Genomic DNA, 57,671 nt, shown 5'->3' with positions numbered 1-57,671 from the left:
GTTGACAAACCGCCGGATTTTGTACTTGCTGGCGTCAACCACGGGCCGAATTTGGGCACGGACATCATCTGTTCGGGCACGGTTTCGGCAGCCATGGAAGGAATTATGGAAGGCATTCCCAGCATTGCTTTCAGCTTAGCCAGCTATACTTCGCAGGAATTTGGGCCGGCGGTGGATTTCGCTGTCAGCTTGCTGTCACAGTTGGAAAAACAGCCAATGCCGAAGCCGGTGCTGTTGAATGTCAACATACCAGCAGTCTCACAAGCAGAAATTACCGGAGTGGCGATCGCCCGTCAAGGCATTCGCCGCTATTTCGACATATTTCAAAAACGCACCGATCCGCGCGGCAAAACTTATTATTGGCTAGCTGGGGAATTGTTAGAAGATGTAGAAGAAACCCCCGATCCGGCCGTGCCGCATGATATTCCTACAGACGTACAGGCTATTCGCGATCACAAAATAACCGTTACTCCGCTGCAATACAATCTCACCTGTGCTCCTGACTTGCACTCGTTGCGGGATTGGCAATTTGAAGGTTTTCCCAAGCAGTGATCTCCGATCGACCCGATTCGAGCGGTAAACTAGGAATTAAGGATAAAGTGCCTCTAAATGTCTATGCCCTAGGCGTTAACGCAGACTCTCAACTGGTTGTTGGTTTTTAGTAAAGAAAAACAGTTATGAACGCTCCCACCTATAACACTCATTCTGTCACTTGCCCGATCTGCCACCGTTCCAGCGTCGTGGGCCCAGTCGGAATGGTCAGCGGACTATTCACCTGTCCCCACTGCCATTCCCACATGGTAATTAGCTGGAGCGGTCATTTTGTCCGCGATCCTTTTAGTCTCAAACAACTGACGGTGGGAAAGATGCTCAGGCGCGAGAGCAGGCCGCTAGCTCGCCTTCAGCGCGACTTTGGGCTGGGTAAGTATTTCCCGCTGCTGGCAATTTTGGGAAGCGTGGTATTTTTGGGATGCGCGATCGCCGCTACGGAACAATCGCTGCCCCGACAGAATTCATTTCAAGGATTTTTAGAGTGGGTGAACGGAACTGGCAATTCCCAAGATGTCTCCCGTTAACATTTCTCAACACAAATTGTGACAGATACTCCGTGCAAATATCTATTCCTTTAGGTATAAATAACGATACCACAGTTACGCACTTCGACTCCTCGAAACCGGGTTTTTACCGTTTTGGCGGGCTTTAACGAATTATTTTCGTTAAAAACCCGGTTTCTGATCCCCGTGCGTAAGTGCTAGTAGTTTGAACTTATACCAATTTTCAAAAGTATGGCTGCTCTTAAGAATTGGTAATTTTTCGTTAGTTTAATTCACTTATTGCATAAATCTTGGATTGATAAATCAACCGCAGATATAGGCGGATAAACGCAGATAAACGCAGATAATTTGAAAATGGGAGAGTGATTGAAAGCAATCTTGTCTAATTGAGAAATTCCGCAATTTTTATAACTGCTGCTGCCAAAATTTCTGGCGACTCAACTAAGGCAAATCGCACGTAGCCTTCTCCTGATTTCCCGAAACCGGCGCCGGGGGAAGCTGCGACTCCTGTACTCTGTACTAGCTGAGTGCAAAATTTCACGGAATCAGAGGCCCAAGGTGCTGGTAGTTTCGCCCAGACGTACATGGTGGCAGGGGGGACGGGTACTTCCCAGCCGATCGCGCTAAGCGCATTTACAAAGGCATCCCGCCGCTTTCTGAAGGTTTCGACGCTGGTGGTGACGGTATCTTGGGGGCCTGTTAATGCTGCGATCGCTCCGTTCAAAATCCCTAGATATTGGTTGAAGTCTACTGCTGCTTTTACTTGTCGCAGGGCTGCAATTAGTTCGGGATTGCCGATCGCGTATCCGACTCGAAAGCCTCCCATGCTGTAAGATTTAGATAGTGTGAAAAACTCGATCGCCACGCTCTTATCGCGATCGGCCTGAAAAATCGACGGCGCCATCAATTTGCGATTTTCCTCGCTCCCAGCGGCCTCAAGTTGAGAATTGCGATCGTCAAACACCAAATCCACATAAGGGAAATCGTGCACTAAAACCAGCTCGTATTGCCGACAAAAAGTCACAGCTTTCTCAAAAAATGCTAGCGGGGCGATCGCAGTTGTAGGATTGTGAGGATAGCTCAACACCATCATCTTCGATTGAGCCAGCACAGGCATCGGAATATCTTCAAATACTGGCAAAAACTGATTTTCTGCTAATAGCGGCATCGGATAAATTTGGCCGCCCGCCAAATAGACGCCGCCCGCGTGAGAGGGATAACCCGGATCGAGCAACAAAGCAAAATCTCCGGGATTCAGTACAGCCAAAGGCAAATGCGCCGTACCTTCTTGGGAACCAATTAAAGGCAGCACTTCTGTTTCTGGATTGACGGAAATCCCGAATTTCTGTTCATACCAGCAAGCTACCGCTTCCCGGAAATCTCGGGTTCCGTTAAACAGCAAATAGCCGTGGGTGCTGGAGTCAGACAGAGAATGTGCGATCGCATCTGTAATGTGAGCAGCAGCGGGCAAATCTGAAGAACCCAGAGACAAGTCAATCACATTCTGTCCGGCGGCTCTCGCTAGAGCTTTCGCCCGATCCATATCGGCAAACACATTAAATTGCAGGGGTTCTAAACGTTTGGCAAATTGCATATTATTTGTAATTTTTTGAGATGTTTCTCTATCAGTTTAAGTTGCTAATAAAAACTATTATTTTGGATGTGTTTCTCATAGATTTTTTTATTTAAGCACAGAGAGCGCAGAAAGGAAGATTTAGGAGAAAACTAGAAATATTTACATTCTTTGGGATCGATATAGTTGTGACTTGGGAGTTTTCAAACTCCCGAATCAATTGCAAACTTTATAAGTGACCGTCGAGCAAACCGATTAAAGTTTGTTTAGTAATCGCTCCCTCGTGGGAAAGCACTACTTCGGCATTTTTAAACAGTCTGAGTGCTGGGACTCCTTCTACTTTATACTGCTTGACAGTATGAGGATTGGGGTCAATTTCCATCTTAACCACTTTCAGGTCGCTGTAGTTGGCCGCCACCCAGTCTATCGAAGGCGCGATCAGTTTGCAAGGCCCGCACCAAGTCGCCCAAAAATAGGCAAGCACTGGTTGCTCTGCTTTCAGCACTTCTGTTTCAAATTTTTCGTCGTTGATGACAATTACACTGTTGCTCATGATTTTACGATGATTTTTCCTGATTATTTATAAAGCACGGGCGGGCGCGCAACTTGCACTAACTTAGAAGACAGGCACAAAAAACTGTTACTAATTTTAAAACATTCTGCCAATTATTGACGATAAACTGAGGACTCGGCACTGATGGCTAATTCTGTTTGGCGTTTAATTCCGCTGCTGCAAGCGTCTGGTAGGGTGCAGATGGCGATCGACCAATGGCTGCTGCAACAGCATCTAGCGGGGAAACATCCGCCAACTCTACGATTTTACACTTGGCAACCGGCGGCGATTTCCTTGGGCTACCACCAGCGCCGTTGGCCGGAGTTTTGGCAGCAGTTGTCTTGGGATGGACAGCCTGTGGAGTTGGTACGCAGGCCAAGCGGTGGGCGGGCTGTGCTGCACCAAGGGGATTTAACTTATGCAGTTGTCGCATCGGGATTTGACAGCAGTCGCCTGAAAGCTTATCACACTATTTGCGAGTTTTTGATTGAGGGTTGGCGGGAAATGGGTTTGGATTTGCACTACGGGGAAGCTAAACGCAGTTACATTCACAATCCAAATTGTTTTGGTACTGCGACGGGTGCGGATTTGGTGACGGCTGATGGCTGCAAGTTAATTGGTAGCGCACAATTACGTCGGGGTGATGCTATTTTGCAGCATGGTTCGATGCGTTTGCAGCCGGATATTAGTTTGTTTTCTCAAGTTTTTGGGGAGGAATTAATTCCTGTGCAATTACCTCTATCTGAAGGTGGAGATGATTTGATTGCAACTGTAATTGATGCTTTGAGTGCGGCGGCTTGTCGCTGTTTTGCGATCGATTTGGAGGTGCGGCAGCTTTCGGATGAGGAATGGGAGGAAATTTGGGAGTTGACTGGAAAAACCTCTATTTGTCGGTAGGTACTGCTAAGTAGATGCAGGTAGTGCGATCGATGCTGTAGTTGAGGCGGGTATCCTATTGACAACGTTGGGCATCGGTGATTTGATGAGATGAATGGGTTTGCTTTGGTCGCAAGGAGGGTGTGCGCCTCTTGAAGCGGTTCATTTGACTCAGGAGCAGGCGGAGGCTTTGCGGTGGGCCGCTAGCACTGAGGGGAAGTGCGATCGAAATTTGATGAAGTGGAATTCGGATAGTCTTACTGATCTAGAATGTAATCGGATAGTCTTACTGATCTAGAATGTAAAAAAGATGTCAAACGTTTGGGGGTGACAGAATGTCGAAAAAAAAACACAGCAAACGTAATAATAAAAAACCCATAAGATCTAGCAAGGATTCAGAAGCCTTAGTATTCACACAACTCAACAATCCTTTTTCGGGTCTCTCTCAAGAAGCTATAGATGAGATGCTAATTGAAGCTGGGCGATCGCATGAAAGAGAGTTCAAGGAATCTTTAGAAAAGCTAGTAGAAAAAATTAATTCTGTTGATGTCTTACATCTACTCTCTCTTCTTGCGGTTTATGGTCTCACTGTTGGCATGACCGAAAGAGGTAAAACCTCTAAAAATAAAAATCCTACAATTCACCAGGCTCATGTAGAGCTTGTTCAAGCAATAGCTTTACGTTCATCTACTTCAGAGCAATCTTCTGAGCCAATACAACCTCATCAATTTCAGGAAATGTGGGATTTACTAATATCATTTGAGGCGGCCTTTAATTTTAAGCGACTTGTACAAATTAAAAATGCAAATACAGACCAAAAAAGGGAAATCTTACAAATACAAGAATGGCTACGACTACACACGACAATTGTTCGTAATTGGGGATATTTTAAGCGTGTTATTTCTATCACAAAAAGGTTGTACTCAGGGCTTAATCCCTTATTTGAAACATCAGTTGGATTGGAAGCAACATCAATCATTGATCTCTTTGAAAATCGGGTTCGTTATGTTGAAGAAGTAAATACTGAACGGTTTCGGCAGATAAGAACTGTATTCAAGACACGAACTATAGAAGAGGCAATAAAAACGTACCATGAAATATACCAGTTGCCAGGGTCAGTAGAGGAAGCAACTGCTTTTATGAGAGAGCGTGGCGCAACACTTAAAGAGGTTCACTTTCTGATTTTAAGCCATTCGGATTTGTTTATTGCTGAGAAATTTTCATTCACGCTTGAAGCAATAGCAAGTTCAATGAATATTGAACCTGTAGCTCTTGAGTGTGCTTTATCTAAACTAAGTTATCAGTTCGGCGATCTAAAAGATTCTAATCCAGAACACTTTTTTCTGGGAAATCCAGTCTGGACAAAACCTTTGATTAAATTGCCGACAGGTAAATATTTCTGTGTAATACCACAAGTTTTTTTTAGCTTTATTTTTCAAGCACTTGATAGTCTCTTATCTGCTGAAGAACTTAAACGTGAAGTGCAAGATAAGCGTCGTCCAAAGTTTCTTGAGGATGAGATAAAGCAGTTATTTACACAAGCATTTCCGCAAGCTGTTTTTAAACAAAATTTCAAGTGGAAAGACTTAAATGTGGAATATGAATCAGATTTCCTTATGCAAATTGATTCTTATCTCTTAATTGTTGAGGCTAAATCCGGTGCTGTTTCTAGATCTGCATTACGTGGAGCCCCTGGTTCAGCTAAAGATGATATTCAGGAATTGCTTGTAAGTCCTGCTATTCAATCAAAACGTTTTGCAAACAAAATAATGGAATTAAAAGCTAAGCAGGTTTTCCCCGAAACTTTTCAGGCTCTAAATTTTGATCTAAATGCTATTCAAACAATTATTCGATTATCAGTAACACTTGAGGATTTTGCAACCATTCAGTCACAAGTATCACGCCTGAAAGATACGGGTTGGATAGATAAAGATTTTTCTGCTACACCAACGATAACACTTGCTGATTTGGAAGTTGTCTTTGATATTTTGACTTCGGTTCCACAGAAAATTCACTATTTGGTACGCCGTGCTGAATTGGAAGAGCATATCATGCAATATCGAGGTCACGAGTTAGATTTACTTGGTTTATATCTTAAAACGGGCTTCAATCTTGGCAAAGAAGAATTTGAACCAAAAGAATTGATCATTTCAGGAATGTCTGAAAAAGTTGATGAATACTATGTAGCCCTAGACGAAGATATTATCCGAAAAAAACCAAGTTTAGAATTAATAAAATGGTGGAAAGATATACAGCTTCGTATTGAGGAACGATGTCCTTATCGTTGGTCAGAGGTTGCGGTTATGTTGCTAAATGTTTCCCTTGACGAGCAACGCAAAGCTGAAAGAGAATTTAAAATACTTACAAGGAATGTCAAGAAAAATTGGCGACAATCAGAGCATATTGATGACTCAATTATTATGCATCTTCCACAGCGACGTGAAGCTGTGGGACTACTAGCATTTCGAGAATCAGAACAAGACCAACGCCGTCAATTCATGCAAACTCTTGCAGGTCTGTCATTTTCAGAAACTAATGCAGAGCGATGCTTGGTGATTGGCGTTAATATTGACGATCAAAACTGGTATCCATATAGTCTTTTAGATGTATTTCAACGTAATTAGGGAAATATTTAAGGAGAACTAAAACCGCAATCTAACAAGTCGCTGCACCGGAACGTATTAATATGGTAGGTTGAGTTGCAAAGGGTATCTGCGTCGGCAGATATTGGTCGTTAGACTACGAAGTTAGTCGGTAAACAATTCGGGTAAAACCTCAATAACCTTCTCTCCTAAAGCATTACCCAATTATCTAGTCTCCAGCTTATGCAATCCGCCCCCATACACGCGCCGCTCACCCATCAGCGTCTCATCAGAAATGCGATCGCCCTATTTAAGCTACGCTAAAAGATATATTTTCTAGCACTACATTAGGGATATTTCCTCCACCTAAAACCTGTGTAGCATCTAAAACTTCTATTCCTACCAATAACTCATTTTCACCAATATTTAAAGCAATTTCATCGGTCAACTGTAAAGTGCGGCACTGATGCTTACCTTCTACAAGCCTAATGTAGAGAGCATCAATTTCTGAATCATAGCTAATCTTCATAAACTTTTACCTCAAAAATAAAAAGTATAGACCGTGATAATAACTAACAAAGTTAAATCTAGATGCAATAGAGCTTAATTGGCTTCCCCGATCAAAGTAAATGCTGCCCAGTTTTTGGGTTCGGGATATTGTTTCATGGTAGCCAGCATGGCTTGACGCAGCGCCTGAGCCTTGTCGGGGTTCTTTTGAAGATTTTGATAAAATTCGCTCATCAAAGATGCTGTAGGCGCATCTGGTACTGGCCAGAGGGACACAATTACGCTGGATACACCCGCCGTAATGAGCGATCGCGATAACCCAATCACTCCATCGCCTGTAATAGTCCCCCTACCTGTATCGCAAGCACTCAAAACCACTAATTCTGCATTCAGTTTTAAGTCTAAGATTTCATCGGCAGTTAGCAAACCGTTAATCCTTGACTGTTGCTCTTTGCTAAAGGAAGATGGGGAATCTGGAGCAAGTGCGATCGCCCCCGGTACTCCCGATCCTTTAAAATCATTGAGTAACCCATGCGTCGCCAGATGAATTATCCTGGATTTTAGCATTTGTTGGACGATCGCCCCTTTCGTAGCTTCCTTACCGGTGATTGCTGTAGTTTTCATCAGTTTCGCAATAGCTAAAGCTTCTTTTTCCGCACCGGGAAGCGCTTCTAACTGCTGAGGTTTTTCGCCAATCTCAACAGCAATGCTCGGCATAGTGGGATTTCCTACTACTAAAACCTTGTCTCCTAAAACTTGTTTTCGTTGTAGATTGGTGAGTTGTAGTACCTGAATAGCCGGTGCTGTTAAAACCGTGTGTTTTTCAATTAAGTATTTACCAGCAGCGTCCATCAGTGCTGGAAAAGGAACTACAAACAGAGATTTTTGAGGAATGAAAATCACCCGCTCCTTGGGGTCATTTGGCAGCAAATCAGCAATTGGTTGAATCAGGATTTGATAGAGTTGTTTTAATCTTTTGGTTTCGATAGTTTCATCGCTGCGCCCTACTTCCGTACTGCCGCCACCTCTCGCACCGAGATATGCGCGGGTAGTGGTAATATAGGATGCTAAAGAAATCTGCTTTTCTTGCCAGATAGATTTCAGGTTAATTAATCGAAACGTGACTTTACCATTAGGCTCGATCGCCCAAATATACAGCTCGGATTCCTGACTTTTTTCTCTACCTTCTACTTGAAAATCGTTGTAAATAATCGAATATTGAACGAGAGTAGCATTTTGAGTTTTAGCAATTTGTTTAATTTGCTCAATATTCGGTGCAGTAATGGTAGTAACTGGTGTTTGCTTGAGGGATAGCCGCTTCTCTAGTAACTCCACAAATGCTCTACCTCTCCCTCTTTCGGAAATTTCCAGTGCCGCATCATGTTTGTTGGCAGCAATCAGGACTTTTTGCAAGTTGATATAAGGAAAAGTCTGAGTTTCAAAAATTGAAATTTTATAGGCATCATTACTGCCTAATCTTCCCCTGAGATCTTCTAAAATCTGGATACCTTTTAATAAATTTTCCGTGGCTCCCGGTAAATTGCCAGTGTTGATTTGCACCACTGCCATATTGTTCCTAACGATGGCTTGCTCTCGGTGGTTTTTGCCAGAAGACGTGCTGGTCAAGAACTGATTGTATAACTCAATTGATTTTTGATAGTTCTTCATCTGAAAATATACAAGTCCCAGATTTGCTCGCACCTTGTTGGCTATTTGAGACTCGCGAATTTTCCAAGCAATCACTAAACTTTTTTCGTATAACTCAATGGCTTTGGTGTAATCGCCCAAGAAATAGTAAGCACCTCCCAAATTTGCTAACGCTTGTTCTTCCCACAGTGGGTTTTTAATTGCTTGGGATAGCGCTAAATATTGTTGTTGGTATTCAATGGCTTTAGTATAGTTTCCTTGGGTATGGTAAACGATGCCCAGATTTGAAATTGCTTGCCCCTCTCCCAAGCTATCTTTGATTTCCTGCGCCAGAGCTAAACGTTTTTGCTGATATTCAATGGCTTTGTTGTATTCGCCTAATGAATGATAAACAATGCCTAAATCTCCTAGTGCTTTACCTTCGCCTCGACGGTCTTTTATTTCTAGGGAGAGCGCTAAACGTTTCTGATGATATTCAATTGCTTTGGCGTACAAATCTGCACTATAATAAGCATTGCCGAGATTCCCCATTGCTACTCCTCCCCAGCGCCGAGATCCTCCGTTGTAGTAGTAGGCTTTGTGCCAAGTCATTCCGAGATATTGCTCTAAATATTCAAAGGGTTCGCTGTATGCAAAGCCATTTTGCAGATAGGCAATTCCTATATTGCCTAGCAGGATTACTTCAAGATTGCCGTCTCTAATTTCCTTGGCAATTACTAAACTTTGTTTGTAGTAGTCAATCGCTTTGTCCAAGAAACCGCCGATCGCATGATTGGCTAAACCCAACTTGAAAAGTGCATGGGCTTCTTTTTGCCGATCGCCATTTCTCCTGGCAAATTCCACCTCGCCATCATGGTTTGACACCGCATCGGGTGATACTCCGTCGATCGCAAAATAAGCGATGCCTTGGGGACTGACAAACATTCCCTCCCATTCAATGTTCTGGATGGGCTGATAAATGGTTAGTGCTTGCTGTTGACTGGAAGTTTGAGCTAATAGCTGTGCTCCTGAATCTGAGGTGGGAAATAAGTTGGAAAAATGAGTTTGGGCGAAAATACGGGTATCTCGATCGCCTGAAGCGATCGCCTCCAACTGGCCCAAACTCAAAGTTGCGAGAGTAGAACCAAAGAATTGCAAGAAATGACTGCGTTTCATCTTAAACTCTTCTATGGTTGCGGCTGATTTTGGACTTGGACGATCGGCTCTTTGGCAATTTTGCCCAATTTTACTGACTCCAGCAAACTTTCCCAATCAGCCTTAATCACTGCATCATCAGGCTGAGCGCGGCGAGCAGCAGCTAGATTGCTGAGGGCATCTTGCCAAATCCCATTTTCAGCATAAATAAAGGTTTTCTGGCGCGGATCAGCCTTTTCTAATTCACTGCGGATATCTGCACTGAGTTCAACTCGCCGTACAGTACCAATTTCGAGCCGATCGGCAGATCTGTCTTGAGAGTCGCAAATAACTGTAAAATTCCAACGGTAATTTTTGCCCACTTCCAAGGGCGGTACACTTTGGTTAGGGGGGATACTAACGCCGATTACCCCTGATAAATTGCTAATGGTGAGAGTCTGTTTATAAATTTCCTTGCCGCTTGGATCTAGTAGGGTAAATTCGGCTAATTGCGCGTCTGTTTTAGGCAAGTAGAAAAACAATGTTGGATAGTCCGAAACAGTCCGTCCGATTTTATTTTCAGGGACTAAGGCTGTTAGATTTAGCTGACCGTTGCTCCCGCAGCTACCGCGCACACCTTCTGGCGATCGAGTGGGCTGTGAAGGGGGCGATGATCGATCGATATCTTCACGGGGCTGAGCGAAGCGCGGCCCTCCCGACTCAGTGCCCGGCTTGCCTCTGCCCCCCAACCCACTTGGCAGATCCTGTCCCATACCTGCAAATTGGCAAGCGTTAAATGCTCCTATTAACAATATGGAACAAAAGGCGATCGCTTTTAGCCGATAATTAGTCATTTTTCCCTCTAAGTTACTTAAATTTTTAAAGTTATTTTGTCTATTTTTGCTTTCCCGATATTTCTCCACCCAAGACGCGATAGACATTAACTTTTTGGTGCCTGCCTTTTAATGGTAAAGCTCCCCAAGATTCTACCTCAAATTTTCCTTCAAGATGCACTAAAGTTTCTTCGGCAATCAAGATTCGGCAGGTGTCCTCTTGCCGATCTTTTTCACAGCTTTCTAGCCGAGCAGCGATATTGACACTATCGCCGATTACTCCATATTCTAAACGAGTTTTACCGCCCAAACTGCCCACCATTATCGGCCCTGTAAAAATTCCGACTCGCATTTTTGCTGATGGTAAACCGCGAGCGAGCCAATTTTGATTCAGGGCTGGCAAGAGCGAACTTATAGCTACAGCGCAAGATACGGCAAGGCGAGCATCTTCGGCAATTTCTTCGGGAGTTGTGCGGGGAATGGGTACGCCAAAGACTGCCAGCATTCCATCTCCGGTAAATTTATTAATCACGCCTTGATGTTGTTGCACTTCCTGGGCCATTGCTGATAAATATTCATTCAACCAAGGCATTACTATTTCTGGCGGTAGTTGTTCGGAAATCGTGCTAAAACCCTGCAAGTCAGTCATCATCATTGTAGCAGTCACTCTTTGACCCGGCAATAGCCCTGACTGGAGGAGATGGACGCGCTCTTTCCACAAAGCATTGGCGATCGCGGGTGAAGTTTGCTGGCCTAACAGTTTCATCACAATTTCTTGCTGCTGCTTTGACTGTTGGTATTTGTATGTGATGATGACTGCTAAGACGATCGCAAATGCCAGAGTCGGCGCGATCAGAGAGATCCACCCCTGTTGAGTGAAGAGAAAAAATGTGAATCCCCATAATAGGCCCCCAAGTGCGATCGCGCTGACTATGAAACTGAGCGTATTTTCTAGCCGCCAAGCTAAACAGCCGCCAACTGCTCCCCAAACAGCAATCCAGAGCATTTCTTGCCATTCATCCCAAAACCAAAATAGCTTTTGGCCGTCTAAAACTGCGCTGAGAATTTGGCTAGTTGCCGTTGCGTGAATCAATACCCCCGGCATCAGGCTGCGCTCGCTGAAGCTAGCGCTGTAAGGAGTAGAGAAGATGTCTTTTACAGTTCGGGCTGTAATCCCGATGAATACTATTTTACCCTTCACTAATTTGGGGTCAAGTTTTCCCTCCAAAACTTGACTTAGTGTCACTGTCTTTGCGACATTTTTAGGAGAGCGGTAATTGAGCATGATTTGATAGCCTTGACTATTAATTGTCTGATAACCTCCTGACTTCGATCGCAGTAGGGGAAAGACTGTATTTCCGAGCTGAAGTTCCTTATTTTCTGTAACTTTTGTCTTGATATTTTTGCTAGTCAAATACTTAAAGGCTAGCTGCATGGAAAATGAGGTGGGAGTAGACTCTTCATCGGGAATAAACATCAATTGTCGGCGAATTTTGCCGTCTGGATCGAGGACTAAATCGCTAAATCCTATTTGTTTTTTGGGTATGTTGGGAGGTGGGAGAGCTCGATCGTACTCTGAGTTGCCGATGAAGGTAATGGGGATGACTTTGGGGTTTTTGAATTGAGCAGCTAATTCTGCATTTCCCGGTTCGTAGGGGATATCGCGAATGATATCCACACCAATAACGGCGGGCTCTAGACGCGCTATTTTAGCGATCGCTTTTGCTAAAACGCGATCGGAAATTGGCCATTTCTTAAAAGCATGAATGTCTTGTTCTGTGATGGTGACTACCAGCAACCTCGGGTCAGATCCTGGATCGGGGCGCAACTGCACCATTAAGTCGAAAGCCTTTAATTCCAATGGCTGCAACCAGCCTAAATGTCGCACTCCTAATAGAGTTCCCGTCACGACAATGCAGGTAATAGCCAGAGGTTGCAAGTCAGCGAAGGGGAAGGAATAAGTTAATTTTTTCCAACTCCCAAGTTTCTTCTCCAATTGATGATGGAATCTCTTAAACAATTTGGGCATAAGAATTTTTGTTTGAACCCTCATTGACAAAGTGTGCTACATCTTAAGTTGTCACTAATCCGGATTACCAGAAAGAATTGGTTTAAAGCCTATCCCTTGTCGGGATAAATTAAAATCAGACGATTCATTACTCAAATCCTCTTCCTTCGCCTGTCAAGTGCTGTTAACTGTCAACTGTCCCAGGTCAACTGTCAACTGAATGAAGATGCCCAATTGTTAATTTTCCTGTGCTGTTTTGGCGATCGCACTTAGCTGCAATCCCTGGGGATAACTGTTTTCTTCTTTGCAGCGCTTGATGTCGGCTTCCGAAATCTTGGGTTTGAGGTATTTTGCCAAAACTTTCACCACGTCGCCGCGATCGATCGTCCCTGCGACTGAACCAATGGGCGAGAGGACGATGATTCGCGGGAGTTGGCGGGCTTCCATGCTGTTAATCACGTCTGCAATCGATGCTTTTTCTGAGACTGTGGGGGTTTTTCCTAGGGGTTTCAAAATGTTGTGCAAAGTCTGAATTTGCCACTGACTGCGCTCTGTGCAACGGATATCGTCGATCGACACTAAGCCCAAATCCCGCCCGTTAGAGGAAGCAATGTAAAAGGGAAACGGATTGACTTCTAACAAATAGCGATCGGCAAATTCTCGCAGAGTCAAATCTGCATCTACAACTCGAAACTCGCGGCTCATTGCATCGGCGGCTTTAGTTTTGATCAGGGCTTCTTGCAAGGAAGTAAAGCGGCTGTAAGCTAGCGCATTGCGAATCCCAAACCCACCGATCAGTGCAATCCACAAACCGCCGTACTGGCGCGCTAACAAGCATAAACTCAGACCGAAAGCAACGGCCAGCCAACCCAAAACTTGTCCGATTTTTGCCGCCCAGCGCACGCCGGCAAATCGAGAGCCGGTGATTTTCCAAATTGCTGCTTTTAAAACTTGTCCTCCGTCCAAAGGCAGGCCGGGAATTAAGTTAAATAATCCCAAAACGAGATTGATTAGTGCTACCCTTTCGGTGATAATTGCTAGCAAACTTGTTTGGGGGAAAACTTGAGAACCCAAACCGAGGATTAAAAATAGCGCGAAGCTGACGAGAGGGCCGGCAATGGCTACTTGAAAAGCTTGACCGGGAGTTTTTGATTCTGAGTCGATCGAAGCTACTCCGCCAAATAAGAATAGAGTAATAGAATTAACTTTAATGCCCTGCGACATTGCCGCCAAGCTGTGTCCTAGTTCGTGCAACAGCACGGAAGCAAACAGCAGCAGAGCTATTGCCAACCCGGCACTCCAGGAGAGCGCAGGCCCCCACAAGCGGTAACTGCTGGCGTATTCGCGGGTTGCTATGGCTAAAATAATAAACCACGAATAATCTATCAGTAGCGGGATGCCAAATAAAGAGCCGATTCGCCAACCTGTCTGCATGAAAGTTTCCTGGGAAGGAGAGCAAGAAAGAGTTTCTATTATATCTTTTCTTCCCCTTGCCTTTCCCCGAACTCTGATTTCTAAAGAACTCCGGCGTTACCCAAGCCCAAGATTACTCCAGCCCCGAGCAAGTGGCCGAAGCTGGCTGTTGCCAGCAATTCTGGGATGCCAAAGCCTTTGAACATTCCTGGGACTGCAACGGGTAAAGCTGGGCCCTTGCCTCGGTTTTGTTTGCTTATGCCGTAGTAGCCGATCGCGATCGCCAGCAAATTGCATATAATCATGGTCAGTCCTACCAGTGGCGTCCACTCGGGCGTTGAGGGAGCGGTAGCTTGTACGGCTAACAGCAAAGATGAGTTAATCATGTTTATATGATCCTGATTTCACAGATTAATTGAGTTACAAAATTATAAAAGCATTTTGCATTAAACTAAGATTTGTTTTAATAGTTAACAATTCGTTGATATTTTGATACAAAGAAAGGAACGGAGGATCGGGAGTGCGGGTTAAAATTTGCGGAATTACTAAATTAGATCAAGGAATTGCGATCGCAGCTTTGGGAGCCCAAGCTTTGGGTTTTATCTGCGTGCCGGCTTCCCCCCGCTATGTCAGCCCCGAAACAATTCGCCTGATTGTCGAGCAGTTGCCGGAAAATGTCGATCGCATCGGCGTTTTTGCAGATACCACAATAGAAAATATCTGTCAAGTAACGGCAGAGTCAAATTTAAGCGGGGTGCAGTTGCACGGAGATGAAACAGCCGAATATTGCGATCGGCTGCGCGAGTTGTTGCCGGGAATTGAAATTATCAAAGCCCTGAGAGTTAAGAGTCCTGAAACTCTAGCCACCGCTGCTATTTACGCTGTTTGTGTCGATACTTTACTGCTGGATGCTTACCATCGAGAACAACTCGGCGGTACTGGGCTGACGATCGACTGGATGATGTTAGCAGAGTTTAAACCGCTGTGTCCTTGGCTGCTGGCGGGCGGTTTGACACCGGATAATGTGTTAAATGCGATCGATCGCACCAGAGGCAATAACTTCAGCGGTGTTGACCTTTCTAGCGGCGTAGAAATAGCGCCGGGAGATAAAGATTTGACCAAAGTTGCTCAGTTGTTCGATCGATTAAAAGCTTTAAAATAAACAGTCCCGAACGCATAACAAAACTGAGATGCTTCCTTTTCTCTCTTTCTGCTTGCTTCTTCCCTTGGACTTACTGATACACCGCATCACTCAGGCTTTTTCAACTATTCCCGATTTCACCGATTGGGTGGTTGCAGCTATGCTGGTGCTAGTTTACAGTGCGATCGCACTTCCCATCGGTTTTTGGTCGGGATTTCTGAAAGTAGACGTACAAACCTCTGGGCGTACCATTGCGGGAGTGCTCGCGGGCTGTTTGTTGAGTCCCGGTATCACCGAGGAATTATTTTTCCGGGTGTTAGTGCTGCCGCACCCGGGAGAAAATGTTTCTGGGTTAATGCTGTGGTTTTGGGGAGGCGCGAGTTTGGCGCTGTTTGTAGTTTACCACCCGCTGAACGCGCTGACTTTTTATCCGATCGGTCGATCGACCTTTATGAATCCGGTGTTTTTGCTGCTGGCGACAATTTTGGGGGTAGCGTGCTCCATCGCATACCTGCTCATCGGTTCTATCTGGCCTGCGGTAGCGCTTCACTGGCTGGCTGTGACAGCTTGGCTGCTGCTATTGGGCGGTTACAGAAGGCTGTATGGTTAAATTGTAAAAAGTCCAGCATCACTATTTTGTCGGGAGGAACTCAGTCGTGGGTATCATAGGAGCGATCGTAGGTTTTTTGGCAGGGATAGCAGTTGCTTACTGGTTGGTAGAAAAGCGGTTGCACAAGCAAAAGCAAGAACACTTGCAGCAAACTCGCAGAATAGCTCAGGATATAGAACTAGCTCAGATATCTCGGGTGCAACAAACTTCCGAATCCCAGCACGGAGAACAGGAAGAGCGGCTGAGAAAAGCTACTGTCGAACACGAAAATTTACTCAGACAAGTTACAACCCAATACGAAAATCAGCTCCAACAAATTACTAACCAATACGAAAATCGGCTCCAACAAGTTCGTGCAGAGCGCGACAGTCAGCTCCAACAAGTTGCAGGCGCACACGAGAATCAGCTCCGACAAATCAGTCAGGAATTAGAAGCTGCTCACAATGCTAGACAGCAAGAAAGCCTGCAATCTTTGCAAGCAGAACACGAACATCATTTACTCACAGTTGCAGACGAGTTGCATCACAATTATCAAGCTCAGATGGAGCAACATTTGCAAAACTTGCAAAACGAACACGAAATTCGCTTGAGACAAACCACCGCAGAATACGAGAACCGCGAGGTTGAGATGCAGTTAACGATAGAGGCTTTGCAACAGCAATACGAGAGTCAGTTGCAAGCCGCTCACGAGCAATTGCAAGCTCACGAAGCTCAGATGCAAGCTACTATCGGGTCTTTGCAACAGCAGTACCAAAGTAACCTACAACAAGTCCCGGAGCAACAGTTCAGTCTGTCAACTGAAACAGAAATTGGAGGAGAATTACCACAACAAGAAGTTTGGCAGGAACAGTCAAGCGAGTTAAATCAAACACAAGTTGAACAAGAGTTAAATTACACAGATTTTTCCGAACCAGAATCAATTGATTTACATCAACCAGAAGTCGCACAACCGCTTCAAGTTGCCAGAAATTTACCTACCTATTCCCTCGCGCAGTTGATGGGATGCGTTCAAAGTCAGGAAACAGAAACCCGCCAGTTTGCAGCGTCTGCTTTAGGTAAAATTGCGGCGGCTAATGCTCTGAGAATCGACGGTCAGCGAGCAATAGAAGCCCTGGGAAAATTAGCTCAAGATTTGCAGCCGCAGGTGCGCGAAGCTGCTGTGGAAGCACTAGCAATGGTTAAGTCAGACAAAGTAATTCCGCTGCTGCAAAAAGCTTTGCGAGATACAGATAGCGGTGTGGCTAAATCGGCAAGTGCTGCGCTCAATAAATTTAAGTTTTATCCGCGCACTCCGGCGGCTAAACCGAAAAGAGTTGATATCAAGAAACCAAAGCGTTAAGCAGTTATTCCAACAATTTAGGGACACAACATTGTGTTGTGTCCCTAAATTTTGTGTGCTTGTCGAGGTGATGCAACGCAAATTAACGCAGATATAGCAGTTGACAGTTGACAGTTGACAGTGGACAGTTGACAGTTGCATAACCCGAATCAAACCATTGATGCAGTACGGGTATCAGCTCTATTCATGAAGTTATTTTTGTCCTCACCGATGTGGCGGTTGCTATAATTTCTAGATAGTCTGGCAACGAATGCCATCTTGTCTAAGAGGCAAGAAGGAAGAAGATTTATTGATTAATTTTTTTCCTCTTCCCTATTCCTTCTTCTATCAACTATCAACTGCCAACTGCCAACTGCCAACTGCCAACTGCCAACTGCCAACTGCCAACTATCAACTGCCAACTGCCAACTGCCAACTGCCAACTGCCAACTATCAACTGCCAACTGCCAACTATCAACTATTTAAAATCGCTGTTTTGTACCGAGTATCAATTTGATGTCGCCGCCGTCGCTAACACCGACATCTAAGCGAATTAATCCCAAGGACGATCGCACCCTCACACCCAACCCAACACCCGCCCCAGTCCCCGGCTTATCCCTAACTACCGCCGGCTTTCCCAACACGCTGTCACCCGTTCCCAAATCCGACGCAAAATCAACAAATAGCACGCCGCCGACATCCCTGCCCACGGGAAAACGATATTCGCCGGAAGCCAAGAAATAACTCCGCCCGCTGCCAATTTCCCCACCGTCGTAACCCCGCACAGAATTGCGGCCGCCGAGTCGAAACGCTTCCGTCGGCGGCAAATCCCCGATGACAGTCCCTCCTTGCAAATTAAAAGCCAGCATTTCCGGCAAAGTTTCCGACTCGCTGATGCCCAGCAAAGTTATTGGGACATATTGTATATAATTTGCCAACAGCCTGTTACTCACAATGTTACCTCGTCCCAGAGGTATCGACTGCTCGGTGCTGAGGCTGAGAATCGAGCCGCTGGTAGGGTTAAAGGGATTGTTGCGCCGATCGCGCACCGCGCCAAATGAAACAGTGTATAACTCGTCAACGCCCGCACCGCTGAATGTGAGAGGATTGCCGAGTTCGTCGCGGCGGGCAATATTTAAATTGCGATCGCGCGTGCTGATATTGGTATAATTCAGTCCTAAAGTTCCGCGCCAATCGCCTAAAGGTCGCGTAACAGCGAGATTTCCGCCCATCCGAATTTCCCGAACTCGATCGCCGTTGGGCAAATTAATATCCTTGTCGAAAATTTCCGAGATTCTGCGATCGCCAAAAGCTCTCACACTGTATCCCAAACGGTCATCCGCACCAACGTAAGGGCTGACAAACTGCACATCGTACTGGATACCTCGGAGGCTGGGCTGAATTTCCACCGCCAACCGCTGCGGATTTGTACCGAAAGTGCGATCGACATAGGAAAGAGGAACAGCAACACCAACATCATCACTCAGAGTCACACTCGCGCCAACAGAGCGAGCCGATCGCTCTTCGACATTGTAAATTACATTAATATCGGCGCCCGCTGCTTCGGTCGAAACCGTCACCTTCTCAAACAATCCCAACTGCTGCAACTGCTGCAAATCCGATCGCACAACTTGCGGGCTGTAATTATCCCCCGCCTTGAGTTTGAGCTCACCTCGGATAAAATCTTCCGAAATTCTGCCCTGAATCGGATTCCCTTTTCGATCGACAGCTTCGCCTCGGGAATTGACAAAGCGAATTTTTACCTCAGCTACATAAACGCCCTCAGCATTGCCCGTTTGACTGATTTGTGCAGTACCGCCTAACGTCGCAGTTTTTAACCAAGAAAATTCATCTCCTCTTGTGGAACGGGCATCTTGCCCGCGATCGAGAGATGTGGCACCATTCTCAATCAACTTTTGCTCAACAGGCAAGATGCCTGTTCCACCCAAAAATTCATCTCCTCTTGTGGAACGGGCATCTTGCCCGTCTCGCCTGTCAATCTCTGCGCTTCCTTCTCTCACCTCCACCTCAACCGGTGCGACAGTCAGATCGATCGCCCGCGCCGCCAATTCACCGCCAGCCACCGCCGCCAAAGTCAAAAATGCAATAATCTGAATTCGCATAAACATAAAACTCAAGCATACTCAACGCATATTACCGAAAACCGGTCGTGATGCCTAATACCCATCTATTCTTCAACCCTTGGCAATGCGGGTTTTGTCTGTGTAGACGCGGTTTCAACCGCCGTCTCTTCTGAACCGTATTTAGTTTTTAACCCAGATTTAGTCAAATTAGCCAAAAAGAAACCCGGTATTTTGAAGATACCGGGTTTCTGCGATGCCGAAATTTGGGCAAAGATCGATCGCGGGCGATCGCAAAATTAGGGAAACCGAAAATTTATTTAAAGAGATTGCCGAGAAACACGCTTCTCAAAATGAGCCTGAGTCTGCTGCAACAGTTGTTCGCGACTGTCCTTAGCGGTAGTAATGCTAGGGAGCAAATTGCGAGCTTGTAAAGTCATGTGAAGCTGTAGGTGTGCTACGTACTCACTGACATCTTCGCGCAGGGAGCAAGCCGGGTAACGTTTTAAAGTAGAGTTCAAAGTGTTCTCCTGCTTCGAGTTTGCAGTTATTTCTAATAATATTAGAGATTATCACGGTCTACTTCTAATTGTGTACTCCGTAATGAAGTTTAACCTTTGGACTGCTATCTTGTTACAATTGTTTACATATATTGCTTAAATAAGTAAATCCACCTGATTAAAGGTAAAATACCGATCGCTAAAAAGCTTGCTGTGTATGTCTTCTTCCTTCTGTCGCGACGATAACTAAAGCCTTCTTCCTTCTTCCCTCTTCCTTCTTCCTTCTTCCCTCTTCCTTCTTCCTTCTTCCTTCTACCGATCAGGAGTCGATCGCCCATGCAGTCAATAGCAGTAGCACGTAAGCACACATTAAATACATTTGTCAATAGCAGCAGCCAAACCGCCGCCTACCTCGACATCGGGAGCGGCCGACCCTTATTGCTTCTGCACGGTTTCTTCGGAGAAAAAACTTGCTGGCTCCCATTAATTGAGTTATTGCAATCTCAGTTTCGGTGCATCAGTTTAGATATGTTGGGTTTTGGAGAATCCAGCAAACCACAAATCCAGTACGACGTAGCTGTAGAAGTTGCCTTCGTGCGGCAAGTTGTAGAACAACTAAACATCGAACCCTGCTGCATCATCGGACATTCTTTTGGCGGTTGGGTAGCCTCTGCATATGCCCTAAAATATCCTAATTCTGTCAGCAGTTTAGTGTTAGCAGCACCTGCGGGAATTCGCGACGACAGTTTTTGCGGTGAATACGATGCTTTGCGGCCGCTGCTGTGGGAAACCCCAGCCGTCGATTGGGCCTTGCAGTTGGCAAAACCTTTTGCTCGTTTAGCGGGAAAAAGCGATAAATTGCAGGAAATTTCCGGCTGGCGGCGCGAGTTAATGTCTCAACCAGTAGCAAGGTCATTTTTAATGAGCCGGATGCGGCCGGAAGACGCAGTTGATACAGTAGAAAAAGAAATTCACAAATTGCAAATTCCCACCTTAGTGATCGCAGCAGATAGTGACGAAACAATTCCTCTGTGGCACTGTCAAACCTACGCCAACGAGATACCCGGAGCCGAGTTAGCGATTATTCCCAATGCGACTCACGGGTTGCCGCAAACTCAACCTTACATCATGGCAAAGTTGATTGGTAAATTTTTGGATAGTTAAGAAAACCTTTGCTGCCAGCCGAATCCTAAAAATTGTGATAGTGCGATCGCGCCCGACGGTGAGGACGCTCTTAATGGCTTTTTCCCATGCGGTTGATTGCTTCTTGTTTCTGTGGCGACTATAACTAAAGCCTTCTTCTTTCTTCTTCCTTGTGCGATCGGCAACCAATTTAAAATTATTGTATTTTAGGATACTATTTTAATAGAAAATACAGAATATATTGGTAGAAAATTTGTACAATATTTTTTATGGCTCTAAAATCTTGTGTCAGCACGAGCTACAGAAATATAGTTGATTCGAAGGTATTACGAATGGCACTGAGCAACTATTTTAATCTGGAAGAAATTACGACAGCCAGAAAAGTTAGTGCTGCGGTAATTAATATCAGCGGCCGGCAGCGAATGCTTTCCCAGCGATCGGCTTTTTTTTGCATGAGGTTAGTTTGCTCTGTGAATGCGGCAGAAAGAGCAAAACTGCGCGAGAATTTGTTAGAAGCGATCGAGCTTATGGAAAAATCGCACCGCGACTTAATTAATACTGACAGCAGCATCAACTTATTGAGTCCCCCTTCACCCACCGTCAAGGCGATGTATTTTGAGGCGCCGCTGTATCTAGACAAGCAAGTCCGCGAATATATCGATCGCATTAAAGCATTGGTAAAAGTTCCCGATGCCCAACTCAGTCTGGAAAATCCCCACCTGCTGTACATTGTCGGAGCTGCGGGCGGGGAATTGCTAGCAGCTTTCGATGCCGTGGTGAGTCAGTACCAGCAAGAAAGCGAAATCGAACAATTTGAAATCGACCTCAAACAAGTTGAACTGTATCAAGAAAGCTGTGCTGCTACCTCGAAAGCCGAAGCTCAAGCAGCTCAGATCGATCGCGCGCTCCGCGAACTCAAGCAAACTCAAGCTCAACTTCTCCACAGCGAAAAAATGTCTTCCCTGGGAGCGCTAATGGCGAGTATCGTCCACGAAATTAATAACCCAGTTAGTTTTATTTACGGCAACTTGAGCCATGCCGAAATTTATACTCAAGATTTGCTGCACCTGCTGCGTCTCTATCAAGAATACTATCCAAATCCCTGTGCCGAAATCAAAGATAAAATCGAAGAGATGGATCTGGATTTTTTAGTTGAAGACTTGCCTAAAGTTATGTCTTCCATGCAAATGGGTTCAGTTCGTATTCGCGAAATTGTCAAATCTATGGGCAGCTTTTCGCGAACAGATAACAGTAAAATGACGCTGTGCGATGTGCACGACAGCATTGACAGCACCCTGTTAATTTTGCGAAACCGTCTCAATTCTAAAACAGACCGTCGCGAGATTCAAGTAGTTAAAAATTATGAAAAATTGCCTGCTGTAGAGTGTTATGCCGGACAGCTAAATCAAGTATTTATGAATCTAATTAGCAACGCGATCGATGCTTTAGAAGAGGCAGCCAAAAATCAGCCCAATGCTGCGCTAAAAATTTCGATCTGCACAGAACTAGCTGGGTGCGATCGCGTCAGAGTGCGGATTGCTGACACGGGAGCGGGAATGGAAGCAGAGGTAAAAAAACGAATGTTCGAGCAGTTTTTTACCACCAAGGAAATCGGTAAAGGTACCGGTTTAGGATTGTCTATTGTCTACAAAATCTTAGTAGAAAATCACCGAGGAACGCTCAGGTGCGAGTCTGAACCGTCCCAGGGAACCGAGTTTATCATTGAACTGCCGGTGCAGCAAACTTAAACAGTTGACAACCATCCCAAGTTATCTTTGACAGTTGACAGTTGACAGTTGACAGTTGACAGTTGACCTCGGAGGGCGACCTCTACCTGGAAGGTCAAGTGCTGTAAACCCAACGACTGCGCGAGCGGGCAAGCTGTAAACTGTCAACTAAATGAAACAGATGCTACTCCAATTGTAGCTTCAAAGTTGGCAACAGCTTTTCTAAATTTTTGAGAGATTTCTGTTGCCAGGGAACATGATTTGAACCCACTACTAAAAGCTGAATTGTTTTCTTTTTCCGCACGCTAATGACAAACTTAGATAGCATATTAATACCAGAACTGTTAACAAATTCTAATTTTTTTAGGTTCAAGGTAATAGCAGGCGGTTGGGGATTAGCCACCTCATCTAACAATTCGAGTATTGGTGCATACTCTGACGATCCATCTAAGCTGAGTTCCCCTTGGAAACTGACTGTCACCGATTTCGGATCGTATTGAATACTGTAGTCTTGACCTTTTAATTCCTGAATATCCATTGTTTTGTGGTTTCCTAAGTGAATTATGGCGATCGCACACCAGAGTCAATATTGAAATAGTTAAAACTCAACACGAATTTGAAGCAGTCGTAATAGCGATCGTATCACTGTCTTGTCTCGGCTATAATTTCCACCCTATCTTAGCTGAATAGTCATTCAACATCCTCAGCAATCCCCATCCGGAAGTTTCGGTTTCAGATTCATAATTATTTTCAAGCTGTTGAAATAAACTTCATTTAGCTCGGAAGCAAGCATTTCTTTAATCAACTCCTCCAACTTATTCGCCCCTTCTGGATTGACACTTTTACTGGCAAAAAATCACCGCCGTTAGCTCTGATTCAATAAAGTGTCTGCCAAATTTTACTTGGCAATCAGCATCCACTTTCTTGAATCTTATCACAGTTTAAGAGTGCTTGAGGCTGAATGCTGCGAGATGTCGCCCTGTTGCTTCAATACTACCAAAGTAATATCATCAAATACTTTTTGCGATCCAATAAATTGTCGCAGGTCATTAATTGCCGCTTGCTTGATTTCTTCGGCGCTGTTGTGCCAATTAATCGAAATTACTTCACAAAGCCTTTCGAGTCCGTAGAATTGTTTGCTAGTATTTCTGGCTTCCGTGATCCCGTCAGTGTACAGTACCACCCCGTCTCCCGGCTCTAACTTTACTAAAACATGACTAATAAAATCGGCAATTTCTTCGTCTAAGCCGATGGGAAATCCTAAATCCATTGTGTCAATCCGTTCAATTTGACCGTTTTTTCTGACGACAAGAGTTTCCTCGTGCTGGCCGCTGATGCTAATTTGACCGTCTGCGTAATTAAGGAGAGCCAGGGTTAAGTTTTTATCCGAATTCATGCGCTGAATATTTTTGTACAATGTGCGATTGAGCGTATCTAAAAATCGCACCGGATCGGATTCTGGCATTTCCTGAAGAGTGCGGACGGCCGTTTGAGTCATCACCATCAAAATGCCGCTTTCTAGTCCGTGTCCGGTGACATCGCCGATCGCAATAGTCACAATCCCCTCAGTGCAAAGTACATCGTAGTAATCGCCGCCAACTTCATCCGCTGGTTCCATGAATCCGGCAATATCTAAGCTTTCAATTGCTGCGAGTTCAGCAGGTTTGGGCAGAATCAACTGCTGCATTTGTCTGAGCATACCGAGTTCAGAGCTCATGCGCCGATTTTCCGCTTTCAGCCGCTGGTTGAGAGCAGCAATTTCTTGATTGGCTGTACCGAGTTCCGAGGTGCGTTCTTTAACTTTATCTTCGAGAGTTTCAAAGGATTCTTGGAGTTGTATGGCCATGCTGTTGAAGGAATTAGCTAATGTCTGAACTTCAAAAATTCTGCTAGAATTAACTTTCTGCTTGAGAGCGCCACCTGCGAGATTTTCTGAAGCTTTAGCAATTTCCAAAATCCGGCGAGCAATCCTGTTAGCGGTGAGAAAACCTACTCCAACCGAGGCAATTAAAGCCGCAATACAGAGCAAGATGGTGTTGCGAGTGTTAGCATAAACTTGCGCCATAAAGTCGGCTTCGGGAACTACAACTACAATCAGCCAGTTGAGACCGTACTTGTCAGTTAGCGGAGAAACTTGGAGAAATTGCCGCTCACCGTTGAGCTTAAAATTAAGTTGAGCAGTTTCTTGAATGTCTGCTAAACGGTGGAAGCGATCGAGCAAATAAACCACACTTTGGCGCATCAACGGGTTGCTGTTGTCCTGTGTTTTGACCCGCTTTCTGTTTTCGCCTTCTCCCAGCGACAGAGGCTGATTTTTTACCGAACTGGCGATTAAGTCGCCGTTGGGCTCAATGATAAATACTTGACCGGAATTACCCACGCTTAAGGTTTGCAGGAAACCGCGAATTTGATCGAGCCCCATCTGGCAAGTCAGCACGCCAATCAGTTTGCCTTCAGCATCATAATAGGGTTGACTGGCATTAATTTGCAGCGAACCGTAGCCAAAATTAATGTAAACGTCGCTCCAAGCAGCTTGTTTTTTCTCCACAACAACGCTGTAAAAGGGGCGCTTGCGAACGTCATAATTGGGCTGAGACCTCTCAATTTTGGTCGGGTTTCCATCACTGTCAAGGTCGTAGTAGAGCAAATCGCCACCCCCAGGAAGTAGTTGCTGGGCAAGCTGAGGTTGCTCAGCTCCCGCCAATCGGTTCACCCAACCAATTCGCAGGTACTGACCTTTTTCGTTAGCAATTCCCGCGTAACCGATCGAACTAAACCGTACAACTTGCTTCCAGAGATAGGGTCGAGATCGCTCCAAATCCTCGAAGTCCAACACCCCCAGCGGTAAAGAATCCTGATTGATTTGATTGACTAGCGGCGGAGTTTCCAGGTAGTTTTGGACGCGCTCGTAAACTCTCGCACTGACGGATCGCTGTAACTGACTGGCAAGATCGTTGACTGTCTTCTCTCCGTTTCTGTAAGAGAGATAGCCAACCCAGCCAACAGCAGCGACAATTTGCAGCACAAACGGAACCACCAGGACGCCGCGGAGACCGAATTTGGCCCTGGTGCGGGCGATCGTGCGTTTTTGAGAAACCATTGTTAAAATCACTCCCCAGGGCTGTTGGCGTTGCCTCAGCATTCTGTGCAAAAGACACAAGGAGCGATCGACTGGAAAATATGCGATCGCCACCACGAGTCCGCTCGCTCTTAGAAAGCGTTTCCAAGTCTCAAGCTGCTGAAATTATATCAAATCCGCCACAAAATTCCCGCTCTCGGCTGACAGGTTCAAACACTCGCTACAGGACATAAAACCCGCGATTGCGGGTTAAGAAAGCAAAGTATTTTGCTATAGTCTTCGCTCCGATCTAGCATCTTTTGACTTGTTCTCAGACAATACGCGATTGTTCACATTTTTTGTCATTGTTCGCGCTGTGCAAGGGCGAAGCAATCTCATCCCAATTATGAAAAATATTGCTACTACCGAAATTAGAGGTTCTCATCTGTATGGAAACGGCATTGCCGTGTCCGGCTCTCTCGTTATGCTAGAGACAGATAATTTCAAGAGAATTAATAACTGTAGCCAGACTTTTTCAAAGAGGTATAATTTGGGTAACAGCTTACTCCAATTCTAGCTTCAAAGTTGGCAACAGCTTTTCTAAATTTTTGAGAGATTTCTGTTGCCAGGGAACATCATTTGAGCCCAATACCAAAAGTTGAATCGTTTTCTTTTTCCGCACGCTAATGACAAACTTAGACAGCATACTGATACCAGAACTGTTAACAAATTCCAATTTTTTTAGGTTCAAGGTAATAGCAGGCGGTTCGTTCTGGGCGACTTCATCTAACAATTCGACTATTGGTGCATACTCTGCTGGGCCGCCCAGGCTGAGTTCGCCGATGAAGCTGACTGTCACCGATTCTCGATCGTACTGAATGCTGTAATCTTCACCTTTAATTTCTTGCATACTCATTGTGATTTGGTTTCCTGGCTCAAATATGGCGATCGCACAAGAGAGTAAATATTGAAATGGTTGAAACTAAACACTAATTTGAACCACAGTCGTAACAGCGATCGTATCATTGTCTGGTCTTGGCTCAAATTTCCAACCAATCTTAGCTGAATAGTCATTAATCATCGTCAGCAATCCCAATCCCGAGGTTTCGCTTTCAGATTCAGCATTATTTTCAACCTGCTGCAAATAAAGTTCATTTGGATCGGAAGCCAGCAGTTCTTCAATAAACTCCTTCAACTTATTCGCCCCTTCTGGATTGACACTATTACTGGCAAAAATCACCGCCGTCACCTCGGTTTCACCAATAAAGTGGATGCCAAATTTGACTTTATAATTCGCACCATCCTGATTAAATTTTATCGCATTTTCTAACAGTTCGTTAGCAACGTAGCTGACAGCTCCCTTGCTTTGTTTAATCCGTTTCTCGGTGCTAGCATCGGTAGCGTCCACCGGTAGAAAGCTGGACAAATAATCGGCTACAAAATGAGCTGACAGCAGGTTGTTGCGCCAGCGCTGCTTGATGGGGCGAGAACTCGGGGTAAAAGTAAGTTCTAGGGAGTCGTGTTCCGGTGGAAATTGGTCGATGAATTCTCCAAATATTTGTGTCACAGTTTGTAAGCTTCCAGATCTCATAATCTTTCCTATTTTTAATTAATACTTAAATGTCACTTTTGGGTAAATTTCCACACGCCATTCCAGTTAGCAGGCATACTATTTTGCAACAGTGATTTAATGCGTTTTAGGTAAATTTTGCTGGGTTTGTCAGCGGGATTTAGCGCCACTATTTGTTCAAAACAAACTTGGGCATTAGCAAAATTTCCCTGACAATATTGTTCTAGCCCCTCCTCAAAAATAGGCAAAGTTTGAATTTTGAGCGATCGCCCTGGTTCTAATTCAACATCTAACACCTCAAAAACAGTAATGGCTTCTTGTCTACCTTTGACAATTGCACGATCCAAAAATCGAATATGATACTTTTCGGGTTGACTCAAACGTTGTACCACATCTCCTGAAATTAATAAAGATACGCCATAATACTTAGTTAAACTTTCCAGACGCGCCGTGAGATTGACATGATCGGACAGCGCATCGGCTTGCATCCGATTCGCGTCTCCAATAATTCCAACCATTGTATCACCGACATGGATACCGATGCCAATATTCAGCGGTATCTCCCCATTCATTTTACGGCTTTGATTGTATTTTTGCAACTGTTCAAGCTTCACAATTCCTGCCTGAATAGCGTCATCAACGCCCTCGGGAAAAACTGCCATCAGTCCATCTCCCATATACTTGACAATAAAACCGTTGTGCTTGCGAATTTCGGGACTGATTTGCTGTAAATAGGTATTGATGAAGTTAAAGTTTTCTTGAGGAGTCATTTGCTCCGCCATCGTTGTGAAGGAACGCAAATCCGAAAACATGATTGCCATCTCTTTGCTCACGTGATCTCCAAGCTGGAAATCAACAATGCTCTGCTTGCCGAGAAATTGCAGATATTCATCGGGAACAAAACGTCCGTAAGCCTGCAAAAGTTTCTCTAATTCCTGTTCCCGCGCTTTCACCGTTTGCACCATGTGCGAGAATACCTGTGCCAGTTCTCCTAGTGCATCACTCCGCGCTGCTACCTCTGACAATATCTGAGGATCGAAGCTGTTGTTTTTCACAGCAATAGCTGCATCTATCACCTTTTTCACCTGGTGGATGTAAGTCTGCATTTCTCGATTTTTATGACGGATCTGGTTTTCCAGATCCGTGGAATGTTCGGTGATAATTTCTACTAAGGTTTCATAGCTATTTTTTTCGTCTTCGGCTTCCTCAAGTTTTTGTCTCAAATCCTGTAGCTGGGTATTGAGTTCTTCTGGAGATTTAGATTGTGCTAAATTTATTTTTTCTTTCATAATTTATACTCCCGAATCTGGGATTTCAAAATAGTTTCACTCGCTCGCTGTAAATTACTATAACTTACACGGGCGGAGCGAGACATCCGGTTTCTGCTTAACTGCTTCGGCAAATTCACAAGCGATGTTAGAAACCGACTTAATCACGGTATATCATAAATTATGCACAATATTTCCCTGTTGCTTCAATACTAGCAAAGTAATGTCATCAAATACTTTTTGTTCTCCAATAAATTCTCGCAAATTATCGATCGCAGCTTGCTTGATTTGTTCGGCGCTCAAATGCCAGTTTTGAGAAACCACTGCACAGAGTCGTTCGAGGCCGTAGAATTGTTTGTGAATATTTCTAGCTTCGGGGATGCCGTCAGTGTAAAGCACCACCCCGTCCCCCGGCTCTAAGTCTACTAAAACATGACCGATCCAATCAGAAATATCCTCCTCTAAGCCGATGGGAAATCCTAAATCTATCATATCAATGCGTTCAATTTTACCACCTTTTCTAACCACAAGAGTTTCCTCATGTTGACCGCTAATACTAACTTTACAGTCTGCATAATTGAGGAGAGCTAGCGTCAGATTTTTGTCCGAGTTCATCCGCTGAATATTTTTATAAATAGTGCGGTTGAGGGTATCTAAAAAGCGCACAGGATCGAGTTCATTAACTTCCTTCAGAGTGCGAACAGCCGTTTGAGTCATCACCATCAAAATTCCACTTTCTAGTCCGTGTCCGGTGACATCACCAATGCAGAGCGTCACCACCCCGTCAGTATAAAGTACGTCGTAGTAATCGCCACCGACTTCATCGGCTGGCTCCATAAATCCAGCAATATCTAACTCTGTAATTGCTGCTAATTCCGCAGGTTTGGGCAGAATTAACTGCTGCATTTGTTTGAGGATATCGAGTTCGGCACTCATGCGAATATTTTCGGTTTTGAGGCGCTGGTTGAGGGCAGAAATTGCCTGATTAGCTCGATCAAGTTCGGCAGTACGTTCTTCTACTTTATCTTCAAGAGTTTGATATAGCAGAGCATTTTCGATGGAGATAGCAGCTTGGGAAGATAGGATTTTTAAGACTTCCAATCTGTCAGGAGTAAATGCACCTGTGGCGAGACTGTTTTCTAAGTACAGAATGCCGATCGCTTGACCTTGGTTGACAATTGGAGTACACAATACGGATTTAGGTTGGTGCTGAATAATGTAAGGATCGGCAGCAAAGATATTTTCTGTTGCAATATCGTTAATTACCAAGGTTTCTCTGGTACGCCAGACGTAGTTAATCGCAGTGATGGGGAGATGTTGACTTTGAGCAAGTGCAATATTTGGCAAATAGCATTGCTCGTCTATACATTTAGCAACAATCAATAATTCACCATCCCTTTCTAAGATCAGAGAGCCTTTTGATGCGCCTGCATTTTCGATCAATATTCGGATCAAAGTTGATAGTAATTCCTCGACGTTGATTTCTCCCGATATGGCTTGAGAAGCTTTAATTACTGTTCCTAAGTCGAGAAAATTGGAAATACTTTTGCTTGTGGAAGTAATGCCTAGCGCAATTGTTTGAGCAATTGTCTCTCCTGCATACAAAGTTGTTTCTTGTTCGAGAATGGGGGCGAGTAATTGGGAATATTTTTGTTCTAAATCATGAATTTTTGCCTGAGAACCCCAGCGAGCATAAGCGTAGTAAGCGTCCGTTAGATAGACGCGGGCAATTTTATCTTTACCTAATTCCAGATAGAATTTAGCTGCAAGTTCGCTGAAGAGTGCTTCTTCTTGGAGGTATTGGTTTAATGAGGCCGTAGCAATGGCGCGATCGTACAAATCGATGGCTTCGAGCCTGTCTCCCAATACTCGTGCTATTTCTGCTGCTACTAAGTCATACTTGTGCTGATAATTCATCGGTGCGTGGAATGCCCAGGTTTGCATTTTTTCCTGATTGGCTCTCACTTGGTTCAAGTATTGCGATCGCGCGATCGGCTCAGCATCGGGATACAGCGCCAGCAGGGCTAGGGAATGATAAAAGTTGTGCTGCGGCACCATCATCAGCGAACCGACACCAGCGACATATTGCTCTGCTAGCTGGGCATTTTCCACGGCACTTTCGATCTCGCCAAACAAATAATTGACAACCAATTTAGCAAAATACACTCCAAAAATGGAAGATACATTATTTGCTTCTAGCAAAACTGGCAGCAGTTCATCTTCATTAAAACTCTCGCCAACTAACCGACATTTGTCATCAGCTAATCCTTGTAAATTCAAGGTTAATTGTCGCCATATTTTTGTGTAATAAGTCTGATATTGTTGCTTAGAATTGACCATTATTTGAAGATACTGCTCGTATTTTTGGTCTACCGATGTTAAGTCTTCACCGCTAAAAAAGCTGTAGATGCAAAGATACATAGCAGAATAGCAAGCATACTCGATATCGCCAGTTTCCAAACCGCTTTGGACTGCTGACAGCAAAGACGGTATTGTCGATCGACTGGGTTCTTTCCAATGCCTCACGCAAGCATTGTAAACCATCAAAACTTTAGATTCAAATTCTTGGGCAGGGAATTTAGTTAATACTTGCAAAGATAGTTGACCGTATTGATAGCCTAGTTCAATTTCTCCGATTACTTCACAGATTAAGCTGCAACAAGCATAGGCATAACTAGCCGGTGCAGAGTTTCCGTATTTGCTGCAAATATGTGCCATTGTAAAGACAACGGCTGGGTAGAGTTCTGGACTGGCTAGATAAGCGGCAGATGCGATCGCACATAAAATCCTCAAAGCAGCAATTTTATAGGCATCATGAATTTCTGGCAGATTAGCTAATGCAGATATCTCCACTGTAGCGGGGAGTTCAGTTTCCAAAGCAACACCCAGCATTCCCAGAACTTGCAATCCAGTATCTACTGCCGATTTCATCTGATTTTGGGCAATATAAGACTGAATTTGCGCTTCGTAAACTCGGAATTGATCGAGGAGATTTTGCGATCGGGATAGAACTATTTGGGCTAGTTGATGTGATAAATCGAAATTAGTATTCAAATATTCGGCTTCAACCGCTTCTACATACAGATCGATAGTCAAGTCGTATAAATTTGTCCAGCTATCATCTGGTAGCAGATTTCTGCCGATAGTTAAGTAATCAACAGCAGCAGCATAAGCTGTGGAAGTTTTTGCTTTGCGCCCAGCAATTAAATTCAAGGAAGCTAGTTGATGTCTTTCCGTGCGATCGACAATTAATTGCAATCCCACATTCAAGTGATTGACAATATCAAATATCTGCTCTTCCCGTGGCGCTTCCCCGCCCTTGTGTAGCAACAATCTGCCAATTTTTAGGTGAGTTGACTGCTTTGCATCGTCGGGAATCAAAGAATAGGCAGCTTGTTGAACGCGATCGTGCAAAAACTTGTAACTTGGCAGTTGAGAATCGGCAACGGCTAATTGTCCAGACTCCCCATCATCTGCAAAAAATTTGTAAACTTCACTTTGCGGTAAAATTAGACCTTCTTGCAATGATTTCCACAAGTCAGTCGCGGTGTCTATTTGAGATTTTTCGCAGACAACTGCTAAGGTTTCCAAATCAAATTGACTGCCAATACAAGCAGCTAATTTTAAAACATCTTGAGTATTAATTGGCAATTTCTGCAATTGAGTCGCCATAAATTCGACGACATCATCGCTGACTGCCAATTCTCTAATTTTAGTAATATCGCACTGCCAGCCCCCCCTTTCTCCCCCTGGCAACGAGGAGGTAAAATCGAAATAGATTAACTTATCTTCGTGGAGCTTCTTGAGGAATTGATTGCTAAAAAAAGGATTTCCCTTAGTTTTTTGAAATATTAATTCTGTTAAGGAAAGAGATCGGTCGATCGCACAACTTAAAGCATCAGCAACCAGACGATTTAAGTCAAATTTTGAAAGTGGCGCGAGAGTAATTTGGTTAATTATAGGGGCTGAGCGATCGATACCGTGGTTTTGTAAAGAAGATGAACCCGCACCTAGATTGCGAATCTCTGATAAAGTCAGCATTAATGGATGAACGTTGGAAACTTCGTTATCTCGATAGGCGCCAATTAGCAGCAAATGTTGACCTTCTGATTCGCCGAGCAACAATTGCATTAATTTCAGAGATGCTGAATCTGCCCATTGCAAATCATCTAAGAAGATGACTAAGGGGTGATTTTTGGTAGCAAAGACACGAATGAACTTTTGAAATAACAGATTGAAGCGATTTTGTGCAGGAGTGGGTTCTAATTCAGAGACAGCAGGTTGCTTACCAATCAGCAGTTCTAATTCTGGGATAACATCAATAATTACCTGAGCATTATCGCCTAATGCGGACAAAATTTTGGCTTGCCACTGCTGAATTTGAGCAACACTTTCTGTGAGTAATTGCCGCAGGAAACTTTGCAGAGCTTGCACCCATGCCGAAAAGGGAATATCGCGCCTGAATTGGTCAAATTTCCCTTTGATAAAGTATCCCCGCTGCTGAACGATCGGCTTGTGAACTTCGTTAACGACAGCGGTTTTGCCAATCCCCGAAAAACCCGCTACCAGCATGATTTCGGTCGTAGCTGTACGGGGGATTTTATGAGGTTCTCGGCTGCTAGGAGAGGAAACCTCCAAATCTGCGGTCGGGGAAGTTTCATGGGGACAGGCGACGCGCCCGAAGGCTGCTAATAGGGTTAAAACTTCGCTTTCTCTGCCGTAAAGTTTTTCGGGAATCACAAAGCGTTCGGAAATGTCTCTGCTGCCTAATTCAAACAGTTGAATAGTGCCACGCTCTGAGTATTGTTTTAAGCATTCTTCTAAATCGTGTTTGATGCCAAAAGCAGTTTGATAGCGTGCTTCCGCTGTTTTAGCCATCAGTTTTAGCACAATGTCATTCAATACTTGGGGGATGGCGGGATTTTGGGCGATCGGGGGAATTGGCTGGCGAGCGATGTGACAGTGAACCAATTCCATCGGCTCCTGAGATTGGAATGGCAATTGTCCTGTCAACAGTTCATAAAAAGTTATTCCTAGGGAGTAAAAATCGGTGCGGTAGTCAATCCCGCGATTCATTCTTCCAGTTTGTTCGGGAGACATATAAGCTAATGTCCCTTCCAAGATATTGGGGTTTTTAATTTCTGGATTTTCTCTAGGCAAAAGCGAGGAAATACTAAAGTCTATGAGTTTGATTTCTTTGGTTTTAGGGTTGATTATAATATTTTGGGGTTTGATATCCTTGTGGATAATTCCGCTGTGATATAGCACGTCTAACGTCGAGCATATTTGAATAGCAATCTGCAAGAATTCGCCTAGGCTATTGGTGAATCTTCCCTGGACTCCAAAAGCATCATGGGTGATGTATTCAGCCAGAGAAATGCCCCCAAAATCTTCCATCACCAAGGCAAAACCGTTACGGTATGTTTCCAGACTTAAGTGTTTTACAATACCGGAATTTTCAATATTTTTAGCAATGGTGTACTGATTGCGAAACTCCACCAGTTCGCCGAAAGTCGGACACTCAGACTTGAGCAATTTGATGACGACTGGTTGATTGTCTGATTCAGAATAACCTCGATAAACCAAGGTTCTGACGCCGGAGTAGAGTTGTTCGCTCGTGCGGTAGCCGGGAATTGCGATCTGGTTCATATAGTAATTCTCAAATGAGTGATTTACCGATTTAGATTTGAGATTTTAGGTTTTAGATGGGGAAATTTGGCAATTTGTAATTAACTGGCGAAACACGAAAGTTTAGAACCGCTAGAGTTGCTAAATCCTAGTCAACTTTTCGTTAAAGCAATATCAAACAAGTTTATATTCATCAGTTATTAGTTTACTACTATTCCCAAGGTTTCGGGAAGATTTGACAAAAAGAATGATATGTCGATGGATAACCGCTCTCGACATCAATTTTGTTAAAAACCTGTGAAGCGCTTGCTTCCGGGGAGCGATCGCCTGTTCGAGTCACATCTGGTATGTCCAGCTTCCTGTTGGTTGAATTCCTACAAGTTTCTTGGTACATAGCTATTTTTTTTGGATAAATATAATAATACCGAGCTGTGTTGGGCTTGAGCGATGAAAGATAAATAGCGATCGGGACTATTTGCCCTCACTTTCAGATTGCCAACATTGTATCCTGCACACTCCAGGCGATCGATTGTTTGCGTCGAGAAATCTTGTGGGTTGAGTTCAAAAGTTCCGCCTTGTGCGATCGCGATCGTCTGCGTATTTTGCTTAACCGTGTTGCGACTATCGCCAGCAGCATCACAGGTAATTGCCCCTTTAGCAGAATTGTGAATGTAAATCTGACCTGCACTGGCAACTCCGGGAAACAGAGTTATTACTGCGATCGCAAAGCAGATTGACAGTAGTCGAAAGATATAGTGCGCCATTGATTATGAGGATTTTTTAACTATTATTAATGGAGTAGTAAACTCAATTCAGTAATTATTCTGTAAATTTTTAGATAACTATGTAACAGGAGACCGCCTGTTTTTGCCAAATCGCCAAAAAAATTAATATTTCTGGTTTACAGATAGGTTTTCCGAGTTGTATTAATAGCGACCGATCGTGTTATCATATCAAAAACTCAACAAACATCAACCAATCTGCGATCATCAGCGCTCATCTGCCTGCATCAGCGGTTAAAATAAAAATATAAATACCCAACAAAAATGCAAATTACTAAATGCCTTCACAGCGCCCTGCTCGTTTCCAACCTCGAAAAATCAGAACAATTTTACAGCAACGTATTAGGACTGCAAAAAATGGATCGAGACTTAAAATTTCCCGGAATCTGGTATCAAATCGGCAACTTCCAGATACACCTAATTTTAGCTGCAACAATTATACCAGATGCCGTAGACTATGACAAATTGGGTCGCAACCGACATCTAGCATTTGCTGTTGCTAACTTAGAGGCAGCCAAAGAGCAATTAATCGCTCACAATTGCCCGGTGCAAATGAGCGCGTCAGGTCGATCGGCATTATTTACCCAAGATCCCGACGGAAATATCATTGAACTCAGCGAGTAACAGATGAAAATCATCGCCTATTCATACAGCGAACCGCTGTTAGAACCTGCACCAGCGGCTGAAATTTGGGGCCAGGAGGTCGATCGCACATATCAAGACTTAGGAGGGCGACAGCAACTCCAGCAACTCCTAAAAGACTGCCAAACAGAACCAGTCAAATACCTGTTAATTCAGCGCCTTGAAGAACTCGGCGACACAGTACAGCAAGTGTGGGCCCACCTAGAACAACTGGAAAACCTCGGCATCCAACTAATTGTAACAGACGAAAAACAAACAGAAAACAGAGCAAACTTACTGCAAATCCTCGCAGAACTCCAACGCAGCCAACACAGCCGCAGCATTCGCAAAGGACACGCCCGCAACCGCATCAAATCCCTTCCCCCTCCCGGAAAAGCCCCCTACGGCTACCGGCGCGGCAAAGATAAATATGCGATCGACAAAACCGCCTCCCCCGCCGTCAAAGACTTTTTTGAACACTTCCTCATCTACGGTTCCCTGCGCGGTTCTGTGCGCCATTTAGCAAAGAAATACAACAAAAAAATCTCCGTCAGCACAGGCCGCCGCTGGCTGACAAATGCCGCCTACCGAGGTGATTTGGAATATCAAAACGGCCAAGTAATTTCTAACACCCACGTCCCGATTATTTCCAGAGAAGAAGCAGCCCAAGTAGACAGATTGCTGCGTCGCAACCGTGGCCTTGCTCCCCGCAGCGCCAGCGCCCCCCGTTCCCTCGCAGGATTAGCCATTTGCGCCGAGTGCAAATCGCCCATGACAGTTGCCAAAGTCACAGCCTACCGCAAAGAGAAAGAATACCTTTATTTGCGACCGATTAACTGTCTGTCACAGCCTAAATGCAGCGGGATTTCCTACGAAGAAGTGTTGCAATTAACCATAGCAGGAATTTGTCGCGATTTGCCCGATGCTGTCGCCGCGCTGCAAATGCCGGACATGAATGGAATTAAAGCAGGAATTGCCGGGGCTATCTGCTCGAAAAAACAAATCTTAGAGCAACTTCCCGCCCTGATTGAAAGCGGCATTTTAGACACAGAAACGGCAGAATTGAGAGCTTACAAAATCCGCACCGAAATTGCCGAACTCCAAAGCAAATTAGCGCAACTGCCACCAGTGAATTTGCGAGAAACAGCGCAAACTGTTTCTCTTCCCCAATTTTGGCTGGACTTGTCGGAATCGGAACGCAGGTTCTACTTTCGAGAGTTTATCGATCGCATTGAGATAGTCCGCGAAAATTCCCAGGTAAAACTGCAAATCATTTTCATTTTTTAATTACCCAAACCATTGATTTTATAGCATTTTTATTATTCCTTATTCCTTATTCCTTCTAACATCCGTTACATAATCCGTTGCCGAACCTCCTTATAACATCCGTTAAATCCGTTACATAATCCGTTGCCGAACTTCCTTCCAACATCCGTTAAATCCGTTACATAATCCGTTGCCGAACTTCCTTCCAACATCCGTTACATCCGTTACACAATCCGTTGCCGAACTTTCTTCCGCTCTAACTTACCAATTAGCTTGAACTAACTTTTTTAGCCTTTAGCCAATAGGTGATCATGTCTCCTTTACCTTTAACCGCGATCGCGCCTCTTTCCTCAAATACATACCGATCTTTTAACAGCTCGTAAATAGCAGCAGTAACTTGAATATACCCCGGCAATCCTTGACATTCCATCCGAGAAGCAACATTAACAGTATCTCCCCACAAATCGTAGGTGAATTTTTTGGTACCAATTACACCGGCAACCACCGGCCCGGTATGAATGCCAATCCGAATTTGAAAGGATTGATTCATGTCAGTTTGAAAATCTGCGATCGCATCCTGCATATCCAACGCCATATTCGCGATCGCCTCAGCATGATCTGCCCTCGGCACCGGCAACCCCCCCGCTACCATATAAGCATCTCCAATTGTTTTTATTTTCTCCAAACCGTGCTTTTCAGTTAGCTGATCAAACTTTGAAAAAATCTGGTTGAGAAAATTAACCAATTCTAGAGGTAAAATTCTGGCAGCAAGAGACGTAAAACCAACAATATCGGCAAACAAAACTGTTGCTGAATCAAACCTCTCGGCAGGAGAACCCTCGCCCTTTTTCAAATTTTCAACAATCGCTGCTGGTAAAATATTCAGCAATAAATGATCCGACTTTTTTTGAGCAAGCCGTAAAGCTAGCTCAACCCCCTGCCGCTCTTTAATTTCGTTTTGCAAACCTTCGACAAGTCCTTCTAATTGCTTCGTTTGCTCTTGAAGTAGCTTTTGCTGACTTTGAATTTTTAACTGACTTGCCACTCGTGCCAATACTTCTTTACCTTGAAAAGGTTTAGTAATATAGTCAACTGCTCCCACATCAAAGGCTTTCACCTTATCTAAAACATCATCTAACGCACTTAAAAAAATCACTGGAATAGAACGGGTTTTTGGTGAAGCTTTCAACTGTGCACACACCTCATATCCATTCATCTCTGGCATCATCACATCCAGCAGAATTAGAGTCGGCGGAAACTCCTGCACTGTAGCGATCGCCCTTTGCCCATTCAGGGCTTTACGAACCTGATACCCTTGTTCAGTTAAGATTATAGATAAAAGCCGCACGTTAGCTGGCGTATCATCAACTACGAGAATGCTGGCTTGAGTTCCAGGAGATTGATTGCTGTCCATGCGATCGCTCACGGTATTGTTTTAAGATAAAAGATATTAGACATCTCTAAAAAGCAGGTTTTGAACAGGCTATAAGAGCCTGTTCCACAATAATTATGCCAGAGGTCTATTAAGACTGACTCGCCGTAACTGCCGATTTCGCTAGCTCTATAATATCGTCAAATAGGAAATCCTGCGCTAAATTAGTTAAAATTTGTGCGAGGGTCGCAAATTCTCTAGGCATTTCCTCTATCAACTTAAAAATTTTATCGTCGCAACATTCATAAGCAGCATTATATATCTTCTCCACCCACTCAAGAGGCATTTGGCCGAGTTGTGATTCTACAGATTGATTGCTGAAAACTCCGCTAATTTCGCTTTCATTTTCGAGTTTTGTATCAACAGGTTCCTCGTAAACGTAGCGGATTCCTAAAAGTTCTTCCATTTTAGCAAATAATATCTTTGCCTCGAAGGGTTTACGCATGAAATCATCGCAGCCTGCTGCTAAAATGGTTTTGCGTTCCGCTTCAAAAGCGCTAGCAGTAAGCGCAACGATTACAGTTTGTTTTCCGAGAGGATGAGATTTAATTTGTCTGGTGGCTTCATAGCCATTCATCACCGGCATTTGCATATCCATCCAAATCAAGTGCGGCTGCCAATCCTCCCATATAGCAACAGCCTCTTGACCATTTCTAGCTTCTCGCACGAGGATGCCTAGTGGTGACAATAATCTATCTATGACTAGACAATTATCGGCGCGATCGTCAACCACTAACATCCGGCATTCTGGTTGATTCGGTTCTAACCCAATTACTTTTTTCTGTGGTTTAAGCATTTTAACATCGGTAGGAGCGGCAAGGCTGATTTGAATATCAAATGCAAACTTACTTCCCAACTCAGGTGTACTGCTGACAGTAATATCTCCTCCCATCATTTCTACAAATTTGCGGCTAATTGGTAAACCTAATCCAGTCCCCTGTTGAGATTTTTGACCTGTTTTTGTTTGCTCAAAGGGTTCAAATAACTTATTCATCTCTTCTGGGGCAATGCCAAGGCCAGTATCTTCTATTTCAAACTGAAGGTCTAAAAATACCGAGTTTTGTAACAATACCGGGCGAATAGAATTCGCGCCTACACAATCAAAGTCCGCCTGCGCGGACTGATTAGAACCCGCGCAGGCGGGTTTTGTTTGTATAGCTGCGGTTTCAACCGCCCAGCTTTCCGAACCCGCGCAGGCGGGTTTTGTTTGTATAGCTGCGGTTTCAACCGCCCAGCTTTCTTGTGTGTCAGAAAACTCTGCGGTTTCACCTCCCAAACTTTCTTCTACCTTCTTTTTAACTCGCAAAGTAACGCTACCAGTCTCTGTAAACTTGATCGCATTTCCTACAAGATTAATCAAAATTTGGCGCAATTTACCTTCATCTCCAGTAATAAAGTGTGGTACGCCGTCACCCACTTCCAAATTTAGCTGCAATTTCTTAGATTTAGCTTTTAATCGAAACATTTCTTTTAAGGTTTCCAGCAAGCGGATTAAATTGAAACTGCTTTGATTAAGCTGACTTCTGCCTGCTTCAATTTTAGACATTTCCAAAATGTCATTAATTAGGGACAGCAAATGTTCCCCAGCACGATTAATAATTTCTAGGTGTTGCTGGTGTTGATTGTTGAGAGATGAATCGCGCACCATCACCTGACTAAATCCCAGAATTGCATTCAAGGGAGTACGCAATTCGTGGCTCATAGAAGAAAGGAATTCACTTTTAGCGAGGTTAGCAGCATCAGCAACCACGACAGCTTTTTGCAGCGCTGCTTCTGCCAACTTGCGATCGGCAATTTCAGTTTTAGCTTGTTCAAACAGCGTACATTGCTGGATGGCAATTGCTAGCTGCACAGAAATTTGCTTGAGAGATTCTATCTCAGAAGAGTTCCATTGCTTTTGACTGCGGCAGTGATGAGCAATGAGTAGCCCCCATAATTTTTCACCTTGCAAAATGGGCACCACGACGTTAGCTTTAATTTGAAACTGGCTGAGTAAATTAATGTGGCACTCTGAAATACCAGCCGTATAAATATTATCGATCGCGCGAATGTGTCCCTGCTCATAAACAGAGACGTAGCCTTCCCGAAAACAAGGGTCATTAATATCAGTTCCCAAAATCGGCATCACACCCCTTGCTACCGATTCGACAGCTACAAATCCGCTCCAATCTGGGTTGAAACGGTAAATAACTGTCCTGTCAGTTGACAAAAACTGGCGCACTTCTTCCACAGCCATTGTCATAACTTCTTCTAGGTTAAGAGAAGAGCGAATTCGCTCTCGAATGGCATCTACAAGCCGCTCCCTTTTTAGTTGCTGCTGCAAAGCTGCTTCTGCCTGTTTGCGAGCAGTAATATCTACTGCATAACCAACACACTCCACAGGTATGCCAGCAGCATCTTTGACCAACTTAACTTCATCGTAAATCCAGCGATAACTACCGTCTTTGTGCCGTTCGCGGTATTCGTAGGAAATCCATTCTTTTTCCAATATCTGAGCGAATGCAGTATCTACAATTTCTCGATCTTCGGGGTGAATGAGGCTATGCCAATCCAAGGAACCCTCAAAAAATTCTTGCGCTTCGTAGCCAATCAGTGAAACAATGTTCTCGCTGACAAATGTTACGTCATGATTTCCCCCTAATTTGCAGCTAAAAATCACCGCCGGAGTTGTCGCCAGCAAATATTGCAAGCGTTCGGTGACAGAGCGCAAGTTTAACTCGGCTTGCTGGCGATCGCGAGCTTCCATTGCTAAAGCTGCGATCTGCGCCACATAGCTAGCGAAGCTTTGTTCGTCGAGCGTCCAATTCCTGGTCGTTCCCTGATGTTCTAAACAAATTACACCCGCCATTTGCCCTTTATGGGTAATAGGAACATCTAGCATCGACGAGATGTTTAAAGGCATCAAATAAGATTCGCTAAATTCTAGGGTGCGCGGATCGGTTTTGGCATCAACCGCTGCGAGTACCTGTTCTGTATTCAAAGCTTGGAAATAGCTAGGATAGTCAGCAACTTTCAGTTCTGCACCCCCGCTGTGTTGATTGGGTGTCAGTTCGTAAAGATCGGCACAGCACATTGCGGATTTATCTTTCTGATAAAACCAAATACTTGCGCGATCGACATTCAGAGTACGAGTTGCCATTTGCGTAATCTCTCTCAACGCCTCGCTGATATTTCCCTCGTAGATACTAGAATTTTTTGCTAATTCGAGCAAACCATTTTGTTGTTCTGTTAACCTAGTTTCTCGTTCGCGCAAAGCGGATTCAGCGGCTATTCTTTCTCTAATTTCTGCTTCTAAACAACCATTAATTTCTGTTAACTGTGCGGTGCGCTCTTGGACTTTAATTTCTAAATCATCATAAGCGTGGCGCAAGGCTAATTCAGCATCTTGGCGCACGGCTATCTCACGCTGCAACTTGATATTAATTACTTCTAATTCTTGAGGACTTTTTAATGATAAAAACTGGGGTAGTAGCGTTACCATCGATCCAGCCGTGTAGCAGGAAACGAGGGCAGTAATTCCTTTTTCAATCCCCGACAGCCAATAAGCGGAATGCCACAGCGTCCAAATGTCTAGCAAGTGACCTGTACCGCAAAGAACAATAAATGCACCGAATAAAGCAAAGATTCCTAAAAAAGGAACGTCGCGTCGCTTAAAAACAAAATAAATCAGCATCGCCGGAATTGAAAAGTAGGCGATCGCGATTAAAAAGTCGCCGGTTACGTGCAGCCACACCAAGGGCGTTTGCCACAGATAGCAGTGACCGTGCGGCATATACTGAGTTGGAGAAAAGATATTTTTGAGTAAATCCCACATAATATTTGCTATTGGCATATAATGAAATAAGAAGAATTAGGCTTTGGGACTTAAAACTTGCGATCGGTAGATGCAGCGATATGAAACTACTTTTAATTAAATTAACATCAATTAACTGAACTTTAGCAAAGTCAACTGTCACATTCTTAATTGTGGCTTCACGACCAACTGTGACACCTACATGACATTTTAGCGGGCGATCGAGAAAAACTGAGCGCGGCTCCCTTTCAAGTAGCAGCCCAGCGCCTATTTAAAATTGGGTTATAGCGCTCAGTTACCGGTGATATCAAGTCCGCTTGATTCGTTAACCTGTAGGGGCGGGTTCGCCAATAGCCAAAAAGGGTGCAAACAGGTTAAATAAACCCGCCCCCACCCACAGAAAAGCCCCTTATTGACATTAGACCTCTTGCAAAAATAGTTGGGACGCTGCTCAAAGCCATCCCACAAAAATTCTTTTTTCTTGTGGGATGGGCTTTGAGCATCGTCCAAAAATTTAATTAAAAGGACTTTTGCAAGAGGTCTATTGGTGCAATATCTCAGTTAAATCTCACGCCCAGAGTACCAATATCCATCTTATAGACGATCGCGCGGGGTGGGGGCGGGTTTTTTAGTCTTTGGGCATCATGAGAAAGCTATTGGCGAACCCGCGCCTACAGGTTAAGCGAGAATGGTGCAATATCTCAAATTTAACGGATGTCACCTGTTACCCCCTGAAAAATGTCGCGGAGGCTGGCGTTGCCATCCAATAGCCGTTAGCGCAGCCCTCGAAGAGGATCGCACTCACCTTTAGAGTCAATCAAAAGTGATAATATCAACGATACACTTACGGAATAATTGCAAGTTATGACAATAGATGAGGTAGTACAGCTAACTCGTGCCCGATCGCAAAAAGACTTACATCCCGTACAAGAAATCCTACTCCGCCAAGTTTGGGAAGGAAAGACTTATACAAGCATCGCATCGGCCTCTCATTACGGAGAGCATTACCTGAGAAACATCGCCTCCTGCTTGTGGCAATCTCTCTCAGAAATATTGCAGAAACCTATTAGCAAATCAAATTTTCGCTCCTCTCTAGAATCGCGTTCCCTAACGGTAGAGGAACGAGAATTAATTGAACAATTCATCCGCAGCCAATGCCTAACAACACCTTTAGAATATCCCGGATCTCCCGTACCCCTCGGTTCGCCATTTTATATCCCTCACCCGCTAATTCAAGAACTCGCGTATCGAGAAATTGCTAAACCTGGAAGTGTTCTGCGGATTAAAGCTCCCAGAAAGATGGGTAAAAGTTCCCTCCTGCTACGGATTTTAGATCGCGCTAATTCTCTTGGCTGCCGAACTGTAAGTTTGGATTTTCAGCAAGCCGAGGAAGCTGTTTTAGACAACATCGATAAATTTTTACGGTGGTTTTGTGCCAACATCAGCCGTCATCTAGAATTGCCACCTCTATTAGATGATTATTGGGATGAAGATATGGGTAGCAAAGTAAGCTGTACTATTTATTTGCAACAATATATATTAACTAAAATTAATAGCCCTCTGGTTTTAGCTTTAAATGAAGTCAATAGAATTTTTGAGTATCCCAAAATTGCCCGAGAATTTTTGCCGCTGCTGCGAAGCTGGCATGAAGAAGCCAAGCGGATTGAAACTTTGGGAAAACTGCGGTTAATCGTCCTTCACTCCACAGAAATTTATATTCCTTTAAGGCTCACTGAATCGCCTTTTAATGTCGGTTTGCCGCTGCAATTGCCCTATTTTACAGAAGAGCAGATACTTGCTTTAGCGCAGCGTTACGGACTGGATTGGACAGATAGCCCCGATGCCGAGCGACTGATGGCAATGGTGGGGGGACATCCTTATCTGGTGCGCCTCGCTCTTTACCACCTCTGTCAAAACAGTGTAACGCTAGATATGCTTCTACAAGAAGCTCCCACAATAGGAGGAATTTATAAAGATTACTTGCGGAGTTTTTGGGTGACATTGCAAGAAGCTCCCGAACTCGCAATTGCACTTAAACAAGTGGTAAAATCTGAGCGGGGCGTGGAATTAGATCCGATAGTAGCTTCTAAATTAGTTAGTATGGGGCTGATTCATATCGATAACAACCGCTGTACGCTTAGCTGCGAGTTGTACCGCCTCTATTTTGGTTCACAAAACTTTGTTTAGTTATTGCCCCACGTGAAAAATCTGTTCTGCCGTTAAGTTTAAATCGGGGAAGGCAAGCGATCGCACCACATCATCACCTCTAAACTGATTAACGACATACTCACCATCAACCAATTGGTTAACGGAAATCGTGGGTTGTTTTGGGTTGCCAATATATCTTCTGCCACCTAACCCTAAATAATCGACAATCCAGTATTCAGGAATTGCCAATTTTTCATATTCTGCTAACTTCATCAAGTAATCATCTTGCCAATTCGTACTCACGATTTCGATGACTAAACGGATAGTTTCACCTCGGGTAATAGTCGAGCGCTTTTTCCACATCGGTTCCGTTTCGATTTGTTGCCAATCTAACACCATCACATCTGGGCTGTAGCCAGACTTATCAGAATCTATAGCCTTAATAATTCCTTGGCGAGGAATGAAATAGGGCAAAGCCAAACGTTCAATCTGAACACCTACTTTGAGGGCGAGGAAGCCCCCTACTTGTTCGTGAGTTCCAGTTGCTTGCATTTCGATAACGGCTCCATCATGTAGTTCAAAGCGACCTTGACCCTCTGGATACCAGTCCAGAAACTCGTCTAGGGTCATTTGTTTAGACTGGGCTGGTTGTTCTTGAATGAGCATATTGATTCTCCTTGTTTGCTGTTAATTTCAATGTCAATATAAATTTACAACATTAGGCTATATTGTATAATAACTTCTAGTTGTTACTTTGTCAATTTTATTATAAAAACAATTACTTGGGAAACCTAAATTTTAGCGAGGGATTATAATTCAGTAGAGATGGTGACAAAAATAACGCTCAGACTGCCTCTTTTTATACTCAACTTTCACTTTTAAACCAACCCATAAACGGCATGACCAAGGTTACATACCAAATCGGCGGCAGTCTCGCTAGTGATGCACCTACTTATGTGGTAAGACAAGCAGATTCCGAACTCTATGAAGCCTTAAAATCAGGCGAATTTTGTTACGTCCTCAACTCGCGGCAAATGGGCAAATCTTCCCTATTAGTCCGCACCCTGCACCGACTGCAAGCAGAAGGTTTTCAATGCAGTACCATCGACATGACTCACATCGGCAGTGAAAATATCACTCCTTTACAGTGGTATAAAGGAATGGTCGCCGATTTGTGGCGCGGCTTCAATCTTTTAGGAAAAGTTAATTTAAAAACATGGTGGCGCGAGCAAGAAGATATCTCGTTTTTACAAAGATTTAGTCATTTTATTGAAGATATTCTGCTGGTCAAATTCCCCGACACTAAAATTATTATATTTGTTGATGAAATTGACAGCATTCTTAGCTTAGATTTCCCGGTAGATGATTTTTTTGCCTTAATCAGATTTTGCTACAATCAACGAGCAATTAATCCAGAATATAATCGCATTTGTTTTGCAATTTTTGGAGTAGCTACGCCGAGCGATTTAATTGCTGACAAAAATCGAACGCCTTTTAATATTGGTCGTGCTATAGATTTGCGGGGTTTTGAACTGCACGAAGCCCAGCCATTAGCGGCGGGATTAGCAAGTGTAGTGAGTAATCCTCAAGCCGTTGTCAAACAGGTATTGGCTTGGACTTCAGGACAGCCATTCTTAACGCAAAAGCTGTGTAATTTAGCCTATAGAGCCAGCCTGGAAACGGCGGGAGGCTTGGTTAATATTCCACCAGGAACAGAGGCATTTTGGGTGGATAATTTAGTGCGATCGCGCATCATCGATAAATGGGAATCGCAGGACGAACCGGAGCATTTAAAAACGATACGCGATCGCATTCTTCGTAACGAACAACGCGCCGGAAGATTGCTCGGCATTTACCAGCAAATATTACAATCAGACCCCCCCCTAACCCCCCCTTATCAAGGGGGGGGACAATCAGAACCTCCCTTATTAAGGGGGGGACAATCAGAACCCCCCTTATTAAGGGGGGCAGGGGGGATCTGTGCCGACGACAGCCGCGAACAAATCGAACTGGTGCTATCTGGATTAGTCGAAAAAAAAGCAGGATTACTCAAAGTTAAAAACCGCATTTATGCAGAAGTTTTTAACCTCGAATGGGTAGAAAAACAATTAGGAAAACTACGTCCCTATTCCCAAACTTTTGAAACTTGGATTGCAGCCAAACAAACAGATTCTTCCCGACTGTTGCGAGGACAAGCTTTGAAAGACGCTCAAGCTTGGGCGCAAGGCAAAAGTTTGAGCGATTTGGACTATCACTTTTTAGCTGCTTCTGGTGAATTAGACAGGCTGGAAATGCAGCAAGCAATGGAAGCAGAAAGAGTTAAAGAAGTCGAAGCGCGACTGGCAGAGGAACGCAAGCGGTTAGATTTAGAGCGAGAGACAGCGAAGCGACAGCGAAGGTTTATTGGGGCGTTGAGTGGGGCATTAATGGTGGCGATCGCATCCGCCATACTCGCCCTCTGGCAATATCATCAAGCCGTTACGAGCGAAATTCAAGCCCTCACCTCCTCCTCCGCAGGACAATTCGCCTCCCAACAGCGATTAGACGCTCTCGTAACTGCCATCAAAGCCAGACGTAGGCTCGACAGTTTCCCTAGTTCCAGCCTTCAATTGCCATCTCAAGTTCAACAAGTGCTGCAACAAGCCATCTATAGAACGGCAGAATTCAATCGCCTGTCGGAGCATCGCGCTTGGGTTCTGGCGGTTGACGCCAGCCCAGACAGTCAACTCATCGCCACCGGCAGCAACGACCAAACCGTTAAACTTTGGAAGCCCGATGGCACCCTGCGCCAAACCCTCCAGCACACTGCCACTGTTCACGCGCTCAGTTTTAGTCCCGACAGCCAGCGCCTGGTGACATCCAGCCTAGACGGCAGAATTTATCTGTGGAGTCGGGAGGGCAAGCTGCTCAAAACCTTTCAGGGACACAGCGCAGCTATTTGGGACATTGCCGTGAGTCCTGACGGTGAGCGCATCGCCTCCGCCAGCGAAGACAGCACCATTCGTCTGTGGAGCGTTGATGGCAAACCGATCAAGACTCTGACAGGACATCAAAGTGGGGTTTGGGGTGTTGCCTTTAGTCCAGATGGAAACTTGCTCGCCTCTGGCAGCGCGGACGGTACGGTCAAGGTTTGGACTAAGGACGGCGAACGGGTGAGAACCCTGGAAGGGCATAGCGCTGCCGTTTGGGACGTTGAGTTCGCCTTCCTTGCAGACAATAGCGGCACAAAACGTCCCGCCATCGTCTCTGCCAGCGCTGACAACACGGTTAAACTCTGGCAATCCGACGGAACGCTGCTACGAACTCTTAGCGGTCACAGTTCGGAAGTGTTTGAAGTCGCTGTCAGCACAGCAGGCGATGTCATTGCTTCCGCCAGCGCCGACCAAACCATAAACCTCTGGAAGCCGGACGGGACGCTGTTGAAAGTCCTCAAAGGGCATCAATCTGGAATTCGCGGCGTTACCTTTATTCCCAACAGTGAAATCGTGGTCTCCGCTAGTGATGACAATTCCGTTCGAGTCTGGAATCCGATAAACCCCTTCTCGAAATTTCTGCACGGACATCGCGGCACGATTTGGGATGTAGATTTCAGCCCAGACGGTCAGATGCTAGCTTCAGCCGGTTCGGATCGCAGTTTTAAACTGTGGGCGCGAGACGGTACGTTGCTGAAGTCTTTTGCCGGAAACAAGGCTGCCGTTCAGTCCGTTGCTTTCCTCTCTGCTGCCAGCTTTGCCAACTCTGCGATCGCGCCCATCCTTGCTACCGCCAGTGAAGATAAAACGATTAAATTCTGGCAGTTCGACGGGACGCTGCTGAAAACTATAACAGGGCATGGGGCAGGAGTTTGGGATATCTCCCCTAGTCCAGATGGTCAGCTACTCGCTTCTGCCAGCGACGATAAAACCGTGAAACTGTGGAAGCCAGACGGCACTTTGCTGAGAACGTTCCAAGGACATCGGGCTAGGGTTTATGATGTGGACTTTACCCCAGACGGAAAGAGGCTCGTTTCCGCCAGTGAAGATGGCACAATTCGGTTGTGGAGTTTGGACGGTCGGTTTTCCAAGACTTTGAAAGGTCATGGCAGTGGGGTTTGGGAAGTTGCCATCAGTCCAGACGGTAGCACTTTGGCAACGGCGAGCATGGATGACACAATTAAACTCTGGACGATCGATGGCAGGTTGCTCAAAACCATCAAGGGAAATACTAGAGGCATGATGGCGGTTGATTTTAGTCCAGACGGTCAAATGCTGGTGACTGGAGGCGCAACTGGCGCACTCAAACTCTGGAAAATTGACGGTACAGAAATAACGATGCTAACGGGACATGAAGGGAACGTTTGGGGAGTGGCGTTTAGTCCCGACGGTAAACAGATTGCCTCCGCTGGAGACGATCGCACGCTGATTTTGTGGAATGTGGAGCGAATTCTCAAACTAGATGAACTGGGTTATGCGTGCGATCGCGTGCGGGATTATCTGCGAACTAATGCCGGTGTCAAGGAGGAAGACAGACATTTGTGCGATCGAGTGGGCGATCGCTAAATCATCATCAACTATTAACTCAAAATGATGAACGATTATCAATACCAAATCGGCGGTAGTCTCGCCAATAATGCGCCTACCTATGTAGTAAGACAAGCAGATTCCGAACTCTATGAAGCCTTAAAAGCAGGCGAATTTTGTTACATCCTCAACTCGCGGCAAATGGGCAAATCTTCTCTCTTGGTACGCACCCTGCACCGACTGCAAGCAGAAGGTTTTCAATGCAGTACCATCGACATGACCCGCATCGGTAGCGAAAATATCACCCCTTTACAGTGGTATAAAGGCATCGTTGGAGAACTGTGGCGCAGTTTCAATCTTTTAGGACAAGTTAATTTAAAAACCTGGTGGCGGGATGAAGAAGATGTCTCCTTTCTGCAAAGATTGAGCCATTTTATTGAAGATATTCTGCTGGTCAAATTTCCCACAGATCGAATCATTATATTTATTGATGAAATTGACAGCATTCTCGGTCTTGATTTCCCGGTTGATGATTTTTTCGCCCTAATTCGGTTTTGCTACAATCAACGAGCAATTAATCCAGAATATAATCGAATTAGTTTTGCGCTTTTTGGCGTAGCGACACCCAGCGATTTAATTTCTGATAAAAAACGGACTCCTTTTAATATTGGTAGAGCCATAAATTTACGAGGTTTTGAACTGCACGAAGCCCAGCCATTAGCGGCGGGATTGGCAAGTGTAGTCAGTAATTATCAACCTATTCTCAAACAGATATTAGCTTGGACTTCTGGACAGCCATTTCTCACCCAAAAACTGTGCTATTTGGCGTACATAGCAACTCGACAGACGACAAAATTGGTGACAATTCCAGCAGGAGCAGAGGGATTTTGGGTAGATAATTTAGTGCAAGAAAATATTATTAATAAATGGGAATCCCAGGATGAACCAGAGCATTTAAAAACCATAAAAGATCGGATTATTAGCAACGAACAACGCGCAGGCAGATTACTCGGCATCTATCAGCAAATCTTACAATCCACCTCCCGCCTAACTCCCGATTATGAAGCGGGGCAATCTGATTGTCCGCCCGCCTTGGGGACACACTCAGAATCACCCTTTTCAATGGGAGCAACGGGAATCTCAACCGATGACTCTCCCGAACAAATCGAACTCTTATTATCGGGATTAGTTGTCAAAAAAAATGGTTATTTGCAGGTAACAAACTGGATTTATGCTGAAGTTTTTAACCTGGAATGGGTAGAGAAACAATTAGGACAATTGCGCCCCTACTCCCAAACCTTCGATGCTTGGATTGCTTCACAACAAACAGATTCTTCCCGACTTTTGCGGGGACAAGCCTTAAAAGATGGTCAAATCTGGGCGCAGGAAAAAAGCTTGAGCAACCTAGACTATCAGTTTTTAGCTGCTAGTGCCGAACTAGACAGGCGAGAAGTTCAACAAGCTTTAGAAGCAGAACGCACTAAAGAAGTTGAAGCACGACTAACAGAGGAACGCAAGGGATTAATTCAAGAAAAAAAAGCAGCTAAACGACAGAGAACATTACTATTTGCAGTTAGTATTGCACTGCTGCTTGCCTGTGGTTTAGGAGTAACAAGTTATTTTCAGTATCGCCGAGCCGCTATTAGCGAACGCGAAGCTCGGATTAGTGAAATAGAAGCCCTGGTTTCTTCCTCTGAGGGACTGTTTGCCTCTAATCGCCGATTGGATGCACTAATAGAAGCAATTAAAGCTAAGCGCCGACTACAAAAGTTAGGCGACACAGGGAAAAAGATTGAAAATCAAGTTATCAATGTATTGCGGCAAGCGGTTTATGAAGTAGATGAATACAACCGTTTATCGGGACATAAAGCTGCTGCTATGGCAGTGGATATTAGTCCTGACAGCCAGTTAATTGCCTCTGGAAGTGTAGATAAAACCATTAAACTGTGGCGGCGAGATGGTACAGAAGTCGCAACGCTCAAAGGTCATCAGGCGATCGTCAGATCGGTCAAATTTAGCCCAGACGGTCAGTTAATTGCTTCTGGCAGTGATGATGGTACTGTGAAATTATGGCACAAGGACGGCACTTTGTTGAAAACTTTTCAGGGTCACAGTGCTGGCATTTGGGTAGTAGCATTTAGCCCCGACGGTCAAACTATTGCCTCTGCTAGTGTGGACACAACTGTAAAACTTTGGCACAAAGACGGCAGTTTGGTGAAAACTTTCCAAGGTCATACTGCTGGGGTATCCTCAGTAGCATTTAGTCCCGACGGTCAAACTATTGCCTCTGCCAGTGGAGACAAAACGGTGAGACTTTGGAACAAAAACGGCACTTTGCTAAGAACTCTTCAGGGTCATACTGCTGTGGTATCTTCAGTGGCGTTTAGTCCAGACGGTCAAACTATTGCCTCTGCCAGTGGAGACAAAACGGTGAAACTTTGGAACAAAAACGGCACTTTGCTGAGAAGTTTTCAGGGTCATACTGCTGTAATATCAGCAGTTGTGTTTAGTCCAGACGGTCAAACTATCGCCTCAGCAAGTCGAGATAAAACGGTAAAACTTTGGAATATTGACGGCACAGAATTGACAACATTTAGAGGTCACAGTGCTGGGATTTGGGGGATAGCTTGGAGTCCCGACGGCAGCTTTATTGCTTCGGCGGGTGCAGAAAACAGCGTCAGACTGTGGCAAAGTCAAAATCCCTTGCGGAGGATTATTACTGCACATAAAGCTGGGATTTGGGCTTTAGATGTTAGTGCTGATAGTTCTACAATTGCCACAGGTAGCGAGGATGGCGCGACTAAGCTTTGGAGTCGGCAAGGTAAATTGCTGGCGACTTTGAGCGAACAAGACGCGGCGATTTATGCAGTTGCTCTGAGTCACGACGATCGGTTAATTGCTTTTGGGAAAAATGATAATATTGTGAATATTTGGGATCGAAAAGGTGCTTTGCTGGCAAGTTTCGTAGGTCATAGCGCTAGACTGACTGGATTAGCTTTCAGTCCTGACGATCGCACGATCGCATCCGCAAGTCAAGATAATACGATTAAGCTTTGGCGGCCGGGCGGCACTTGTACGGGCGAAACATCCGCCGTAAAATCTCTAGGTAACACCAATGGATGCTTCGTCCCTACGACCCTGACAGGACATCATGCTCCTATTTGGCAGGTGGTATTTAGCCCAGACGGTCAACTAATTGCCTCAGCAGGGGGAGATGGTACTGTGAAGTTGTGGAAGCTTGATGGTACTTTGGTGAGAACTTTTCAAGGTCATACTGCTGCGGTATGGAGAGTGGCATTTAGCCCAGACGGTAAGATGGTTGCTTCTGGTAGTGGGGACAATACGATTAAGCTTTGGACAATTGATGGCAAGTTGTTAAGAACTATTGAAGGTCATCATGCTGCGGTGTGGGGAGTGGGATTTAGCCCGGATGGTCAAATGATTGCTTCTGGCAGTGTGGACAACACGGTTAAGCTTTGGAAGCTTGACGGCACGGAATTAACGACTCTCAGAGGTCACAGTGCGGCGATTCGGGGAGTGGCGTATAGTTCTGATGGGACGTTTGTGGCTTCCGTCAGCGAGGATAACACGCTGATTTTGTGGAATGTGCAGCGAATTCTGAGTCTGGATTTATTGGGTTATGGGTGCGATCGCGTGGGGGATTATTTGCGGGTGAATGCGGAGGTGGAAAAGGGCGATCGCTTGTTGTGCTCGCCCATTGGAACCGAATAATATCAAGTCTGCTTGATGAGGAATTATCGACCAATATAGTCGGGGGTGGAACTCGAATGACAAAGGAAGTAATCTGTACTGCATTTAAATTGTATATTTCGGGCGATGCTCAGAGCATCGCCCCACAAGAGTTTGATTATTTCTTTAGATGCAATTTAAATGCTGATTAGCTTACATTCGAGTTTTACCCCCGAAGCGGTTAAAACCGCCGAATGATACGCCCAAGCATAAAAGATGTAACTACTGACTAATGAAATCGCTAGCGGTGAGAATACCGGGCGCAACACCGTTCACTTTTGCTAACAATTGATTGGTGCCCGTCACACTAATCAAAGTTTGGCTGTTGCTCGAAGTAATACTCAGTTGATTGAAACTCAAACCGGAATTTAGCCCAATTAAATCCTCGCCTTTGCGGAAATCGGTAATGATGTCGCTACCCACACTTGGAGTTAGGAAGAATACATCACTTCCCGAACCGCCAGTCAAAGTGTCGTCTCCAACATCGCCGCTGAGGAAATCGGAACCAGCACCGCCACTGAGGATATCGTTGCCTTTGCCGCCGTACAGCGTATCGTTACCGCTGTCGCCGCAGATCGCATCATTTTCATTGTTACCAAAAAGCAAATCGTTACCGTCGCCACCATCGAGACTGTCGTTGTCTTTACCCCCGTAAAGCGTGTCATTTCCCAGTTGACCAAACAGCAAGTCTGCACCTTCATTGCCGAACACAATATCATTGCCGCTACCAGCACTAATTGTGTCATTTCCTAAGTTGCCTAACAGATAGTCATCGCCATCTTCACCGAGCAAAATATCGTCATCTTTGCCACCAAAAATGGTGTCGTTGCCCATACCGCCGACAACAGTATCTTTGCCGAAATCTCCCCTCAAAAAGTCGTCGCCCTCGCCGCCAATAACAGTGTCATTATCTTTGCCACCGTAGATGGTATCGTTACCAGCGCCGCCTTGGATGAAATCAGTACCTTCATTGCCGAAAAGTAAGTCGTTATCGGCGCCGCCGTCAATGTTGTCATTGCCGCCCATCCCGTAGAGAGTATCGTTGCCGACAAGTCCGTTAATCGACTCGTTGATGGCGCCGCCCATAATCAAATCGTTACCGTTACCGCCGTTGAAAGTTTGATCGACGGGGTTGGGAGTAATGGTAGCAGAATTGAGTTCCGGGGCGCTGACGCCATTGAACAGGCAATCATCTGTGCCCGGTATGGGTGTCGGTGTCGGTGCGGGTGTGGGTGTGGGAGTTGGTGTAGGTGTGGGTGTGGGTGTCGGTGCAGGGGTGGGTGTGGGAGTTGGAATCGGTGTGGGAGTTGGAATCGGTGTGGGAGTTGGAGTTGGTGTGGGAGTTGGAATCGGTGTGGGAGTTGGAGTTGGTGTGGGAGTTGGAGTTGGAGTTGGAATCGGTGTGGGAGTTGGAATCGGTGTGGGAGTTGGAATCGGTGTGGGAGTCGGAGTTGGCGTCGGTGTGGGTGTGGGAGTCGGCGTGACTGTAGTGGTGAATTCAAAAGCGCCGATATCTACGATCGCACTTCCGTTATTATCACCATCTTGAGGGCGACTGACACCGCGCTGATCCGCAGCCGGAGCGCCCGCACCAGTACCGGTATCAATGGCAGGACTTCCGGCTAGCAGCGGCAGCACCAAAGCGCCGTTAATGTTTTGCAGAGAGCCGAGTTTCGGATCGGCGATCGTCACATTTGCCGTAACATTATTGTCGTTAGGATCGCCCACGGTAAATTTATTGGGAAATTGTAGATTATTTCCCCCGTCAATTAGTGCGCGTCCAGTGTGCTGACCGATTTTATAAATATTACCAGCCGTATTGCGATCGAAAATCGAATTTTTGACACTAATTGGCGACTTGTTAGGATCGTTAAAGGTAGAAATGCCTCCCGAATATTCCCCAGCGGTATTTTTGGCAAAAGTCGAGTTGACGATGTTAGTGGAAAAGGAATCTGCGTTAGCGATTACCATTCCTCCGCCCTGTTGAGCAGCGGTGTTGCCGAAAAATGTACTGTTAACAATGTTGATGTTGCTCTCTTCCCCTATCCACAAACCGCCGCCGTTATCCTCGGCTGTGTTGTTGGCAAAGGTACAGCTTGTCACAGTCAAATCGGCATTTCCCTGACGTACTGCGCCTGCTGAACCTCCTGTACCATCTGCTTTTTTGACAGCTTTGTTGTTGATAAAAGTGCTCTTTTCTAACACCATTTTATCTGGGGGATAACCGAACAGAAAGGCTGCGCCTCCTTCTCCGGCTCCAATATTGCCGTCAAAAGTGCTGCCGCGAATAATGATGTTGCCACCGATCGCATCGTTGGTTAATTCGCTAGCGCCATCGACGAAAACTGCCCCACCAACATTTTTGTCTGTGCGGTTGCCAGTGAATTTAGAGTTTTCGATCGTCATGCTGCCCAACAGGTTATTCACAGCCCCGCCGTAGCTGCCTTTGTTGTTGGTAAATTCGCTATCTCTGATAGTCAGAGAACCCCCGCTTTTAGTGGCGATCGCGCCGCCACCGCGTTCGGTATTATCCGCCAAAGAACCGTCATTGCCGCTAAACTTGCTGTTAATTACAGTTGTGGTGCTGCGGAAACCCGTGTAAATGCCGCCGCCGAAACCAGCAACATTATTATTGACTTGACAATTTTCTAAAGTTAAACTGCTGCCACCTCCCGTTTGAATGCCGCCACCAGCGCTAGTTGTCTCGTTATTCGGATCGGTTCCAGAAACTTTGCCGTTGGCAACAATCAGGTTTTTTAGAGTAACATTGGTTGAACCTTCTGTGAGGATTACCCGCGAAGTGTTGTTGCCGCTGATGGTTAAGTTGCTAGCACTAATTGCATCAATTGTCAAGTTCTTGTTGATAACCAACTGACCGGAAGTCAGAGCAATTGTTTGATTGGCAAGAGTGGAGGCAAATTGAATAATATCGCCGGCTGCTGCGGAGGCGATCGCATTTCTCAAGGAACCGGCCCCGCTATCATTATTGTTGGTAACGGTAATCGTGGCTAAAGTTCCTTGATAATCTGCCATTACCCCTGGATTTAGAGCTGATGATGCTTCAATATTGCCTTTGGTAAACTCTAGATTCCAGTTACCTGCGCGGCCAGTGCGATCGCTAGATGCCGCAATATCAGCGCCGGTTAACTCCGAAAGGCGATCGACAAAATTAGCCCCGTCACCCGCAGCCACATCGCAACCGTAAAGCATGATATCAGCTTGGTCGCTCAGCGCATTTCGCCACCCTTGCAACAGGCTGGAATATTGCGGCAAACTATCCGCATTCAACGTCGCAGAACCGAGCTGCAAGCTGCCAGAATTGCCGTGAGAAAAAATGTGAATCTGGTCTACAGTTCCCCCCGCAGCAGCGATTGTTTGCAGTTTCGCAGTAATTTGCTCGACTCCGTTGCCATTTTTATCTAAAATAATGACTTCTGCACCCGGAACCACCCCGCCCGCCAGAGTTTGATAGTCATCTAAGTCGGATTCAATGAAGACAATAGATTTAGAACGAGAATTGCTGAGAACAGATTGTGTATCAATACTGGCAAAATTTGAACTCATTTCGCATACCCTATGAGAATGTTTGCTATTTGCTGGTAGATTCACACTGAAAGCAGAAGGCTATATATGATGAAACACACCGCCCTCATAAAAAAAACGTCATAAATCTGGGGATTTAAGTTAAGGATAAAAACCAAGTTTTATCCTTAACTTAAATCCGACAATTAGCTCGGAGTACAATTTGTAGTATGCGGTGGCGATTGCTTTTATTTCAATCAACCGCAGAGGATGTAATGTACATCCAGAAAAGAGATACTGCGGTTGCGAATTCCAGAGGACTGCTGTAGCTATTGCACCCTATATTCATCTTACCTACAACCAGAAAATCTGCACTCCTGCTTGGTCAATCTAGTCTGTTTGCCCGATCGCCCAAAAATCCCAAAAATCCGAAATTTAGTTTGTGATAAAGCTTGTTTGATTCGGGCGGTGCTTGTGGCGCACCTACCCGATATTCCGCCCGCAGTAAGGTGCTTGTGGCGCACCCTACCCGAGGCAATTAGATTGTTACCTGAGTGAAATCGCTAGCGCTGAGAGTACCGGGCATACCGTTAAGCTTCGCTAACAATTGATTGCTGCCAGTCACGCTAATCAAAGTTTGATTATTGCTAGACGTAATGCTGAGTTGATTGAAACTCAAACCAGGAGCCAAGCCAATTAAATCCTCGCCCTTGCGGAAATCAGTAATGATGTCGCTACCCACACTTGGAGTTAGGAAGAATACATCACTTCCCGAACCGCCAGTCAAAGTATCGTCCCCAACATCGCCGGCCAGAAAATCGTTGCCAGCATTACCGAAGAGAGTATCATTGCCTTTGCCGCCGTACAGCGTATCGTTACCGTTGTAACCTTCGAGCAAATCGTTTTCGTTGTTGCCGAATAGCAAATCATTGCCATCGCCACCACCGATAATGTCGTTATCTTTACCGCCATAAAGTGTGTCATTTCCAGCTTTGCCAAAAATTAGGTCTGCACCTTCATTGCCGAAGGCAATATCATTGCCATTTCCAGCATTAATTGTGTCATTTCCTAAGTTCCCTAAAAGGTAATCGTCGCCATCTTCGCCCAGCAAGATATCGTCATCTTTGCCACCGAAAATAGTGTCGTTATCGAGGCCGCCGGCCACAGTATCTTTGCCGAAATCTCCCCTCAAAAAGTCGTTACCGTCTCCGCCAACAACGGTATCGTTATCTTTGCCACCGTAGACGGTATCGTTGCCGGCACCACCTTGGATGAAATCAGTACCTTCATTACCAAAGAGGGAATCGTTACCGGCCCCGCCATCGATGTTGTCGTTGCCGGCCATTCCGTACAGCGTGTCATTGTCGCCAAGTCCGTTAATTGACTCGTTGATGCTATTGCCGATGATGAAATCGGGGCCTTCATTGCCGTTGATCGTCTGTTGGGTGGGATTGGGGGTAACGCTGCCGAGGTTGAGATCTGAGGCAGGAAGCGGTTCGACGATCGCATTATCTGTTCCCGGCGTCGGAGTCGGCGCTGGCGTCGGAGTTGGCGCCGGTGTCGGAGTCGGAGTCGGAGTCGGCGCTGGCGTCGGAGTTGGCGCCGGTGTCGGAGTCGGAGTCGGAGTCGGCGCTGGCGTCGGAGTTGGCGCCGG

The 57,671-nt window shown here is 45.0% G+C and carries 40 protein-coding genes (1 of these 40 running past the window's edge); 16 read left to right on the top strand and 24 right to left on the bottom strand.

Annotated elements, in window-relative coordinates:
* A protein-coding gene (gene surE, locus QUB68_RS05160) for a 5'/3'-nucleotidase SurE (protein ID WP_332989990.1) crosses the window boundary here: on the top strand, window positions 1–552 show its 3' portion. Its footprint begins 255 nt before the window's first position; the window shows 552 of its 807 coding nt (coding positions 256–807); its start codon lies beyond the left edge, outside the window; the stop codon is at window positions 550–552.
* Window positions 553–677: 125 nt separating this feature from the next.
* Window positions 678–1,076, top strand: coding sequence for a hypothetical protein (locus QUB68_RS05155; RefSeq protein WP_332989988.1), 399 nt, complete (start codon window positions 678–680; stop codon window positions 1,074–1,076).
* Window positions 1,077–1,437: 361 nt separating this feature from the next.
* Here QUB68_RS05155 and QUB68_RS05150 read toward each other — a convergent pair whose 3' ends face one another.
* Window positions 1,438–2,649, bottom strand: a complete 1,212-nt coding sequence (locus tag QUB68_RS05150; RefSeq protein ID WP_332989986.1) for an LL-diaminopimelate aminotransferase — start codon at window positions 2,647–2,649, stop codon at window positions 1,438–1,440.
* Window positions 2,650–2,857: 208 nt separating this feature from the next.
* Window positions 2,858–3,181 carry a thioredoxin family protein gene (locus tag QUB68_RS05145; RefSeq protein WP_332989984.1) on the bottom strand — a complete coding sequence of 108 codons (324 nt, stop codon included), beginning with the start codon at window positions 3,179–3,181 and terminating at the stop codon, window positions 2,858–2,860.
* A gap of 144 nt (window positions 3,182–3,325) precedes the next feature.
* Between QUB68_RS05145 and QUB68_RS05140 the strand changes: the two genes are divergently transcribed.
* The 3 genes from QUB68_RS05140 to QUB68_RS05135 all read left to right on the top strand — a co-directional run bounded on the left by QUB68_RS05140 (window position 3,326) and on the right by QUB68_RS05135 (window position 6,681).
* Entirely contained in the window at window positions 3,326–4,078 is a 753-nt protein-coding gene (locus QUB68_RS05140; RefSeq protein ID WP_332989982.1) for a lipoate--protein ligase family protein, read from the top strand.
* 94 nt (window positions 4,079–4,172) lie between these two features.
* A complete protein-coding gene (locus QUB68_RS29935) occupies window positions 4,173–4,355 on the top strand; it encodes a DUF6753 family protein (RefSeq protein ID WP_442923041.1) in 183 nt (60 codons plus the stop codon).
* A gap of 37 nt (window positions 4,356–4,392) precedes the next feature.
* Complete coding sequence (locus QUB68_RS05135; RefSeq protein ID WP_332989979.1) at window positions 4,393–6,681, top strand: hypothetical protein; 2,289 nt, start codon at window positions 4,393–4,395, stop codon at window positions 6,679–6,681.
* A 268-nt stretch (window positions 6,682–6,949) separates the two neighbouring features.
* Here QUB68_RS05135 and QUB68_RS05130 read toward each other — a convergent pair whose 3' ends face one another.
* From QUB68_RS05130 to psaK, 6 genes are all read right to left on the bottom strand, one after another.
* Entirely contained in the window at window positions 6,950–7,168 is a 219-nt protein-coding gene (locus QUB68_RS05130; protein WP_332989977.1) for a DUF2283 domain-containing protein, read from the bottom strand.
* A 74-nt stretch (window positions 7,169–7,242) separates the two neighbouring features.
* On the bottom strand, window positions 7,243–9,948 hold the full coding sequence (locus QUB68_RS05125) for a CHAT domain-containing protein (RefSeq protein ID WP_332989975.1): 2,706 nt from the start codon (window positions 9,946–9,948) through the stop codon (window positions 7,243–7,245).
* 11 nt (window positions 9,949–9,959) lie between these two features.
* Window positions 9,960–10,760 (bottom strand): DUF928 domain-containing protein, encoded by an 801-nt coding sequence (locus QUB68_RS05120; protein WP_332989973.1) that lies wholly within the window; start codon window positions 10,758–10,760, stop codon window positions 9,960–9,962.
* 40 nt (window positions 10,761–10,800) lie between these two features.
* The gene (locus QUB68_RS05115) at window positions 10,801–12,768 is read right to left on the bottom strand and encodes a CHASE2 domain-containing protein (RefSeq protein WP_332989970.1); all 1,968 of its coding nucleotides are present in this window, start codon (window positions 12,766–12,768) and stop codon (window positions 10,801–10,803) included.
* Between the two features lie 216 nt (window positions 12,769–12,984).
* The gene (locus QUB68_RS05110) at window positions 12,985–14,181 is read right to left on the bottom strand and encodes a site-2 protease family protein (RefSeq protein WP_332989968.1); all 1,197 of its coding nucleotides are present in this window, start codon (window positions 14,179–14,181) and stop codon (window positions 12,985–12,987) included.
* 80 nt (window positions 14,182–14,261) lie between these two features.
* Complete coding sequence (gene psaK / locus QUB68_RS05105; protein WP_332989966.1) at window positions 14,262–14,546, bottom strand: photosystem I reaction center subunit PsaK; 285 nt, start codon at window positions 14,544–14,546, stop codon at window positions 14,262–14,264.
* A 134-nt stretch (window positions 14,547–14,680) separates the two neighbouring features.
* Here psaK and QUB68_RS05100 point away from each other — a divergent pair, with 134 nt between their 5' ends.
* From QUB68_RS05100 to QUB68_RS05090, 3 genes are read left to right on the top strand one after another with little or no spacing between them, the layout of a single operon-like run.
* Window positions 14,681–15,322 (top strand): phosphoribosylanthranilate isomerase, encoded by a 642-nt coding sequence (locus tag QUB68_RS05100; protein ID WP_332989965.1) that lies wholly within the window; start codon window positions 14,681–14,683, stop codon window positions 15,320–15,322.
* 28 nt (window positions 15,323–15,350) lie between these two features.
* Window positions 15,351–15,911, top strand: coding sequence for a CPBP family glutamic-type intramembrane protease (locus QUB68_RS05095; protein ID WP_332989963.1), 561 nt, complete (start codon window positions 15,351–15,353; stop codon window positions 15,909–15,911).
* Between the two features lie 46 nt (window positions 15,912–15,957).
* Complete coding sequence (locus QUB68_RS05090; protein WP_332989962.1) at window positions 15,958–17,250, top strand: HEAT repeat domain-containing protein; 1,293 nt, start codon at window positions 15,958–15,960, stop codon at window positions 17,248–17,250.
* Window positions 17,251–17,543: 293 nt separating this feature from the next.
* On the opposite strand, the gene QUB68_RS05085 is transcribed toward QUB68_RS05090, so the two are convergent.
* The 4 genes from QUB68_RS05085 to QUB68_RS05070 all read right to left on the bottom strand — a co-directional run bounded on the left by QUB68_RS05085 (window position 17,544) and on the right by QUB68_RS05070 (window position 20,178).
* Complete coding sequence (locus QUB68_RS05085) at window positions 17,544–17,693, bottom strand: hypothetical protein (RefSeq protein ID WP_332989961.1); 150 nt, start codon at window positions 17,691–17,693, stop codon at window positions 17,544–17,546.
* 18 nt (window positions 17,694–17,711) lie between these two features.
* Window positions 17,712–19,352 carry a BamA/TamA family outer membrane protein gene (locus QUB68_RS05080; RefSeq protein WP_332989959.1) on the bottom strand — a complete coding sequence of 547 codons (1,641 nt, stop codon included), beginning with the start codon at window positions 19,350–19,352 and terminating at the stop codon, window positions 17,712–17,714.
* A 278-nt stretch (window positions 19,353–19,630) separates the two neighbouring features.
* Complete coding sequence (locus tag QUB68_RS05075) at window positions 19,631–19,831, bottom strand: hypothetical protein (RefSeq protein ID WP_193973413.1); 201 nt, start codon at window positions 19,829–19,831, stop codon at window positions 19,631–19,633.
* A gap of 122 nt (window positions 19,832–19,953) precedes the next feature.
* Entirely contained in the window at window positions 19,954–20,178 is a 225-nt protein-coding gene (locus QUB68_RS05070) for a hypothetical protein (RefSeq protein ID WP_332989956.1), read from the bottom strand.
* Here QUB68_RS05070 and QUB68_RS05065 point away from each other — a divergent pair.
* Together QUB68_RS05065 and QUB68_RS05060 are read left to right on the top strand one after the other, a co-directional pair.
* Window positions 20,147–20,974 carry an alpha/beta fold hydrolase gene (locus tag QUB68_RS05065; protein WP_332989954.1) on the top strand — a complete coding sequence of 276 codons (828 nt, stop codon included), beginning with the start codon at window positions 20,147–20,149 and terminating at the stop codon, window positions 20,972–20,974. The genes QUB68_RS05070 and QUB68_RS05065 overlap by 32 nt on opposite strands.
* A 311-nt stretch (window positions 20,975–21,285) precedes the next feature.
* Window positions 21,286–22,701 carry an ATP-binding protein gene (locus tag QUB68_RS05060; RefSeq protein ID WP_332989952.1) on the top strand — a complete coding sequence of 472 codons (1,416 nt, stop codon included), beginning with the start codon at window positions 21,286–21,288 and terminating at the stop codon, window positions 22,699–22,701.
* A gap of 163 nt (window positions 22,702–22,864) precedes the next feature.
* Here QUB68_RS05060 and QUB68_RS05055 read toward each other — a convergent pair whose 3' ends face one another.
* Window positions 22,865–23,218, bottom strand: a complete 354-nt coding sequence (locus QUB68_RS05055) for a slr1659 superfamily regulator (protein WP_332989950.1) — start codon at window positions 23,216–23,218, stop codon at window positions 22,865–22,867.
* Window positions 23,219–23,614: 396 nt separating this feature from the next.
* Window positions 23,615–25,780, bottom strand: a complete 2,166-nt coding sequence (locus QUB68_RS05050) for a SpoIIE family protein phosphatase (RefSeq protein WP_332989948.1) — start codon at window positions 25,778–25,780, stop codon at window positions 23,615–23,617.
* Between QUB68_RS05050 and QUB68_RS05045 the strand changes: the two genes are divergently transcribed.
* A complete protein-coding gene (locus QUB68_RS05045; protein WP_332989946.1) occupies window positions 25,780–25,992 on the top strand; it encodes a hypothetical protein in 213 nt (70 codons plus the stop codon). The two genes, QUB68_RS05050 and QUB68_RS05045, sit on opposite strands and share 1 nt — an antisense overlap.
* A 308-nt stretch (window positions 25,993–26,300) precedes the next feature.
* Here QUB68_RS05045 and QUB68_RS05040 read toward each other — a convergent pair whose 3' ends face one another.
* From QUB68_RS05040 to QUB68_RS05020, 5 genes are all read right to left on the bottom strand, one after another.
* On the bottom strand, window positions 26,301–26,654 hold the full coding sequence (locus tag QUB68_RS05040; RefSeq protein ID WP_332989944.1) for a slr1659 superfamily regulator: 354 nt from the start codon (window positions 26,652–26,654) through the stop codon (window positions 26,301–26,303).
* Between the two features lie 66 nt (window positions 26,655–26,720).
* Window positions 26,721–27,329: a DUF6272 family protein gene (locus tag QUB68_RS05035; RefSeq protein WP_332989942.1), complete on the bottom strand. Its 609-nt coding sequence runs from the start codon at window positions 27,327–27,329 to the stop codon at window positions 26,721–26,723.
* A 32-nt stretch (window positions 27,330–27,361) separates the two neighbouring features.
* A complete protein-coding gene (locus QUB68_RS05030) occupies window positions 27,362–28,597 on the bottom strand; it encodes an adenylate/guanylate cyclase domain-containing protein (protein WP_332989940.1) in 1,236 nt (411 codons plus the stop codon).
* 153 nt (window positions 28,598–28,750) lie between these two features.
* Entirely contained in the window at window positions 28,751–34,225 is a 5,475-nt protein-coding gene (locus tag QUB68_RS05025) for an AAA family ATPase (protein WP_332989938.1), read from the bottom strand.
* Between the two features lie 353 nt (window positions 34,226–34,578).
* The gene (locus QUB68_RS05020) at window positions 34,579–34,968 is read right to left on the bottom strand and encodes a hypothetical protein (RefSeq protein WP_332989936.1); all 390 of its coding nucleotides are present in this window, start codon (window positions 34,966–34,968) and stop codon (window positions 34,579–34,581) included.
* Between the two features lie 282 nt (window positions 34,969–35,250).
* Here QUB68_RS05020 and QUB68_RS05015 point away from each other — a divergent pair, with 282 nt between their 5' ends.
* Together QUB68_RS05015 and QUB68_RS05010 are read left to right on the top strand one after the other, a co-directional pair.
* Entirely contained in the window at window positions 35,251–35,610 is a 360-nt protein-coding gene (locus QUB68_RS05015) for a VOC family protein (RefSeq protein WP_332989934.1), read from the top strand.
* A gap of 3 nt (window positions 35,611–35,613) precedes the next feature.
* On the top strand, window positions 35,614–36,894 hold the full coding sequence (locus QUB68_RS05010) for a recombinase family protein (RefSeq protein ID WP_332989932.1): 1,281 nt from the start codon (window positions 35,614–35,616) through the stop codon (window positions 36,892–36,894).
* A 247-nt stretch (window positions 36,895–37,141) separates the two neighbouring features.
* Here the strand turns inward: QUB68_RS05010 and QUB68_RS05005 are convergent, their stop codons facing one another.
* Window positions 37,142–38,287, bottom strand: a complete 1,146-nt coding sequence (locus tag QUB68_RS05005; protein ID WP_332990171.1) for an adenylate/guanylate cyclase domain-containing protein — start codon at window positions 38,285–38,287, stop codon at window positions 37,142–37,144.
* A 109-nt stretch (window positions 38,288–38,396) separates the two neighbouring features.
* The gene (locus QUB68_RS05000) at window positions 38,397–42,119 is read right to left on the bottom strand and encodes a GAF domain-containing protein (protein WP_332990169.1); all 3,723 of its coding nucleotides are present in this window, start codon (window positions 42,117–42,119) and stop codon (window positions 38,397–38,399) included.
* A gap of 843 nt (window positions 42,120–42,962) precedes the next feature.
* On the opposite strand from QUB68_RS05000, the gene QUB68_RS04995 reads away from it, so the two are divergent.
* The gene (locus QUB68_RS04995; RefSeq protein ID WP_332989930.1) at window positions 42,963–44,285 is read left to right on the top strand and encodes an AAA-like domain-containing protein; all 1,323 of its coding nucleotides are present in this window, start codon (window positions 42,963–42,965) and stop codon (window positions 44,283–44,285) included.
* Here QUB68_RS04995 and QUB68_RS04990 read toward each other — a convergent pair whose 3' ends face one another.
* Window positions 44,286–44,912, bottom strand: a complete 627-nt coding sequence (locus QUB68_RS04990) for a Uma2 family endonuclease (protein WP_332989928.1) — start codon at window positions 44,910–44,912, stop codon at window positions 44,286–44,288.
* Window positions 44,913–45,145: 233 nt separating this feature from the next.
* On the opposite strand from QUB68_RS04990, the gene QUB68_RS04985 reads away from it, so the two are divergent.
* Together QUB68_RS04985 and QUB68_RS04980 are read left to right on the top strand one after the other, a co-directional pair.
* On the top strand, window positions 45,146–48,784 hold the full coding sequence (locus tag QUB68_RS04985; protein ID WP_332989927.1) for an AAA-like domain-containing protein: 3,639 nt from the start codon (window positions 45,146–45,148) through the stop codon (window positions 48,782–48,784).
* A 27-nt stretch (window positions 48,785–48,811) separates the two neighbouring features.
* Window positions 48,812–52,477, top strand: coding sequence for an AAA-like domain-containing protein (locus tag QUB68_RS04980; RefSeq protein ID WP_332989926.1), 3,666 nt, complete (start codon window positions 48,812–48,814; stop codon window positions 52,475–52,477).
* Window positions 52,478–52,717: 240 nt separating this feature from the next.
* Here QUB68_RS04980 and QUB68_RS04975 read toward each other — a convergent pair whose 3' ends face one another.
* Both QUB68_RS04975 and QUB68_RS04970 read right to left on the bottom strand, forming a co-directional pair.
* Window positions 52,718–56,059, bottom strand: a complete 3,342-nt coding sequence (locus QUB68_RS04975) for a DUF4347 domain-containing protein (protein ID WP_332989924.1) — start codon at window positions 56,057–56,059, stop codon at window positions 52,718–52,720.
* A 496-nt stretch (window positions 56,060–56,555) separates the two neighbouring features.
* A partial coding sequence (locus QUB68_RS04970) for a calcium-binding protein (protein ID WP_332989923.1) occupies window positions 56,556–57,671 on the bottom strand: 1,116 nt, incomplete at its 5' end.

Source organism: Microcoleus sp. A006_D1 (genome assembly GCF_036702805.1).
GTDB lineage: Bacteria > Cyanobacteriota > Cyanobacteriia > Cyanobacteriales > Microcoleaceae > Microcoleus.
The sequence above is the reverse complement of the archived record's forward strand: the minus strand, read 5'-3'. Positions and strand labels throughout refer to the sequence as shown.

Coding starts and splice junctions, on each gene's coding strand:
- QUB68_RS05080 (WP_332989959.1), bottom strand. CDS start 19,352: ATGCGAATTCAGATTATTGCATTTTTGACTTTGGCGGCGGTGGCTGGC.
- QUB68_RS05095 (WP_332989963.1), top strand. CDS start 15,351: ATGCTTCCTTTTCTCTCTTTCTGCTTGCTTCTTCCCTTGGACTTACTG.
- QUB68_RS05025 (WP_332989938.1), bottom strand. CDS start 34,225: ATGAACCAGATCGCAATTCCCGGCTACCGCACGAGCGAACAACTCTAC.
- QUB68_RS04980 (WP_332989926.1), top strand. CDS start 48,812: ATGAACGATTATCAATACCAAATCGGCGGTAGTCTCGCCAATAATGCG.
- QUB68_RS05140 (WP_332989982.1), top strand. CDS start 3,326: ATGGCTAATTCTGTTTGGCGTTTAATTCCGCTGCTGCAAGCGTCTGGT.
- psaK (WP_332989966.1), bottom strand. CDS start 14,546: ATGATTAACTCATCTTTGCTGTTAGCCGTACAAGCTACCGCTCCCTCA.
- QUB68_RS05065 (WP_332989954.1), top strand. CDS start 20,147: ATGCAGTCAATAGCAGTAGCACGTAAGCACACATTAAATACATTTGTC.
- QUB68_RS05050 (WP_332989948.1), bottom strand. CDS start 25,780: ATGGTTTCTCAAAAACGCACGATCGCCCGCACCAGGGCCAAATTCGGT.
- QUB68_RS05130 (WP_332989977.1), bottom strand. CDS start 7,168: ATGAAGATTAGCTATGATTCAGAAATTGATGCTCTCTACATTAGGCTT.
- QUB68_RS05035 (WP_332989942.1), bottom strand. CDS start 27,329: ATGAGATCTGGAAGCTTACAAACTGTGACACAAATATTTGGAGAATTC.
- QUB68_RS05020 (WP_332989936.1), bottom strand. CDS start 34,968: ATGGCGCACTATATCTTTCGACTACTGTCAATCTGCTTTGCGATCGCA.
- QUB68_RS04990 (WP_332989928.1), bottom strand. CDS start 44,912: ATGCTCATTCAAGAACAACCAGCCCAGTCTAAACAAATGACCCTAGAC.
- QUB68_RS05010 (WP_332989932.1), top strand. CDS start 35,614: ATGAAAATCATCGCCTATTCATACAGCGAACCGCTGTTAGAACCTGCA.
- QUB68_RS05155 (WP_332989988.1), top strand. CDS start 678: ATGAACGCTCCCACCTATAACACTCATTCTGTCACTTGCCCGATCTGC.
- QUB68_RS04975 (WP_332989924.1), bottom strand. CDS start 56,059: ATGAGTTCAAATTTTGCCAGTATTGATACACAATCTGTTCTCAGCAAT.
- QUB68_RS05000 (WP_332990169.1), bottom strand. CDS start 42,119: ATGTGGGATTTACTCAAAAATATCTTTTCTCCAACTCAGTATATGCCG.
- QUB68_RS05060 (WP_332989952.1), top strand. CDS start 21,286: ATGGCACTGAGCAACTATTTTAATCTGGAAGAAATTACGACAGCCAGA.
- QUB68_RS04995 (WP_332989930.1), top strand. CDS start 42,963: ATGACAATAGATGAGGTAGTACAGCTAACTCGTGCCCGATCGCAAAAA.
- QUB68_RS05110 (WP_332989968.1), bottom strand. CDS start 14,181: ATGCAGACAGGTTGGCGAATCGGCTCTTTATTTGGCATCCCGCTACTG.
- QUB68_RS05135 (WP_332989979.1), top strand. CDS start 4,393: ATGTCGAAAAAAAAACACAGCAAACGTAATAATAAAAAACCCATAAGA.
- QUB68_RS05125 (WP_332989975.1), bottom strand. CDS start 9,948: ATGAAACGCAGTCATTTCTTGCAATTCTTTGGTTCTACTCTCGCAACT.
- QUB68_RS04985 (WP_332989927.1), top strand. CDS start 45,146: ATGACCAAGGTTACATACCAAATCGGCGGCAGTCTCGCTAGTGATGCA.
- QUB68_RS05120 (WP_332989973.1), bottom strand. CDS start 10,760: ATGACTAATTATCGGCTAAAAGCGATCGCCTTTTGTTCCATATTGTTA.
- QUB68_RS05150 (WP_332989986.1), bottom strand. CDS start 2,649: ATGCAATTTGCCAAACGTTTAGAACCCCTGCAATTTAATGTGTTTGCC.
- QUB68_RS05015 (WP_332989934.1), top strand. CDS start 35,251: ATGCAAATTACTAAATGCCTTCACAGCGCCCTGCTCGTTTCCAACCTC.
- QUB68_RS05005 (WP_332990171.1), bottom strand. CDS start 38,287: ATGGACAGCAATCAATCTCCTGGAACTCAAGCCAGCATTCTCGTAGTT.
- QUB68_RS05040 (WP_332989944.1), bottom strand. CDS start 26,654: ATGAGTATGCAAGAAATTAAAGGTGAAGATTACAGCATTCAGTACGAT.
- QUB68_RS05115 (WP_332989970.1), bottom strand. CDS start 12,768: ATGCCCAAATTGTTTAAGAGATTCCATCATCAATTGGAGAAGAAACTT.
- QUB68_RS05055 (WP_332989950.1), bottom strand. CDS start 23,218: ATGGATATTCAGGAATTAAAAGGTCAAGACTACAGTATTCAATACGAT.
- QUB68_RS05145 (WP_332989984.1), bottom strand. CDS start 3,181: ATGAGCAACAGTGTAATTGTCATCAACGACGAAAAATTTGAAACAGAA.
- QUB68_RS05030 (WP_332989940.1), bottom strand. CDS start 28,597: ATGAAAGAAAAAATAAATTTAGCACAATCTAAATCTCCAGAAGAACTC.
- QUB68_RS29935 (WP_442923041.1), top strand. CDS start 4,173: ATGGGTTTGCTTTGGTCGCAAGGAGGGTGTGCGCCTCTTGAAGCGGTT.